The organism is Membranihabitans marinus (assembly GCF_021729155.1).
Classification (GTDB): Bacteria; Bacteroidota; Bacteroidia; order Chitinophagales; family Saprospiraceae; genus Membranihabitans; species Membranihabitans marinus.
Genome location: NZ_JAJQYA010000037.1, coordinates 1 through 51,490, shown reverse-complemented (window position 1 = coordinate 51,490; position 51,490 = coordinate 1). Strand labels below are relative to the sequence as shown.

At 37.0% G+C, this 51,490-nt stretch carries 27 protein-coding genes and 1 pseudogene; 4 read left to right on the top strand and 24 right to left on the bottom strand.

The window, feature by feature from the left end; genetic code table 11:
- The 3 genes from LVD51_RS17240 to LVD51_RS17230 form a co-directional block, all read right to left on the bottom strand.
- A partial coding sequence (locus LVD51_RS17240) for a hypothetical protein (RefSeq protein ID WP_236972610.1) occupies positions 1-2,742 on the bottom strand: 2,742 nt, incomplete at its 3' end.
- A gap of 1,209 nt (positions 2,743-3,951) precedes the next feature.
- Positions 3,952-5,439, bottom strand: coding sequence for a hypothetical protein (locus tag LVD51_RS17235; protein ID WP_236972609.1), 1,488 nt, complete (start codon positions 5,437-5,439; stop codon positions 3,952-3,954).
- A gap of 81 nt (positions 5,440-5,520) precedes the next feature.
- Positions 5,521-7,224, bottom strand: a complete 1,704-nt coding sequence (locus tag LVD51_RS17230) for a right-handed parallel beta-helix repeat-containing protein (RefSeq protein WP_236972608.1) — start codon at positions 7,222-7,224, stop codon at positions 5,521-5,523.
- Between the two features lie 445 nt (positions 7,225-7,669).
- On the opposite strand from LVD51_RS17230, the gene LVD51_RS17225 reads away from it, so the two are divergent.
- The gene (locus LVD51_RS17225) at positions 7,670-8,041 is read left to right on the top strand and encodes a GxxExxY protein (protein WP_394803189.1); all 372 of its coding nucleotides are present in this window, start codon (positions 7,670-7,672) and stop codon (positions 8,039-8,041) included.
- 886 nt (positions 8,042-8,927) lie between these two features.
- On the opposite strand, the gene LVD51_RS17220 is transcribed toward LVD51_RS17225, so the two are convergent.
- The 6 genes from LVD51_RS17220 to LVD51_RS17195 form a co-directional block, all read right to left on the bottom strand.
- Positions 8,928-10,208 (bottom strand): sulfatase, encoded by a 1,281-nt coding sequence (locus LVD51_RS17220; RefSeq protein ID WP_236972611.1) that lies wholly within the window; start codon positions 10,206-10,208, stop codon positions 8,928-8,930.
- Positions 10,209-10,732: 524 nt separating this feature from the next.
- Positions 10,733-12,253 carry a sulfatase-like hydrolase/transferase gene (locus LVD51_RS17215; protein ID WP_236972606.1) on the bottom strand — a complete coding sequence of 507 codons (1,521 nt, stop codon included), beginning with the start codon at positions 12,251-12,253 and terminating at the stop codon, positions 10,733-10,735.
- A 270-nt stretch (positions 12,254-12,523) separates the two neighbouring features.
- Entirely contained in the window at positions 12,524-13,762 is a 1,239-nt protein-coding gene (locus LVD51_RS17210) for an alpha/beta hydrolase family protein (RefSeq protein WP_236972605.1), read from the bottom strand.
- A 682-nt stretch (positions 13,763-14,444) separates the two neighbouring features.
- A complete protein-coding gene (locus LVD51_RS17205) occupies positions 14,445-16,172 on the bottom strand; it encodes a SusD/RagB family nutrient-binding outer membrane lipoprotein (RefSeq protein WP_236972604.1) in 1,728 nt (575 codons plus the stop codon).
- Between the two features lie 18 nt (positions 16,173-16,190).
- Positions 16,191-19,835 carry a SusC/RagA family TonB-linked outer membrane protein gene (locus LVD51_RS17200; protein ID WP_236972603.1) on the bottom strand — a complete coding sequence of 1,215 codons (3,645 nt, stop codon included), beginning with the start codon at positions 19,833-19,835 and terminating at the stop codon, positions 16,191-16,193.
- A gap of 43 nt (positions 19,836-19,878) precedes the next feature.
- Complete coding sequence (locus tag LVD51_RS17195; RefSeq protein WP_236972602.1) at positions 19,879-20,838, bottom strand: FecR family protein; 960 nt, start codon at positions 20,836-20,838, stop codon at positions 19,879-19,881.
- A gap of 179 nt (positions 20,839-21,017) precedes the next feature.
- Between LVD51_RS17195 and LVD51_RS17190 the strand changes: the two genes are divergently transcribed.
- A complete protein-coding gene (locus tag LVD51_RS17190; protein WP_236972601.1) occupies positions 21,018-21,548 on the top strand; it encodes an RNA polymerase sigma factor in 531 nt (176 codons plus the stop codon).
- A gap of 75 nt (positions 21,549-21,623) precedes the next feature.
- Here the strand turns inward: LVD51_RS17190 and LVD51_RS17185 are convergent, their stop codons facing one another.
- The 4 genes from LVD51_RS17185 to LVD51_RS17170 form a co-directional block, all read right to left on the bottom strand.
- On the bottom strand, positions 21,624-23,315 hold the full coding sequence (locus LVD51_RS17185; protein WP_236972600.1) for an amidohydrolase family protein: 1,692 nt from the start codon (positions 23,313-23,315) through the stop codon (positions 21,624-21,626).
- 217 nt (positions 23,316-23,532) lie between these two features.
- On the bottom strand, positions 23,533-25,293 hold the full coding sequence (locus LVD51_RS17180; protein ID WP_236972599.1) for a RagB/SusD family nutrient uptake outer membrane protein: 1,761 nt from the start codon (positions 25,291-25,293) through the stop codon (positions 23,533-23,535).
- A gap of 34 nt (positions 25,294-25,327) precedes the next feature.
- The gene (locus LVD51_RS17175; RefSeq protein WP_236972598.1) at positions 25,328-28,804 is read right to left on the bottom strand and encodes a SusC/RagA family TonB-linked outer membrane protein; all 3,477 of its coding nucleotides are present in this window, start codon (positions 28,802-28,804) and stop codon (positions 25,328-25,330) included.
- 51 nt (positions 28,805-28,855) lie between these two features.
- Complete coding sequence (locus tag LVD51_RS17170) at positions 28,856-29,806, bottom strand: FecR family protein (RefSeq protein ID WP_236972597.1); 951 nt, start codon at positions 29,804-29,806, stop codon at positions 28,856-28,858.
- 165 nt (positions 29,807-29,971) lie between these two features.
- Between LVD51_RS17170 and LVD51_RS17165 the strand changes: the two genes are divergently transcribed.
- Complete coding sequence (locus LVD51_RS17165) at positions 29,972-30,547, top strand: RNA polymerase sigma factor (RefSeq protein WP_236972596.1); 576 nt, start codon at positions 29,972-29,974, stop codon at positions 30,545-30,547.
- A gap of 57 nt (positions 30,548-30,604) precedes the next feature.
- On the opposite strand, the gene LVD51_RS17160 is transcribed toward LVD51_RS17165, so the two are convergent.
- Together LVD51_RS17160 and LVD51_RS17155 are read right to left on the bottom strand one after the other, a co-directional pair.
- Positions 30,605-31,300 carry a GDSL-type esterase/lipase family protein gene (locus LVD51_RS17160; RefSeq protein WP_236972595.1) on the bottom strand — a complete coding sequence of 232 codons (696 nt, stop codon included), beginning with the start codon at positions 31,298-31,300 and terminating at the stop codon, positions 30,605-30,607.
- A gap of 154 nt (positions 31,301-31,454) precedes the next feature.
- Positions 31,455-32,735 carry a hypothetical protein gene (locus LVD51_RS17155; RefSeq protein ID WP_236972594.1) on the bottom strand — a complete coding sequence of 427 codons (1,281 nt, stop codon included), beginning with the start codon at positions 32,733-32,735 and terminating at the stop codon, positions 31,455-31,457.
- A gap of 466 nt (positions 32,736-33,201) precedes the next feature.
- On the opposite strand from LVD51_RS17155, the gene LVD51_RS17150 reads away from it, so the two are divergent.
- Positions 33,202-34,452 carry a T9SS type A sorting domain-containing protein gene (locus tag LVD51_RS17150; RefSeq protein WP_236972593.1) on the top strand — a complete coding sequence of 417 codons (1,251 nt, stop codon included), beginning with the start codon at positions 33,202-33,204 and terminating at the stop codon, positions 34,450-34,452.
- An 82-nt stretch (positions 34,453-34,534) separates the two neighbouring features.
- On the opposite strand, the gene LVD51_RS17145 is transcribed toward LVD51_RS17150, so the two are convergent.
- The 9 genes and pseudogenes from LVD51_RS17145 to LVD51_RS17105 all read right to left on the bottom strand — a co-directional run.
- Positions 34,535-36,100, bottom strand: a complete 1,566-nt coding sequence (locus tag LVD51_RS17145) for a glycoside hydrolase family 88 protein (RefSeq protein ID WP_236972592.1) — start codon at positions 36,098-36,100, stop codon at positions 34,535-34,537.
- 378 nt (positions 36,101-36,478) lie between these two features.
- Entirely contained in the window at positions 36,479-39,769 is a 3,291-nt protein-coding gene (locus tag LVD51_RS17140) for a glycosyl hydrolase 115 family protein (RefSeq protein WP_236972591.1), read from the bottom strand.
- 477 nt (positions 39,770-40,246) lie between these two features.
- Entirely contained in the window at positions 40,247-41,683 is a 1,437-nt protein-coding gene (locus tag LVD51_RS17135) for a neutral/alkaline non-lysosomal ceramidase N-terminal domain-containing protein (protein WP_236972590.1), read from the bottom strand.
- A gap of 375 nt (positions 41,684-42,058) precedes the next feature.
- Complete coding sequence (locus LVD51_RS17130; RefSeq protein WP_236972589.1) at positions 42,059-43,762, bottom strand: RagB/SusD family nutrient uptake outer membrane protein; 1,704 nt, start codon at positions 43,760-43,762, stop codon at positions 42,059-42,061.
- 20 nt (positions 43,763-43,782) lie between these two features.
- Complete coding sequence (locus LVD51_RS17125; protein ID WP_236972588.1) at positions 43,783-47,418, bottom strand: SusC/RagA family TonB-linked outer membrane protein; 3,636 nt, start codon at positions 47,416-47,418, stop codon at positions 43,783-43,785.
- Positions 47,419-47,501: 83 nt separating this feature from the next.
- Complete coding sequence (locus tag LVD51_RS17120) at positions 47,502-48,497, bottom strand: FecR family protein (protein ID WP_236972587.1); 996 nt, start codon at positions 48,495-48,497, stop codon at positions 47,502-47,504.
- 110 nt (positions 48,498-48,607) lie between these two features.
- Complete coding sequence (locus tag LVD51_RS17115; protein ID WP_236972586.1) at positions 48,608-49,192, bottom strand: RNA polymerase sigma factor; 585 nt, start codon at positions 49,190-49,192, stop codon at positions 48,608-48,610.
- A gap of 686 nt (positions 49,193-49,878) precedes the next feature.
- Entirely contained in the window at positions 49,879-51,087 is a 1,209-nt protein-coding gene (locus LVD51_RS17110; RefSeq protein WP_236972585.1) for an exo-alpha-sialidase, read from the bottom strand.
- A gap of 37 nt (positions 51,088-51,124) precedes the next feature.
- Positions 51,125-51,490: pseudogene (locus tag LVD51_RS17105) on the bottom strand (hypothetical protein); the annotation flags it as partial.

The window sequence follows — 51,490 nt, the reverse complement described above, 5'->3', positions numbered from 1 at the left end:
ACACATGGCTTGATCTTCGCCCGCCGTATAGGACCATACATTGACCGTTACTTGATCTAAGGCAATACAGCCATTATTATCGGTTACCTCTACCGTATATATGGTGGATACGGAAGGTTGGGCCGTGGGATTCTCTGCTATGGTATCTGTTAAATCCGTCAATCCAGTTCCTGGCTCCCAGCGATAGGTATAGGGACCTACTCCTCCAGTCGCTGTTGGCGCACCACCCAATGGCCAGGTCTCTCCAGGGCATATTCGCGCTGGATCTCCGGCTACAGCTGATGGTGCAATATCACTACTCACTAAAATAGAATGTACATTGGATATAGACAAGGTATCATCGCAGTAAGAAGAATTGGGATTAAAAGCCAATCTTCGAAGGTAAATATCGTCCCCTCCAATATCATTGTGTTGATAATCCTCCTGTACCGCACCATTAATATCCATCCATGGACCGGATGCAGTGGAAGCTATCTGCCATTGATAAGTAGCCTTTTGCTCTGGATAAGACTGTAAACTACCGCGATTAATTTTGGGCAAATCATCGGGATCGATGGTGACACGACTCCCATCGATAGGCCCCACTATCCCATTGGTACAAGTGGACTGTGTGGCTGGTATGAGTACATTCTCTTCCCAAGTCACCTCTTTTTCCATGTCAAATGCAAAGAATGTGACATCTACATCTCCTCCAGGTGAGGTTTGCATCGCCCCTTCTGTTGTAGGATGGCGTACTGATGGGGTATATACTTCTTCTGCTCCTATTAACTTACCATTGACAAATTCTGGCTGACGTTCACTGAGATAGGCTGTATTTCTAAAACTATAAGACGGAGTTCCATTAGGTGAGGCTTCACTTAGTCCTCCCATAAATGTCTGGTAAACCACCTTGCCATCACACCTCCTTATTTTGAGAAAAACCCCTTGCTGATTAGTCCCTGAGGCATTAGATTCTGCTTGAAAAGCATTTAATGTAGTATGATGAGTTTCACCATTATAATAACTCCCATAGGCATAGATAACGTCGTCATCCATATAGACTTTGCCTGTTTGGATGTTGGTCGTAGTCGCCATTTGCAATTGACCATTACCATCGAGGACTAAAAAACTACCAGAATGCTTATTGGTAGCTCCTGGTGTGGCTGGATAATCGGTAGAAGTAGAAACCCCACTAAACAATATATCGTTGCCATAGATGTGAATATCTTCACCCTCGGCAGCACCCAATACCGGATATTCTTCTCCCGAACCGCCGTAATAAGTGCCATAATTGACATTGCCTGTATTGGGATCGAGAAAGGCAATGTATTGATCTGTCACTCCGCCCCCATAATTGGGCTGGGCGGCATCTGGAGTAATAACAAAATTATTGGTCTCATCACCATAGGTATATACGATAATTTGCTGACCATCGGGATGAGGTTTCATAGCAAAATTACTCAAATTTAGTCCATCTGAAATAAAACTCTTCACCCATAATTTTGTCCCATCGGCAGCATAAGCCGCTAAAAATATATCACCGGTTCCATTGCCATCCACAGTACCGTCAGTATAGGGAAAATCAGTTGACATTGTCACTCCACTAACTACTATATTCCCATTGGGCAATTCCATGACTTTGGTTACATTTACATTGGCCTCATCAAAGACATTTTCGTGCTCTGTTCCTCCCAAAAGCGTAGAAAAGATTAGAATCCCATTCCGATCGTATCTTCTTAAAAACATATCCCAATTACCAAGAGGATTGGTCAATGTAGTTCCATCTGTGGTAGAAAAATTCGTACCAGATCCTCTCGCTCCTCCCACCATAAGCAGGTCTCCATTTTGTGCCACATCAATTCGTGCTAGACGAATGGCATGCTCAGCAACATTGACTCGATTTAGTCTAATAAGAGTACCAGTATGATCTGGCTTAATAATGTATGCCCATGATTCTTGATGTGCATTCCGCGGATATCTCGCACACGCTCCCGCAAAATAAGCATAGCCATCTTGGGTTATTATGTTCGTTGTAGTAGAATTTGCACCTTGCCCCCAGTAGGCGGAACCTTGGGTATTACTTAATATGTATTCTGTACCGGGCAACGATGTCACCAATACTTGGGTATTGGTGGATTTATCTATTTTAACCAAATTGAGATATCCGTGTCGTTCATGGGCATTAACCGCTCCATAATTATTCCCTGTTTGAGGGAATGTAACTCCCAGATTAACCGGCTTAGACCAAATATTATTCAATGCATAGACATAATCATCATCCTGGGCAATAGCAGCCGGTAAATCACCTCGATTAGTTGCAAAATAGGAACCATACTCAAACTGACCATCTGGCGTTATCTTTCCAATATAAGAATTAAAATTATTCCCATTTGCACCAGAATAGACATAATTACCTTGCCAGGCTCCAGGTGAAGTAGGCATTCCGGTACCAGGGTTTTGAACCAGGTTTGAAAACCAAATCGATCCATCATCATCGACACTGTATTTAATTACATCATTTCTGGTACTACCTCCGAAATATGTCGACCAATCCAATACTGGTTGAGTCTGTTGAGCTAAAACGGGAGTGGTAAATACCATAGCCAGGAGGACAGATAAAAACACTGCAGTAGAAGGCCAAGACTTTAAAAGATTACTATTCCACTGATGATTCCAAAATTCTTTTCTAATGGCAGTCGAAAGGTGGACTAGACTCAAATTTTTCTTAAAAAAGAAATGTGTAGGGGTAGAGTTCTTGTTCATATTAAATAAATATTAAAACAAATAATTATAATATAGAGACTGTAGTTTAATATATAATCAACAACATCTTTTACAACAAACAAACTCCTTTCAGCATCCATTAAAACATAATATAATCATAGTGCAAACATTGATCACATTATGCATTAATAATAATTAAATCAAAACCATTGAATTAAAATAACATAAAAGTCATTTACTTTTAAATTTTCACCCTTAAATATTTAACACCTGTAAAAATTCAAGCTTAAATACAATAGTTTGTTTATTGTTAAAAACAGCATTACAGACGTAATAATATTACAATTAAGTAAAATAGTATGTAGAAATAATATATATTACCAGTAGAAATAATTCTACATTCTGTAACTTTTGTACTACAATAGAATCGATCTATTATTACATATAATCACTACTTTTTAGAATGCAACATCCAATTTCCTTAAGAAAATGTTAGCGATTAGGCCAATTGAAATCATAAAATTTATAAGCTAAATAGCAATTCTTTATCGTTTAACTATCAGAAAAAGAATTACATATGTAAATTATAGTTATTTTTCTTGTTGATTTTCAATGCAATTTACATGACATAAAAAGTAATACGTCGACAAAAAGTATTCCATATTTTTCTTGACAATAAAAATCAAATTACATAAATACCCCATACATAAAAACACATTATTACAAATCATTATAGCTCTAATTTCTGTGACATCTTATCCATAAATCCAAGCGAAATTGAAGAAAAATAGGGTTAGTTATATATCTGTGGATGAATAAACCTAGTAAAAATTTACATTTAAGCTACTTGATGTAATCACAATGTTTCTTAGGGAAGCATTGATTCCATAAAATGGATCAAAATTCGACGACTTGAAAATAAATGTTTTCTATTTACAATAATGCAATACCCAAAAAATTAGATAAAAAAATTAGATAAAAAAATTAGATTTTTATTTAATTAAAATATTCACATTTATTAATAATAAAATAAATGCAAGGTTACATAATAAATAGAAATACAGATTCAAATAAAATGTGTGTTATATATTGATAAAAAGGAGTTATTCAACCATAGGCTAATATGTAACTATACGGTTATTAAACCGATAAAACATTGAAATATACCACAACCAGATGTATTTATACCTAAATGATTTGGTATAGGATCTAGAATCTACAATAATTTAAACCACTGATCATAATGAATTACTCCACAAAAGTAAAGGAGTATACCTTGGACTGGCTAAACTCAAATTTTAATTGAATACTATCAACATCGATATCTTGTCCAAAATCTACGGTGGTATTATTAGCCGTTGTCGTCATTCTCTTTTCAGCCAATAAATCCCCCTTTTCACCATCATAAAGACCGATATTTACCCAACCACCTGGCTCTACATCAGCATTGATCTGAATGGACTGCCCTGAATATGCCAACGGAATGGTCGTGATTTTGGACGGACTATGGTCACTTAGACCTTGGTAACCGGCAAAACCATCGGGTCGCAATGTCGCCATGGCGAGACATCCATTTCGCCATCCAAAGTGCTTCCAATCACTTCCTCCGTAATACAAACGAATTTCGTTATCTAAAAATACGGGATTGGCACAAGCATAAACGCATCCATAATCATAATCCAATGCTGTCTCTGAACACGGAATAAGTGGACTTCCCGGCGAAATGCGAATCCATTCTTTACTGTCTGGACTCCATGCCAATTCCGTCCACACCCGATCACTTTCTTGATTATGGATGGCCACAAGACCGATATATAGTCCGGCATAATAGAAAACCGGCATAGAGTATGGCTGAAGATTGGCATTTTCTCCTTGCATAACTACCTCCTCATTGTCCCAGTGTAAAAAATCATCACTTTCTATCCGAGTAACCTGACGCCCTTTATCCCCAAATGTTCTGGTGATTCCGACATACTTATTGAGATTAGGGGCCCAGAAAGCATTGTTATGGGTATCTCCAGGAATTTTCAACCCATCGATATGTATCCTGTCCGACCAATGGATGCCATCTTCTGAAAATCCAACACTTAACCCTTGAAATATTGCCTTGTATTTAGTCGATGGATCTGATGCTTTCTCATCTTTAAATATTCCCGCTCCATGAGGTCCCATCCAGAGAATATTATTTTCACTACTGCCCTGGTAATCGACAAGATTAAGATTGGGCTTATCCCAAACTATCCCATCTACTGAGGTCGCATAGCAAATCCCCATTCGACGCCCCTTTGGCGGAGAGTATTCCGCATTTCGCTCTTCCAATGTCATTCCTTTTGCAGAAGTATCAATAATAAATGGACTATACCAACACTTGTACAGATTTTCTTCTTTGTCGAAGATTACATTTCCATAAAAATTATCATACCGATTTTCCCATTCTTTATCCTCTACAAACAGTGGATTCCCCGCATACTTTTCCACCCTGCCCACTTTTAACACCGCATTTTCTGTTTGTTGAATAATGCGTCGATCTAATAACAAATATTTACGCCTAGATTCCTCGACCAAATCATCTTTTAGCGAATCGCTACCTTGATTGACGGTAAAATTTTCACTGGTGGACAAAGCTTGGGATGGAGAATAAAAATATAGAGCAAAGCCGACCATAAAGACTATAGAAATTAGCTTTAGTTTAAAAATGGAAATATTTCTTTTCACTTTATTGTAAATACCTTTCATGATGAACTTCTTTTTATAATACAATTACTTTACTCTAAAAAATATGAATTCTGCCCATTCAATCAACGAACTTACCTTTGACTAATATTTTTCCCAAGGACACCAGCCTTCATCATAACTCAAGTAAGCGCGACGACCAAATTCCAATGCCCGCTCCCCTGTTTCGAAAGCACCAAGATCTGGACCATCGCCTCGATAATCATCATTAAACCCTTTAAGCACAATGCCTCCATCGATTAAAGGATTTTTAAGCTGTATCATTGGGTCGGTGATATTTCTTTTTTTATCGCCAAATTCATAGGGATATTTACCCCAGGCGATACTATTGATATAGAGTCTTGGATAAAATTCGAGACCAGTGGACGACACATATAATCTCGTCCCCGCAGGGGTGGTGTAAAATTCAATACCGTGTTCTTCTTCAGCTGTCCCTTTCGACAAACCAGAAAAATAATCATAGTCATAGTCACTGGCAGGTTCTTTTTCACGGTGAGTGGCCAATCGTCCAGGTAGGTCAAAAATATTGTTACGAGTCACACAATTGGGATTTACATGGCCTGTGAAAGCATCCTTTACCCCGTTGGGCTGTAATATCGTATTGTGAAACACATATCTTCGACCACCATTATAGGGTTCTCTTTCTCCCGTCTTGACAAATGCTCCTCCCATTGTATTTCTTTGTCCTGTTCGGCTTTCTCCCATGACATTTCTAAATATATAAATCGGTCCATGAGTAGTGGAAGCCGTAGCCACACCGTTAAAAAACTTTTCAGCATAGTTTCCAAAAACCCTTACATTTTTATTGCTTCCCTCTACTTCAATGGCATCATCCCATACGCTTCGAATCAAATTGCCATAGATATCGGAATCGCGATTCATATTGCCCACGGTGGAATAATTACTTCCTCCTCCAATACCATCATTGAATCCATGATCTTCAGTGGATACGATATCGTTGTACCTAATCACATTACCACCTAAACTTTGAAAAATGGAAATACCTTGTGGACCTGCGGGATGACCAGTTTCCCAGTCATTAGAAGCCCCTCTGGGTTCTTCGATAAGATTGCGCTGAATGGTAAGATTCCAGCAATCATTCTCGGCGTAAATACCACTATCGTAATTACCTTCCATATTGCCATTGGTTATCGATCCACCTATACGGCCCCAAAAAGTAATGTAACAATCTTCTATGACGATATTGTGGTGTCCCTTTTTAATCCGAATCCCATCCTTCCTTGCATTTCTCACCTCTATCCCCCGAACAATGACGTAATCCGCATCGATAATTATACCAGCGTCGTACACATTTTTGATATTCAGCACCGACCTAGTCTCTGCGGGCACAGTTACCAAATGATAGGCATCAGGCCTACCTGATTCGGTTATAGTTATGGTTTGATCTGATTCCCCCGCAGGTATGACAGTCGTTTTTCCAATTGAAAAATCATCATTCCTGGTCGTAAATTCCATCTTTGTATTTTCTGATCGATGTGACAATTCCGCCTCATACTTGGTATAGGGTTTTAGATTTATTATACTCCCCCTGTATTCTCCCTCTCTCTCATCATAGACCAAGTCCAATCCATCCTGCCAGATTTCACTACCTACAGCTCTATACCTAACCGTACATGGTCCAGACTCCATGGTTTTCCAATACAGACCAGCACATTCATAAGTCGCTACCGCGTGGGGATTGACCATCGTTTCACCGGGAGGCTGACCATAGCCTTTTTGCAGAAACAAGAAAAAAAGTAAAAAAATGGACAACTTGAAATAGGTCATAGATAATATATTTTTTTAATACGAGTAAATATACCAAAACCATAACATGATGACCAAAAATTGATAAAGGAATAGTAGATAATTACAATTATACTGCTCTATCAATATCAAAAACCATCACTTCTAAATCTGTGTCTATCTGTGGCCATCTGTGGTGAAATCCATCTGCGCTAAATCTGTGTGTATCTGTGACCATCTGTGGTGAAAATCATCTGTGCTAATCTGTGTGTATCTGTGACCATCTGTGGTGAAATCCATCTGTGCTGAATCTGTGTCTATCTGTGACCATCTGTGGTGAAAAGCATCTGTGCTGAAATATTTTTAAAACAAATTATTAAGCACTTTGTTTTAATGCTAAGTAATTACCTAAGAGATTCTTTGAGCTAATACGAATTACATTAATCAATCTACATTGGATAATAATTATCCTCACAATGTAATCAACATGTTATTAAATGATTTAACCTACAAAATTATTGGCTGTGTATATAAAACCCACTCCGAACTGGGGCCTGGTCTTTTAGAATCGACCTACACAGAATGTCTAGCTTATGAATTAATAAAATCGGGATTGTTAGTAGAAAAACAAAAACCACTTCCTATAATTTATGACAATATAAAATTGGAAATTGGGTATCGAATAGATTTATTGGTTCAAAATCAAATTATTATTGAATTAAAATCTGTAGATAAAATCGCTCCAATTCATAGAGCACAGTTAATGACATATTTAAAATTATCAGGAATAAAACTAGGCTTACTCCTAAATTTTAACGTTATCGATATGAAAAAAGGAATCAACCGAATTATCATGTAATATAACTTTTTACTCCTACACCTATTGCTTTTTAATTTAGACCTTATAAAAATATCTGAACTCATCTGTGATGAACATCATCTGTACTAAATCTGTGTGAATCTGTGGCCATCTGTGATGAAAATCATCTGTACTAAATCTGTGTGAATCTGTGGCCATCTGTGGTGAACATCATCTGTACTAAATCTGTGTGTATCTGCGGCCATCTGTGGTGAAAATCATCTGTACTAAATCTGTGTGTATCTGCGGCCATCTGTGGTGAAAAGCATCTGTGCTAAATCTGTGTGTATCTGTGACCATCTGTGGTGAAAATCATCTGTGCTAAATCTGTGTCTATCTGTGACCATCTGTGGTGAAATCCATCAGTACTAAATCTGTGTCCATCTGCGGCCATCTGTGGTAAAAACCATCTGTACTAAATCTGTGGCCATCTGTGGCCATCTGTGGTGAAAATCATCTGTACTAAATCTGTGTGAATCTGTGGCCATCTGTGGTGAATATCATCCCTGCTAAATCTCTGTTTATCTGTGTTCATCTGTGGTGAATATCATCAGTACTGAATCTGTGTTCATCTGTGACCATCTGTGGTGAAAATCATCTATACTAAATCTGTGTGAATCTGTGGCCATCTGTGGTGAAAATCATCTGTACTAAATCTATGTGAATCTGTGGCCATCTGTGATGAACATCATCTGGGCTGAATCTGTGTCCATCTGTGGCCATCTGTGGTGAAAATCATCTGTACTAAATCTGTGTGAATCTGTGGCCATCTGTGGTGAAAACCATCTGTGCTAAATCTGTGCGAATCTGCGGCCATCTGTGGTGAAAAGCATCTGAGCTAAATCTGTAAAAATTATATGGTAATATATACCACCGAAATACGCTATCAATCCATTTGAAACCACTTATTAAATATACCACTCATCTCAATCACCTTTTCCGGCATGGTAGAAAATAAATTGTTCTCCTCTCTCGGATCTAATTTTAAATTATACAATTCGTATCCCACTGGATCGTAAAACTCGATATATTTATAATCTCCAGAAATAATAGCGCCTCCTGGAGCATTGCCTTGTGGAGAATAATGAGGGTAATACCAAAACATATCTCGACTCTCCTCCACATTCGGATCTAAAAACTGTTGACGAAGTGATTTTCCATCAATTATATGACCAGGTTCAGATTTGTATACCACTATATCGGCTATGGTTGCAAATATATCCTCGGACTTAGTTCTATTTTCATTCACCGTATTCGGTTTTATGTTATTGGGCCATTTCATAATGAAAGGTACGCGAATCCCTCCTTCATAGAGATGTCCCTTGCCTTCTCTATATCCCATCATATCAGAAGATTTCTTTACAGCACCATTATCTGAGGCAAAAATCACCACGGTATTTTCCTCTAAACCCTCTTTTTTCAATGCATCCATTAAACGACCAATATTATAATCCAACCTTTCAACCATGGCAGCATAAACAGGATCAATTGAGGAGTTTCCTTTGGATGACAACTGTTTGTCTTGGTATTTTTTAACCAAATCCTGTGGGGCTTGCAAAGGGGAATGAACTGCGTAATAAGGTAGATAAATCAAAAATGGATTATTCTTATTTCGCTTTATATAATTCACCGTTTCATCGGTCAACCGATCGGACAAATACTCCCCTTTCTTTCCACCCTCTAATGTTGGAATAGCTGGGTTCCATTTCTTATTTTCATCTTCATAAGGATAAAAATGGGAAGGGGGACTGCCATGGGTCCAGCCTGCAATATTTTCATCAAATCCCATATCCATGGGCCAATACCCAGTAGGCCCCACATGCCATTTACCAATACTGATGGTTTTATAACCTGATGGTTTCACCAGTTCAGGCAAAATTATTTCTTCCAATGGTATAAACATCAAATCATTGGGAGGGATGATCAGACTATTCTCAGGGTGTCGATGCCTTCCTATCGCAGTAATATGTCCAGTAAAATGGACTCTTGCAGGATTCTGACCAGTTAAAAATGCAGCACGAGAAGGGGAGCAAACTGGAGCTGCAGCATAGGCATTTTCCCATTTCATTCCTTCCTTCGCCAACTGATCGATATTCGGGGTTTCAATAAATTGATTCCCATAAGTTCCAAGATCTGTTTTTCCTAAATCATCGACTAAAACAACCAGAAAATTGACATTATTTTAGGCAGAAATTTGAGACAAGACCCAAAATACAAAGACGAGCAAGAAATACATTTTTTTCATAAGTAAAACAGACTTTTTACCCGCTAAAACAACATAATATACGGCTTATACCATACATTAATTTACAATCCAATAACTATTTCCCCTCCATTATTACGACTGTTAAATACCTACATTTCTATAATATGCAATACATTGATAAGCTAGTTATCGACTTTAGTCGGTAATAAAATTCAAATATTCAATGAGGAAAAAATCTAGAATCAAAAAATACTTTTCAATCATCACAATAAAAATTAAACACTGACGTTATAGATTTTATTTACACAGCAGCTTTCATCCCTTCCTACATAAAACGTCCATTTCTACATATGACCTCTGATTCTATTCCGAATCGCATTAGTTTCTTTTTCATTTGTGAAATTTCTATAAATCGCTAATTCTATTAAAAAACCAATCTTATTTCCTTAACAAGATCTATTAAAATAAAATTATACCTAACACTATCATCTGGGATCTCCCTTCATTTCAAGATACTTTTCCTCAGAGATTAGTGGCCCTAACTGGTTATTCCTTTTACTGCCTTTTTTAGACATCAGATTTAATCTTTCTGAAGGAATATCGAATAGTGAATTATTCGCTGGTCGATAATCGGGATGGTGATCTTTTTGCGGCATTTCATTCAGCAATCCATTAACCTGATCTTTAACCGTTGCGATAGATTCACTTTCAACATCAATGACATTAACCGTCTCAAAAGGATCGAGGGATAGATCATAAATCTTATCTATTTTCTTTAATGTATCTACATAAATTTTAAAGCGGTCATTGCGCAAGATACGGTCACGGAAGTCGTAATAATTCTCAAGTCTATGGTCATTATTAATTGAAGTGGGATGACTCCCCATCGAAATCACCCATTCCTTTCCCAAGTCTACCTCCTCCCCATTTACAACAGAAGCAAATGACTTGCCATCGATAGAATGCTCAGCTTTGGATATTTCAACACCAGATAATTCCAACAAAGTAGGAAATAGATCGGTAAAATCTACGAGTGCATCAGACTCCTTTCCCGCCCGAATCACACCTGGATGATTTATCACAAATGGAGCATTTATTCCATTCTCTGTCAAGTATGATTTTCCTCCAATAACAAACTTTCCATCTCTTCGACCAGCAATAGCAGGAACCGTCCCATTATCCGTTGTAAAAACCACATATGTGTTTTTGCGGATTTCCATATCATCCAATGCCTTCATCAGTTTCCCCACTATAAAATCGGTATAGCGAACCATTGCTCTGTGCTTATCGAAATTAGATTCCACGTTAGGTTCATGCGGTGTAGCTACAAATGGAGTATGAGTCAGCACCATAGGATAGTACACTAGGAAGGCTTGGTCCTTATTTTTCTCCATAAAATCAATGGCAAAGTCAGAAAACAAGTCGGGACCAAACTGCTCTTCATAGGTCCGACTGCCTTCTTTTGAATGAATATATGGATTCCAATATCGTTTATCACTTACTTCCTCATTACCACCTTCACCACCTGTCCACATAAAATATTCATCAAAACCGGCATGGACCATAGCTTCTGGCTCTAATCTAAAATCATTGATCTGCCACTTTCCTACAGCGCAGGTTTTATACCCCGCATTTCTTAAGGCTTTGGCAAAAACCGGATACCGATCTGGATCAAACCTGGCACCATGGCCCCATCGTGGCACATCGAAGTGGTTTATCCATCCATTATTATATGGATACTGCCCCGTTAAAAGAGCCAATCGACTCGGAGTACACTGAGGCATAGAATAGGCATTGGTAAAAAGAATACCAGTCTTCGCAAGTCTGTCGATTTCTGGAGTTTCGATATCTTCAGCTCCATATGCCCCGATCCATTCTTTGCCCAAATCATCGACGAGAATTATCACAAAATTGGGTTTCTCCTCATCTTTTGATCTTTCACAAGAGGCTAAAATGCACACCCAACAAAGAGAAAAGTACAAGAATTTAAGATTAGATATTTTCATTTTTAAAAAATAAATATTTACATCCAATGAAATAATTTAAACCTATGCAATAATATACATAAAAGTACGTTTATATATTTTTACAAGCTAAGTAACTTCCTGCCATTCTCATACAAGATCGCATTCTTTACTTTTTCAGTCAGCGAACTATATACCGTCCTCCCAATATCATATTAAAAATCTAACATCGGATAATCATTGCCATAAGTAACATGGTATATTCCTGCGACTTCAACCAATCGCTCCAATACTATAACTCGTAATCTAGAATCAGCGCTGTCGAAGTTTAGCATTTTTTAGCCATCCTTCGTAAACAAATCCTTCCTTAAACTCCTCCCAGATATTAAACGGAATAGCATGAAGACTATCCCTATCCAATACTGGGATACCGACTCCCAACGCCCTTGTGCCTCCCGCATGCAATTCACTAGCATAATAACCATCGATAATATTATCCTTCTTTGCCCATTCACCAATATGGGTAACATCCATTGCCTTAATTTCTTCCTCTGTCCAATTTGGAAAGTCTATTTGTTTTTCAAGCCAAATACCAACTGATTTGGTTAAAAAATAAGGCCGGTGCCCCCCTTCTTCAAAATTATAATCAAATAATTTCACTGAATCTCCTATCAAATCATATGCTCTATCGTATAAGTCATCAAAAAATGACCATGTTCCCAATTCTGGAATTGATACCACACTATCTTGCAGACCATTATATACATACAAAGGCCCTCTCAGCACTTGTAAAGAGTAAATTACTTTTGCACGATCACCTAAAAACCGCAATGCTTTATATGGAATACCTTGGCACATTTGTTTACTATTATCCCAATAACCATCAATATCATCAAGATTACCACCTCCACTCAAAACCACTGAATGAATCCTTGTATCCACTGCTCCAGTAATTGAAAGAACAAATGATCCCATGGAATGTCCTAATGCAGCTATTTTACTCTTATCAACTTCTTTGCGCTCTGATAAATAAGACACCGCTTGCATAACATCTGCCATCATCAAACCACTCAGCCTCAGCGCCAATTCCGAGGGTTCCTCAAAAACATCATGAGCCCTAGTTCCTGAATTACGATTAATATTTCTTTCTCCCTCCCCAATCTGATCATAGGTTAGCACTGCAGCACCTCCTTTTGCATAAATCATACCTGCGTAATAAGAATTCCATGAATATTTATCACCTCCGTGGCCATTAACAATAACCAATGCAGGAATTTTACCTGTAGGTCTTGGACTTGGCAAGTATAAGATTGCTGGAACTTCCAGACCATAGGACGTACTATAACTTATGCGCTCGGCTATTACTCCGTCACAAGGCTCAAAGCTTCCATAAGATTTTGAATTTAACGCTGGCAATTGATCGGGCACAAACAAAGTGGATCGTATTTTATTTCGATATTCTTCTTGCTGTGAAATAATAAAATTTTGAGCAGACAATTGCAAAGTAACACAAATCAGTATTTTAATGCTAAAAATAAATTTATAATTCATGGAAAAGAATTTATTCAAACATAATATAATTATATATCAAACACTATCAACTCTATATCCTCTCTTCATCATCCGCATCTAAATTCATCATCATTCCTCTATACATAGAGTTCTCTATGTACGTATTCCACAACGTTCAAATTTGGACTCTTCGCAAAAAATAACAAACTCATTATCAAATAAAACTCTCTTGCCCCCCTCTTTCAAAGGTTAAACAAAACGGAATAACTCCATCTACATTAATATACCTACAATACTTATTTGAACTCACCTTCTCATACCATTGTAAGATCCAATCAACTGTAGTATATATTAGTATGACCGGAGATTTCAGTACCTACCTAACATAATTTTGACTACCAATCAAAAGCTCATCTCTAGATATATTAGTTATCTGTTTCTTATTTACTCAAGATCGCGAATTCAATATCTTTGCATTCGAACATCTATTACATTATTGGACTATCAAAAAGGGCTTTGAGAAAAACTCAAAGCCCAATACATTTTTACAAGATAAAGCTATAATCCGTCTTTGAATTGACCACATTACTTAATCTAACAACAACTCTTTTGGCTAGACATATTGCAGAACTCAACCATCGAAACTTCTGACATAACCATGATACAGTGAGTCAAATGCAGTATTAAATATTCGTGAAATCGCAGATTTCCCAATGAAGCATTATTGCAACAACCACATATTAGACCACTGATCATTTGTACTAGGCTGTAGTTTCTGAACAGCTTCTAACATATTTTCTTCATTAAAAGGATCGGAATACAAAAACCTTACTGGTGTATTTTGACCTTTTGTTCCTGAAATTATATTGCTATTTAAATTTGGATATCCCGTCCTTCTAAAATCGAACCATGACTCATGAGTTAACCAAAGTGCTATCCATTTTTGATGCATAATAGGCTCTAATTTATTACCAGCGTCATCAAAAATTTGTTTTGCATTAGCTAAATAAGCTGTTTGGTCAAAGTTGGTTAAGGTGTTGTTAGCTACATCGTAAACTGCGTTACCATCGCCATCATTTATCTGGTATTGACCAAAAGATAACTCAATTCCTTTCTGGTAATATTGAGAGGCATCATTACTAACATAACCGCGCACTGCGGCCTCGGCTAGTAAAAATTGAACTTCTGCTGATGTCATGAAAATAGATTTTACCAAATCATGACTGTTTTCAGCATACATATCTGTCAAATAAGAAGTGTGTGGATTAGCAGCTGCGTTTAGATAAATATTGCCATCGATACTGGTAATATCATTTTTTACATCACTTAGTGTTCCTCCCAGATTATAGTCATTAGGCGCACTTAAAGCAATAGGCAATCCTACAAACAAATTAGTATTAATGTCATTTTCTAAATCAGCATCATTATTTATTGCATTAATATCAATATCAACATAGCGCTTAATTCTATTATTTTCCAAAACCACACTATTAGAATTTCCTTGTGCTAATTGAACATCAACAGGTTTGACCCATTTGGTTAAACGAGGATCTTTTAGCTCAATTAAATCATTTACAATGGTTGCAGATGGTTTTCTTCTGTAAAATTCTGACCTATTGCTCCAATTTAAAGCCCCACCTGGCCAACTATTCTCACTATCTGTACCGACAAACGCAACCACAGCATTATCGGAATTATTTTCTAAGATAGGGTACTCACTAGGATTGTTAACTATACTGGCTATTTCAGAGGACACATTTATGTCTGAATCATTTTTTTCTGACAAACGCATCAAGAATCTTAACCGCAATGAATTTGCAAATTTTCTCCACTTTTGTCCATCTCCATGATACATTACATCGCTATCTGCAGCCTCTGAAATAATAGATGTGTTTTTTAGGAGGTTATTCACTTCCTTTAAGTTGTTAAGAATTCCCATAAAGACATCCTTCTGAGCATCGTATTCAGGCGAAAAATATTCATCACCTCCTTTTTCTGCCTGCAAGGCTTTGCTATATGGTACATCACCAAATGCAGAGGTTAAAAATCCAAAATGATAAGATTTTAAAATTAGCGTTACGGCCTGATAATAGTTTTTTACTTCACCTGTTTTTTCAGATTCTGCTCTCTGGTAAACATACTCACTATCTTTTAGAGGTTTAAAAAAGTTGCTATAACTTACAGCACCCCATTGATAGTTGTTTTCCTCGTAACTGGTAAAATCTCTCTGTAAATATTGAGTTGCCGCGGACAACTCTCCCCAGTCATAAGACAACTTACTGTTGATTTTTGCCGATTCTGAAAGAATTCCTGTAAGGACAAATTTTATATCGACTTCTGTGTCTGGCAGTGTATTTGGACTTATATTGATTTCGTCTAAAGATTCACTACAAGAACTAGCAAGAAGAGTGATAAATGCTATTGAAATTGTAATTATATAATTATTCATTGTTTCAGTATTTATAAATTAAAAACTAACATTAAGTCTAATTCCAATTGGTGCAGACCAAGGAGCAAGGTTCCATTTTTCAAAACCTTGATCTCCATTGTTAAAAGCCAACTCGGGATCTATACCGATATCTGCTTTTGTCCATAGCATAATGTTTTTTGCATATATAGAAATTGAAATATTTTGAGCAGCTATCAATTTCGCGCTGTTTTCTGAAAGTTGATAGGTAAGTGTAATGTCTCTCAATTTTACAAAAGATGCGTCGTACATAAACGTACTTCCAGTTCGCCAAAAACTTCCACTAGACTCAACCACTCGATAAGCATCAAAGAATTTTGTTTCTGGACCTCCAAAGTTTTCGGTATAAGTTCCGTCTCCATTGTCAATCACACCTGGAAAGAAAGCACCATTGTAGTTTCCATTGTAAAGAAAACCTCCAAGATCTTGATTTCTACCCCCAACCCAAACATTGTTATCTCTATAAACTGGATTAGATTTAATTTCATCAGCCAAAGCATCTCTATCCCCTCCAAAGGAATTAGCATTTAGAACTCCGGTAAAAGTACTGGTACTTATTCCATTATTCCAACTTTCAATCTTTCCAGAACGAGCCATTCTTTTCATAGATTCCGAGAAAAAATCACCTCCTTGTCTCCAATCTATACTTGCCGATAGGGTGAATCTTTTATAGGACACAGATGAGTTGAAACCCACCGTAAAATCGTTGTTAAAGTTACCCACTTTGATCTGATTTTCTCTAGTTCTATCTACATCCCATCTTCCATTAGCATCTAATAAATTCCAACCTTTGTATTCGCCTTCTTCAACTTTTCTAACATAAGGTGAATATAAATCTCCAATGACACCTCCTACTTTTGTAAAAGCTCCCATGTCTGTACCTCCACCAAATGAAACAAGGTCAATACCATCTACCAATTCAACCAACTTATTTCGCTGTTTGGTAAGATTAAAATTTAAGTCCCAAATCAGATCTTCTGTTTTAATAGGAACGATGTTTAAACCCAATTCTACACCATAGTTTTCAACATTTCCAGCATTAATAGTCGTACTAGTATACCCTGTTAACGGAGATACGGCAACATTTAAAATTTGGTTTTTATTCTGCGTTTTGTAGTAGGTAGCATCAAAACCTAATCGGCCGTGAAATAATTTAACATCTGTTCCTACTTCGTAAGAAGTGGCAATTTCTGGTTTTAAATTTGTATTGGGCATACTGTTTGGCAATGAATAAGTAAAATCATTCCCCCAATACCCTTGTGTAAGTGAAGGGTTTATTAAATAGGGATCCGTATCCTTTCCTACCTGAGCCCAACTAGATCTAAATTTCAAAAGAGATATCCATTGAGGCATGTCGACAAACTCCGACACCAACACACTTGCTGAGACCGATGGATAAAAATACGATCGATTTTCTTTGGGCAAAGTACTTGACCAATCATTACGAGCAGTTACATCAACGTACACAAAATCTTTATAACCCATGGAGATCATACCATAAACACTATATATGGCTTTTTTATACGTAGCACTTTCATAAGACAAACCTCCTCTTTCGACATTTGACAATGTATACAGACTTGGCAAAACTAAATTGTCACCTCCCGAATTAATTGAATTACTCCTATAATTGAGAATATTTCCCCCCACAGAAGGATCTATGCGTAAATCCCCTAATTGTTTCTGGTAAGAAAATAGTGCATCTATGTTGGTTTCTCTTGAATTGGTGCTGCTCAATTCATAAGACCCAAACGGTTTACTCGCTCCAAAGCCATCAAAGGACCACGGTCTAATAATCTCTGTCTTATTGTTATTGCTACTATTGGAAACTCGAGCCATGGCTTTTAAACCAGGAGTAATTTCCCAGTCTAATTTAATATTTCCAAAACCTCTCAACTTATCAAAAGTATTTCTTCTTTCATTTGCAGAAAACCAAGGATTATTATACCCCTCTGTCACTTTCCGCTGCTGAGAATTTTGCACTTCCCAATAATTATCTTTTAAATCATTGATATTAATATGAGGAGCAATATTGTAAATATCAAAATATTGGTCATTTCCACCCAAAGATTGAATAGGATAGTTGTTTGAGTTTGGATTAGAGAGATTGATATTGGTTGATATAGATACATTATTAGTTATTTTATAGTTAGTACTTAAATTGGCTCCAATTTTTTTAAGTTCAGTGCCAGGGGTAAATCCTTCTCCTTGCAAATGAGATAATGATAGACGAAAACTTCCGTTTTCATTAGCACCCGAAATACTTACATCATTAATCGTCGTTATACCTGTTTTAAAATAATCCTGTAAACTATTATCATAAAACTGCAACGGCACTTCTTGACCGTCACTATTCCATTGTACGGCTGGAGTTCCTTCCTCTGGTCCGTACCAATGTTGCCATGTAGCTTCATCGAACTGATTTTTTTGCCCATTAGTGAACCTGTTTTGCAAATCCATATATTTATACGGAGTGTTAAATGTAGTCGTGGTATTAAACGTTACACCAATTCCTTTTTTAGCATTACTTCCTGACTTGGTCGTAATTAATATCACCCCATTTCCAGCTCGCGAACCATACAATGCTGCTGCACTAGCTCCTTTTAATACAGATATATTTACAATATCCATAGCACTAATATCGCCCATAACATTAGTCCCGCCAATAGGTGATCCGTCAATCACAACCAATGGTTGATCGTTACCAGTTAAAGATGTTTTCCCTCTAATGTTTACATAAATTTCGCTATTTAAATCATTACCCCCACGCCTAATATCCAATCCTGCTATTTTTCCGGACAAACCACTTAATACGTTTTCCTGTGGAACAAGGTTTATTTCTTCAGTAGTAATTTCACCCACAGCATACCCTAATGCCTTTTTCTCTCTTTTCATTCCCAAAGCAGTTACCACAACTTCTTCCAGGGTCTGAGAATCTTCTAATAAGGTTACCCTTAGTTCAGATTTGCTGGCAATAGCAACTTCTTGGGACTGATATCCAATATAAGAAAAAACTAAGATGTCATTTTCATCTACATCACTGAGAACAAAATTTCCATCAAAATCAGTGGCCGTTCCTATATCTCTGCCCTTAATCAATACATTGACCCCTATTAATGGCTCACCCACAGCATTAACTACTTGCCCTGAAACATTGAATTCTACCTGCTGTGGAACTAATTGATCCAATTGCTTTATCGTCTCAAATTGATGATCAATCTCTATTTTTTTTCTAGCCAGAGACCTTTTTTCAGTTTCAATGATTCTATTTAAATGTTCAATCATATTTTCCAATGACTTAATCCCTCCAGCATCGTTCTTATACAAAACCACATACCTATTTTCTAAAATGGTATATTTCAAATCTGTCTTTTCTAATGCTAATTGAAGTAAATCATCAATGCTATCCATTTCTTTATCAGGAACATCAATATCAACTGATTCTACTATACTCCGATCATAGGAAAACAAAACATCGTATTTCATTTCCCATTCCCGGATCAATTCAAGTAAAGATTTTTTTTCTTTATTATACGCATAATGAGAAACATCAAGTGTCTCAGATTTTAATTCCTGTATTCCCAGCAGACATAGACACAACAGTCCTATTACCATTGGGAAGCCCATGGTGAATTTTCGTTTCATTTTAACATTATTTTGAGTCAATTAATTTTTACTAATTCTGAAGTTACTTGTTTTTGAGTTTGACAATTTCTTCACTTTCTTCAATTTCAACACCGAGTGACAATTCTAGCACACTGCTCATTACTTCCCAATTGGCATAAGGCACGCCCAAATCCATGACCATGGACAACATTGTGCTGTCTTCGACTAAAAAATGCTTGCCATATATTCGCTCCAGCTGGATTAATATATCACCTAAAGATTGGTCCCTAAACCTCAATTCGCCTTCTGTCCATGAAGCGGCATCCCTTTTTGAAACATCACTCTGTACCTTTACTTTAGGACTTTTCAACTCTTTCACCACCCAATCCCCACTTTTCATCACCATCTGAGATGAATCTCCCTCTACTCCACTGAGGTCTAGTTTAATTTTACCTTCGTGTAAATAGATATCAGTACCCAAGGCATCTTCTCGAACATTAAATGAAGTACCCAATACTTCAATCATCGCATGGCTACTCTGAACCGTTAAAGGTATTTTATCCACATGGGTAATATCAAAAAATGCTTCTCCGACCAAATCAATTTTCCTTTGCCCCTCTGTTTCCCAATCCGGATTCCATCGTATGGTTGAATTAGCATTCAGAATAACCTTACTCTCATCCGATAAATGAATCAATCGTGTCTCCCCATTGCCGGTTGAGTATTCTTCCCAAACTATTTCACGATTCCACATCCATTGTGTGGTAGCAACCAACAACATAATTGATGCTGCTACCGACCAACCGATAATATTCCAAACCTTTTTCCTTTTATCTGGCACTAACAACTGAGTCTCCGATATGGGGTATTGTTCTATTATTTCTTTCCAATTTTCCCTAATTGGATGGTCAATAATTTCTTTTATTTTTTCATTGTCGGCCCATTTTAACATCTCATGAAACTCTTCAACTGAAATATCATCGTTTAAATACTTTCTATAAAGCATCTCAAAATGATTGGTATTTTTGGTATTTTCTGTCATTCCTTTCAATAGTTGATGAGCATATTGCTAACTTATTATTAACGTTTTACAAATATTTATCGGGTAGACGTAAATATCCTACATTTGTCCCTTTGTATTTTAATATTTTTTAAATATTTATCAAACCAATGAATTACACCACACTTTTTTATATTTGAGAAATAATAATTTCATGAAAAATGAACCCAATAGAAGAAATCATTAAAATCTATGAAAAAAGAATTTATGCATTCTTTCTCAAGAATATAAAACTTCCCACTGTTGCTGAGGATCTTACCCAAGATGTACTCATGAAATTATGGATTCGCAGAAATACATTGAAAACGGTTCAAAATATGGACAGTTTTGTTTTTACCATCGCTAAAAATCATGTAATAGATCATTTGAGAAAAGCAAAAAGCGAACAAGAATATCGCAATGCCATTGTTCAACATATTAAAATTCATTCTCCAAAAGCATTAGATAATATCATCCATAAAGAATATCAAAACACCCTCAATGAATTGTTAAAAGAACTACCTGCAAGACAAAAAGAAATTTTTCAGCTCAGCAGAGACAAAGGACTTTCCCACGATGAGATCGCTGAGCAGCTTAATATTACCAATAAATCGGTTCGCAATCAATTGTATTACGCGATGAAATATCTCAGAGAAAAGACAAACCTCGATACTCTTTCCTTTATCATTTTATTTATGCAATGTGCGGTATAGTACCAAATGCATTTTAATAATGGCCGAAAGAAGATGCCCTTTGGATGGCTGAGTAAAAAAGACCTTAAAATATTTTTACAAGCCAAGTAACTTTCTGCCATTCTCATACAAGATCGCATTCTTTTCTTTTTTAGTCAGGGAACTATATAGAATCCTCCCAGTTTCATATGAAAAATCAAACATTGGATAATCACTACCATAGGTAACATGGTCTACTCCTGCGACTTCAACCAATCGCTCCAATGCCATGGGAGGCATTCCCGAACCAGCGGTATCGAAGTACAAATTTTTATGCTTTTTAGTCAACTCCGCTAATTGAAGTACTGAATGGACTTTGGGATCCCCAGTTCCCGAATGAGCAATGAGAAAATTGGCATTTCTATAGTTGGCACATATTTTATCCCATTTTCTATAATCATTACTCGCATGACACAACAATACCCATCCTTTTTTGTCGGCAAATGAAAAGATAATATCATGTCTAGGATCACTGATATCCACTCCTTGAATAGCGTGCAATTTTATCCCCCTAAAAGAAGGATTATCTCCATACAATTCCAATTGACTTTTAACTTCTTCAGGATATTTAGGATCCAAAGTAATATATCCATACAATCGATCTGGATATGCAGCACAAGCCTCACTTACGGCCTTATTCCCCCTTGCCACATCTCCATGTATGCTCCACATCGAAGTAACTATGCCTGCCGTTATTCCACAACGATCCATATTCCTCACTATATCTTCAGCCTTTTCAGTACCTGTTACCGTAGGATTAATTTTACCCTGATGCACATGTAAGTCGATAATTTTTTCATCCTCAAAATCCGGCATAGAAAAGGATTTGGAGGCAGAGGGCTTTTCCAATAGGTTTAAGATATTCTGTGAAAAAATATTATTTAATTCATCCTGAGACAACCCACTGTTCAAAAGCATATTGATCAAGGCCCCCGGTTTTCTTATTGGAAAATCGGAGCCAAATATCAAGCGTTTGCCATAGCCTTTTTTTACCAATCGATAAACCTCTTCCGGCTGGAACATTTGGCTAATTTCCAAATATACATTTTCACATTCACGAAGCAGGTTGACATAATTTCTTGTCCCGGTTATGGTAGGTCCAATAAGGACAATAGGTATCTCGGGATAGGCCTGACTAAGTTGAAAAACACCATCATAGTTAATGGCATCGCTGGACCAATGCCCCGCTTCGAAATCAATAAATAGTATCTTATTGGCTTCTTGAAGTTTTGACACCACGGGACCAATAATTGAAGGATAAACCGAATAATGCCCTACAACGGGAAATAATCTAACAATTTGGATATTGTATTTATCCATATCGGCTAAAGCTTCCTCTAAATTTGTTTCATAGGGATTAATCACAGAACTGGGTATCAATTCCGGATGGTTTTCATACTCTTCCATCACAATGGCATTGCCTTCTTCAGCATCGCTTTCTCTAGATAGCACACTGTAAATCACGGCTGTCCCTACCCCTTCCTTATCCAGATGTTCTAAACTAGATTCAGTATTGGGAAAATCCGCCCCTATACCATTTGTAAACCTTCCCAAACCCACATTTACATCAATCACAAAGGGTTTCTCATCTAGTATTGCCGTAGATTGGGCATCGACCTCCACTAAATCTTTAACCGATTTAAAATCTATTCTATTTCCAGAATTATGCAAATAATTTCCAGTAAAATAGAATACTATACTAAAAACGGAAGTAATGGATATCTTCAAAATATTAGTTGTACTAAGCATATATCAATGAGGTATTAAAATTCGAGGTTAGAAAATTCCGAACTCATTCAAATTTACCAATTATACATGGCTACTTTCAAAATTTCTAGCCTAATTTGTTAAGCCCAGTAATCTATCAAATAGAAGATTACTGGGCTTAACTTAAATATTTCTTTTACGAATTGACCACGTGGTTAACATTGGTCAATTATAAAATCATATAGCATAAATCAACCGCCTATTCAATCGGTGAGGTATCAGCAGGAATGTTTCTCTCAGCCCCATCATATCCAATATTTTGATTCACCACTCCTAGGGTATTTTCCAAAATCACAGATGCGGGAATTGGCCAAAGCACGTGGAATGGCGCAATTGCGGCATCGTTACCAAAGTAACTTATATTTTGACTGTACAGGATATTATACTTTATTACTCTATCGTAAAAATAGTTTTTCTCACTAAAATTATCGAGGGAATAACCCTGTAAATTCATTTTAGCTAATAGGTAAGATACCCTAGTTAATTCTGCATGACGAGGTTCTTCAGCCAACAATTCACGAGCCCGTTCATCAAATATATAATCAATGGTGACTTCATCGGCCGATATTGGAATGGCCTGAGCTCTTTCCCTTACCATATTAATATCGCGAGCGGCATTAGCCAAATCATTTTTCCAAAAATAAGCCTCGGCTCTCAACAAATAAGTCTCAGCTAATCTAAATACATACCAATCCCCATTTCCACCAACGGGAACTGCAGATTTATCATCCATAGGTACGTACAATATATAGTGAGGGACAGCATACAGAGCTAAGACTGTATCGAGAGGATTGAGAAAATAATCTGGATTAACCGGCTTCCCAAAATCAACTGAGGAGGGGTTATTGTATTTGTATTCATGTTTATCCACCCAGTTGAGATCACTTCGCCTCATATCCGTCGTATTGGACCAATGATCCTGATCCGTATTCCATAGACCGTACTGATAATATGGACTGAGACGAACATTGGCATTTCCTCTTCCCAGACTATCATATTGCAATCCACTAGCCACCATTCCATTCTTCCCTTCGCTATCTTTGGTCAAACTTAAATGCCAAGTAGGGCCATACATCCGCATGGTGTACAACCCAGAAGATTTAGCTTCTGGAGGTGCTTCAAATCTATCTACGGTAGCCAGAATGGTCTCTGTATTGTTGGGCAAATTAAAATTTTTAGGTCTGTGAAGATCCCAAATCAAATTCCGTTTACTATCGTTTAGATCGATACCAAATCGTTCTGTCATCAACTCATATCTATCGTCAATCACCTTAGTGGTAGCGGAAATAGCCTCATCAAATTTGGCATTCGCTAAATAAATTTTTGCCAATAAATGATAACCAGCACCACGAGAGATCACCCCGGGATTGGTGAATTCAGGAAGCCATTCAACAGCAAACTCCACATCCTTTTGAATTTTATCGAGGATGGCCCATCTGCTATTTGTTGTAAAATCGAGCTTGGCATCAGTTACTTCTTCTCCTACAAAAGGAACATCTCCATATTCATTTACAAGGAGATAATACCAGTATGCGCGATGCCATAATCCTTCTGCTAAAACGGCATTTCTATCCGCTTCTACATCCCACTCAATGTCATCAATTCTAGATATCAATACATTGGCATCCTTTATAGACTCATAAACTTCATTAAATTCATCCAAAAATCTATAGTATCTATCTGAATTGGGGGTTAATTTATAATAATCGAGTTGAGACCAAGGAGATCCAAGATCGGAGGCTGCAAAATCCATTACCAAATAATTCATATGGCCTGTATTTTGTTTTTTCATGTTTTTCCTCATCGTGACGAGAAGAGATTCAAAACCGGCCTTATCAGTATATACGTTTTCAGGAGTGTGAAAAGAAAGAGGTACTGGCTCTAACCATTCGCTCGTACATGAAGCGAAAAGCAATAGAACAAAAATTGATGTCAAGTTACTTTTAAAGATATTTATCATGACTTATATTTTATATAAATTTTAATACTATATATTACAATGAGAAAGCGAGGCCTATACTATAATTCCTTGGCATAGGAATATTTCCAGATTCAGGATCCCAGCCAGGCCAGTTGTCAAAGGAATATAAGTTTCTAATGGATCCGTACAAGCGCAAATTTTGAAGCTTAATATTACTCATCATCGATTCTGGAAGATTGTATGAGAAAGTAAAATCTTGAATTCGCACAAAGGAACGAGAACGGTAGATCATCAGCCCCCCTCCAAAAGAAGTAGTATTGGTCAACAATCGAGCATAGTCATTGCTTTGGTTTTCAGGTGTCCAATACGGTATGGCTTGTCGATTTCTTTTATCATAAGTTGCACCTCCATTGTTGAGAGCTTCACCAAATGCACCGAGATGTCCCAAATCAGCACGGATAAATAGAGATGCCGTAAAATATTTAAAAAACGTAAATTGATTTCTCAATCCAAATCGAAATCGAGGAGCACTATATCCGATAAATTGTTTATCCGACAATGCTTCATAAACTCCATTTTCATCGACATCGACGGCTTTAAAATCCCCTGGCTCTAACCGATATTGAGCCGCTGCATCGGCCTCATCCGCCTGCCAAATTCCTACAACATCGTAATTCCAAACTCTATCGAGAGCTTCTCCAGGGAACCATTCATTAGAGTAATCAGGTACTTCTCGACTTATTGTCTGACCATCGACAACCACTTCTTCGTAATCTCCAAATAACTTTTTAATCTTATTTCTATTAAGTGAAAATGTAAAATCTGATTCCCAATTGAAATTAGAGCTAACGACATTGTACGAATTCAAAGTAAATTCAAATCCTCTATTGCCCAACTCTCCCAGGTTTGTAGTAATGTTATCAAATCCAGTCAATGCAGGCAATAATCGATTCATTAACAAATCGTTCGTCGTGATATCATAATAATCTGCACTTAATTCTATTCGATTCTGAAAGATGCCAAGATCAAGTCCAACATTGATGGACTCCGTCTTTTCCCACGCCAGGCCATAGTTTTCCAATGAACTATTTCGAACTCCTATTTGCGTATTCGTACCGTCGAAATACAAATTTGAACTAACCTGAGCCAAAGCAGAATAAGCTCCAATAGATCTATTACCATTAATACCCCAGGAAGACCTAATCTTCATTTGACTGATCCAATCGACATTGAAGAATTCTTCTTCAGATATTTTCCAAGCCAAAGCTAAAGCGGGAAATACCGCTCGAGGCGTTTCCTTTCCAAACGCAGAATAACCATCTCTTCGGATTGATGCTGTAACCAAATATTTATCGAGTAAAGTATAATTTAATCTCGCCATGGCAGCATCACCATTAACTTGCTGATCATTGTAATATATAGAAGGATTAGTCCCAAACTGCAATCCATTGTACAATAGATTTTCATTGGGGAGAAAGGTCTCATTCGTCGTATTCGAAGAAAAACTCTTAGCCTTTTCTGAACTATACAACAAGGTTAAATCGAAACTGTGAACATCAAATTCTTTGGTCCAATGGATTAGATTATCCAATATCCAAGTGAAACTCGAAGCTTCGTACCTAGTACCATATCCTTTGGAATGACTCGATCCTCCAACAATGGTAGTTGATGGCCAAAAATTATAACTCTTTCCAAAAACATATTGCGGTTGAAATGACAATTTATAATCAATCCCAAATGGAAGTTTAAACTTTGCAAACAAAGGGACAAACAAGGAAGTATTTTGATTTAGTCTTTGCTGAAGCGCTGAATTAAGAAGTGGATTTTGAACATTATAATCGTTCGGATACCACTTTAGTGAACCATCTGGATTGTATATCGAGCCATATGGACTCATTAAGTACATATAAGACAAACTTGCCGGCACTCCACTTTCATCACTTTGCGCCAACTGGGCATTCATACCTATATCCAACCAATCTGTAACTTCGAAATCAAAATTTAATTTTGATCTCAACGTGGAAAATTTATCTCCGAGAATCACTCCTTCGTTGTTGGTGTAACCTATCGACCAATAATAATTGGATTTACCCAATCCCCCACCTATACTTATATTATAATCCTGTCTTATTCCTCTATTGATTACTTCATTATACCAATCTACAGTCTCTCCAGCCAAGTAATTTTCAATCTCTATATCAAAAAATCCAAGTCGACTTAACCATTCTTGTTCATTATCCTGTTGAGAATTACTATTTGCACTCCGCCATTGATCCAAACTAACTCCGTCTGGAAGTTGATTGGGATTAAAAAAGTAGTAATTGGGATTTCCGGTTTGCATGTCAATTAAAACATCCCTTCTAAAATCAAGATACCCCAATGCACTAAATGGTTCTAAGTCATTGTTCACCTCAGTAATCCCCGTACTTCCTGAAAAATTAAAAACTGGTTTCCCTGACTTTCCTCTTTTTGTAGTCACTATAATCACACCAGCTGCTGACCTTGCTCCAAATATGGCAGCCGAGGAAGCATCTTTTAAAATATCAATAGATTCTATATCTGCTGGATTAATATCATTGATACTACCATTGTAAATAGATCCATCCAACACAATCATGGGATTGGTAGCGGCATTCAATGATTTCGGGCCTCTGATTTGAAGTGAGCTACCCCCTTTGGCCGAAGTATTCTGACTGGTATTCAATCCGGCTACTGTACCAGTTATCATATCAGAAAACTGCGTCATACTTTGATTTTCAAAGGACTTAGCATCAATCTGCGAAACAGATCCCGTTAAGTCACTTTTTTTCTGGGTTCCATATCCTATAACCACTATCTCGTCTAAGGTTTGAGAATCTTCCTGTAAGACTATTGTTAGAGAGGTATTGTCGGCTAATGCAATTTCTTGCGATACGTATCCAATATACGAAAGCACTAAGACCGCATCTTCCTCTACATTCTTTAGAATAAATTTGCCATCGAAGTCGGTCGCGGTTCCATTGTCTGTTCCTTTGACCAAAACATTGACCCCAATGAGTGGCTCATTCTCTGAATTGACTACCGTCCCAGATACCTCAATACCAGTTTGTTGAAATTGAGCGGACTCGTATATATTTTGCAAGGTCAAACTATTGTCTTCATTTTTACGGAACAATTTAATCCCAGTTTCATTTTCCAAACTTCGCAGGGATTTAATTTTTCGCTCCATACGTCTGACGTTTTTATCGTTCTCACTGCCTTGAGCGTATAATAAATAGTATTTGGAATCGATGGGCTTATACTTTAGATTAAGCCCAGAAATCAATCGGTTTAAAGCCGCATCAAAATCCTCCTTTTCATCGATCCTAAAAGATACTTCAACATTTTTCACCAAGCTCGTCTTGTATGAAAACAATACTGCATAATGTTCACTCAAACTGTTTAATGCTATTTCCAGCTTGCATGGATCACAATCTGGAAATTGATCCTCTTTTCCATAAGATTGTGACAGCGTCATTGTAAAGAGTATTACGCATAGAATACCCCTTAAATTAAGTTTAATTAATTTCATCTTCTACTTTTTAAATTATCCTGTATTATTTGGACTGCAGTTGCAATCCCCTTAATTCCTATCCATTATGATTGATTGACCAACCAAATTCTGTAATATTTCTAGAGATTTTTTTTCATCCGTTATCGGAAATACAATAGTAAATGATTGATTGAGTAAGACTTCGTCTTCAACATGATATTTTTGACCAAAAACTATTTCAAATTCTCTTAAAATCTCTGCTAGAGCCTTATCCTTCAATGTCATCGAACCATCTTTCCAGTCGGCATGATTCAATGGATTATTAATTTTCAATTTAGCCAATTCCCCATTGTCGTCAAAGCCAGCCTCTTCTCCTGGCTCCATCATCAAGAAACCTTCCCTGTTGAGGGCATTGAGTTTTACCGAACCACTTTCCAAAAAAACCTTAGTTGATTTATTCCTAGCATTGACATTGAACACTGTACCCAAGACCTCTACACTTAAATCCTTTGTATGAACAATGAATTTCTTATGGTCTTTTAAATCTTTACTTACCTCAAAAAAAGCTTCACCGTCCAAGGATAAATTTCGAACATCCTGTCTATTCCACAGACGAGGATAACTGATTTGTGAATTGGCATTAAGACGTACCACAGAATGATCGGGCAGTACCACTTCAACAATTTCACCAAAATCAGCCTTAATCACTACCGGAGTATTCAGATAATATCCCAATCCACAGACAATAAGTAATACTATGGCAGCTGCCACTCGAGGCCAATGCGAAGTCCACTTTCGAATTTTAGCTCTTTTATTTGACTCATGCTGTCGAATTCTACTTTGCAATTTATGCTGTATTCTAGCAGCCTTAGATCCATCTATCGCTTCAGATTTTTCGAGATTGACCCAAATTTTCTTTAAAACTTCAACATCATTAAAATTTTCATTTTCATTAATCCAATTCAGTAAATCCTCCAACTCTTGGGGAGAGATATTCCGATTTAGAAATTTTTCAAATAAATTTTGATAATATTTTGACATAATTTGGTCTACTTTAATGACTCCTCAACATCTTTTTTACACATTCCTACTCATATACCAACAATCATATACCGATGTACTATTTGATTTCAAAATTTTTTTAGCCTTATTTCATATTCCCAAATACTATTGTAATTTTGAAAAAAATAATAAAACCTTAACTTAATGGCAGATTGGGAATTAAGGAAGTCTTTACCAGACCTCGATGAAACATTTGAAACTATATACCAAGAGAATATAGATCGAGTATATCACTATATCGAATCCATCGTCCACAATCCTGCCGCAGCAGAAGACCTCACCGCCGAAGTATTTTTAACGCTTTGGAAAAAAAGGGAATCTTTACTGAAATATGAAAATATAGTGGGTTTACTCTATAAAATCAGCAAAGATACAGCCATAACCTACCTAAAAACCCTCTCCAAAAACTCTGTAAAAAGAGAAAAATTTTTCCAATTCTATTTTCGTGAAGAAATGGAAAGCGATGAAGTCTTATTGCGTGAAATTCAGCTTTCTGCCTTAGAACAAGCGATTGAACAATTGCCAGAGAAATGCCAAAAGGTGGTTAAAATGAAGTTCATCATGGATAAATCTCTTAAAGAAATCGCTGCCGAACTGCACATTTCTGTCAATACCGTTCAAAACCACTTGACCAAAGGCAAATTTTTGATCAAAGAATTAATGACAACCAATGATGCGTTCCTAGTATTGGTTATATGTAACAGCCTCTCTCAATTATAATTAATAATAAAATATAGGACTTTTAAAAAAGCGAGTTAACCATAGATTGAATGCATCCTACTCTTGAAAATAATCTTGCATAGCATTCTTCAACACACTGGGATAAGTATCCCCAGTAGATGTTCCTTCGCCAATCATACGATATCCATAAGTGATAGAATCCCCGAAACATAGGATCCTGGAATTACTTTTAAGTTTATCATTTTCTAACAGAGATTTAAAAATAAAAGAACCCAAAAAGACATTTCCTTCCTTCGTCATATGCACTCCATCTCTAGCATTGTTATTATTTTCATTCATTATAATTTCATCTCGATTGTGATCCGGAAGTCCGTTTTCTTTGTAGTAACCGTGAACGTCAATAAACAAACTATTGAATTCCAGACATAAATCTTTCAACCCATTTCCAACCTTTTCTAATTTCACATTGGGAGGCAATGAAAATTTATGAGGATCGTGACGTTGAAATAAATAAACAGTATCTGCGGGCGGAGGACTTAACAATACAAATTCAATCGAATGTTCTTTTAATGCTTTCAATATTGTCCGCATATTGAGCAGATAATCCTCTAAAGAGATCATCCTGTCAGTGTTCAACATATCATTGGTCCCCACCATAATCACTACTAGGTCAGGTGATTCTGCAATCACATCTTTATCCAAGCGCTGCAATAAATCTGCGGTTGTATTTCCGTTGATTCCTCGATTCAATACTTCAAACGTTGGCTGACCAAAGGCTGTTATAGTTTTCATTATTAAGAATATTAAAATTATTTGTCTTGTTTTCATTTTTACGATTATTAAATCTGATGTTTATTACTAAGAATATATTCGACATCGTCGATTAATTATTGAGAATATCGCAATTATTAATAATCGAACCCAATGAATTCATCTCCACTAACAATTATACCTTCTTGGGTTTTAAAAACATATATTCCGCTCGATCGATCCATCCCTTCCTCAAATCACAGCGAAACCACCCTTCGTCGTTCATTTTATGGATGCGTGATGGAGAGTAAGGACCAAAATCCTGAATATCGTATTCCACCCAAGTCTTGCCCAAGTCGGGCGAAACTACAAAACCAAGGGTATAAGGAGATGCCACAGCCATTTGTACGGCAAGGATAAAACCATCTTGAATAATCATTCGAGAAGACTCGTATTTAGGGTTAAATAACATAGTGTGAGCCTCGGGATTGGCAAGATCAGCTGGGTCACATCGAAAAATCCCCCGGTCATAGGGTTCTTCTCCATTGGCATCACTAATCCAATACATCTGACCATCGACAAAATTTATCCCACCTGCCTTGTATCTCGAATTCCACTTTTCCGAAAGAATAACCTTCCAATCCCATGTATCACTAGAACCATCATATCTGCCCTTCAACCAATGCACTTCATCTTCATTGGGTCTATTCCGATCTCCAGTACAGGCATAAAAAGCGTTTTCAGCCGGATTATAGGCCACACAGTGAATATGTCGACAAATAATCGGGTTGTTGGCATTTCCGATCAGATTTCCATCCAATCCCCCACCGGCAGATCCATTATCAGAAAAATAGGGATTTTGTCCAAATGAATAGGCAATTTTTACCGACTTTCCATTATCCGTAGAGTAATAAATATTGAGTGGAGTTGCCCCACCTTTCACATTGGCATAGGTGCCCCAAACCAAGATTTCTTTGCCATCAATTTGCCATGAATTGACCCCGGCAATGGTATGAAAATACCACCCCGGGTTTTCTGGATTTTTGGGAGTATGGGGGATATAGTCAGAGCCATCCACGTCCTTAACCGTGATTTCCTTAATCGATTTCAGTCTTTTTTTGCCTAAATAAATTTTCTGATCGGTGGCAAAAAGGACGTTACCATTATCAAAAATATGGCTAAAAGTTATTTTCTGGGCATCTGGAAATGCTTTTCTATATTTCCAAGTATGGCTATTGTCAATAGAAAATAGGACTTCAGATTCGTTAAAAGCGAAGGCCATATTTTTATTTTGGGAATCGACGTATGGAATATTCGATGGTTTTCGATAATAAAAGTGAGGAGTTGATCCACTACCTTCAATTTGAAATGCATTACTGCCGGCCCAAACATCTATACCTGGCAACATTATACCACCTGCAACAGCCGTGGCAAGTTTACAAAATTGCCGACGATCATTATTTTTTTTAATTTCCATGGTTTCTATTTAATTAAAATATCAACTTAAAATACTTGTAAAAATCTTTCAAGCAAAAAATATTATACCACTATACTCTTTTCACAAGGAATGCTGAAGCAATCACCAAGTCTCCTAATAATAGGGGTCGTAAATCCAAGATTTACACCGTCTATAACCTATCCTAAACCATCTATTGTATTGGCTTACCAAGTTAAACCAATGTTTTTAAATATTGTGAAGAATGAAGGATTAATCCCATCAAAAATATATCGTTGATTCTATTTATTTATTAACACCAACACAATCATAAAGAATAGCCACAAATATCTTAACGATGTTTTGGAATAAGGAAACAAATCAAGTACATTTGAAATCAGTCGATTCACAATAATGGGGTAAACTGTGACATAGAACATTTAAGTTAAGTCGCATAAGCAATAGCATATATTTTTGAATAATTAATGACTAAAACCATTATCCCCATATGATAAAATTACTTCTTAACCCTTTATTCATTTTACTCCCCATATTGTCATTTGCTCAGATCATTGACAAACCAATTGGCTGCTTTGCAGGAACTAATGGGACTCACCCATCTGTCCTCACACACGAAGAAGTTAGAGGTGTTTTACTAATCGAAAAATGGTCGGATATTGAAGTCAAACCAGACGAGTATGATTTTTCCTTATTGAACCAAAAAATTGATGCGGTAAAAGCAAAAGGATTAAAATACGCGTTGGCCATTGCTGGTGGGGCCTTTGGCAGCCCAAATTGGTTGATCGACTCCCTCAATGTTGAATATCATAATTTTCAGTACCAGGGTCAAAACTGGCGATTGCCATTGTGGTGGGACCCTACTTGTGCCGAAAAATTAACTAGCTTAATTGCACAATTGGGAAATCAATATAGTTCCGATTCGCTTCTGTCCCATATTTACGTCACCCAAATGACGGTAAATGGCATTGAAGGTCATTTAAATGGAGTCAATATGGTTAACTTTACCACGGATGGATTTACAAACCAAAAGTGGATGGATCAGGCTCGAAATACAGCCATGGCCTTTGCCCATGCCTTCCCCTATAAACCCATTGTGTTCGAAGTGCATGAGATCGATCGCGACACTTTACTTCCCGCTGCTATAATCAATAATTTGTACAACAATGAAAGTCTATGCAATAGACTCGGTCTAGGGATGTGGTGGATATCGGGTAAAACATCATACCAACCGGCATTACTTGAATTTATTAAAAATTTTCCTGGTGATAAATATGCCCAAGTCATTGGAAGATCAAACCAAGAAGAGCGATTTCAAAACAGTGATTATGGCTCGGTATTTATTCAAGCCAAACAATTGGGTATTCGATATATTGAACCTTGGCCATATGAATTTCAACATCGAACTCATGACAGCCTTATGCAGGATTTCAACTCATGGGCCGATTCCGCATTTACCCCATCAGACACTTGTTCTGTTCTATCGACTAACGAAGATAATCTTCCCGTCAAAGTAGGAGTGAATCTCTACCCTAATCCATCGAAGGGATTACTTAAAGTGGATATTAGTCAACCCTATCAAGATCTCCAAATTTCAATCTATAATCTAAATGGCCAACAGGTTTCCAAAACTTACAATCAAACGGAATGGAACATTAGTCATCTCAATAATGGGACTTATATCCTTATTATAAATATCGACAACCATTTAATCCCCAAAAAACTGGTAAAATTAGAATGATCTCAGTTTCGATCTCTGAAAAAGAATTTTCGAACCAGCAGCTTTCAATCTATTTAATACGAAATGTATTTTTATAAACGATTTAATCTGTCCTTTCCAATGCTGCCATTAATTGCCCCATTAATCCCATCCCCATCTGAAATATCACCCGGTAATCATCTCTTTGCAATCGCTCTCCATCCCTATTGGATTGAGCGACGCCAGTCAAAAAACCATCATCGGTCAAATGATCTAATAATGCATTCAATGTAGCCTGGGCAGACAACCTAGCTTCTGAAGGTAGCATTCCATACTTTGCACCCAAGGCGAGAGCCGCAGCTATCCCTGCAGATCCAGAAGTATCATATCTAACCTCCCTCTCATCTACAAAACATCGCCACAATCCCGTAGACATTTGATAACTCATTGCCCATTCACTTATCTCTGCCAATTCCTCCACTAAATCATTGGGGCGTTGGTGAGGCTCGAGAAGGATAAGCGTTCTTACCAATCCCAGCATATACCATGCGATTCCTCTCGCCCAGTTTCGGAATGTGCGTCGTCCATCCCCAAAATACCGGAGATAAACAGCGCCATTGTATTTTAAAAACTGCTTCCGCAACCTCAATTGCTCCAATGATAAATCGATTAGAAATGAATCGTTTTGACTCATTCCAATGACCATCATGGGAAAAGCCACCGTATAAGATCCTTCTGCTGTATAATTATCATTGGATGGGTCATTGACTACTCGACTATACTTTTCTGTCCAATATGCTTGAGTTAATTTCACTGACGGATGACCTGACCTCTCTCTGGTAATCACACTAAAAGGCAAGGTACATTCTACCCCATAAATCTTATTGTCTGAGCTTTCACTTCGTGGATTTTCATACAATAAATTTTCATCGGGTAAAAAATGATTTAAATGAACCTGCAGAGCTTTATCCGCCCGTTCTTTATACTTTTCTATTTCCCTAAGATCCCAAAGCGCATCTAAGACACAACCTTCCATCCATCCAAATTGCTGAATAGAATCTAGGGAAAATAGACGATCATAAAAAGATTGCTTCGCATCATTCATTTCACCCGGTATCATTAGGTGAGGGAGCAATCCCCGAGCATCGCCATTAATTTGACTATCGGGGGATAATATCCACAAGGGCTTTTCCCCCTTTGTCATTCGCAATTGAACACCTTGGCTAAAAAGGTCAGGCAGATATTGGCTCTCAATCAAAACACTTTGAACTTGATTGACCGGTGCAAATCGAACATCAAAAGAAGCTATGGTTTTACCAGACTCCGCTAAGACAACATCGATTTGTTTCTCCTCTCTTACATCAATGGCTACAGAAAACCGAAGGCTGCATGTTTTATGGGTTTCAATATTGGAACTCCACTTTAAAATCGGACTTTTTTTACTTGATTTAGCAGGAATGGTTATTGCCTCCCAATTAAAGGGCAACCGTTTACCAGCTGGAATGGGTCTGTCCCGTCTGTTTTCAACGGTTGGAAAAATATATTGATAGCCATCTCCATTCTCCCTACTATTTTCCTTACCCTCGATATTTGAACCATGTAATTTCATTGTTATAAAGGCCGAATTTAGAATGGGAGAAAAAGCAGTTGCCGTCATAGCCGTTTTTAAAATAAAATCTCTTCGTTTCATAGCTTTAATATATTATGAAAAATGGCAAATCAATATTCAAATAATTTTAGGGGAGGATTCGTCAGCCACTATATTACACCAAATTCCCCATAGTTATTTCAAAAAATTTATTCGTATTATACGATTTACATTTTATGATGACGGAAAAGATTTTGAATGACTGAACGCAGTTGCCCTTTAGGGCAATCAAAGGTCGTAAATCGACCTTTGGTGAAGAAACCGAGGCTACCATGCCGAGGCGAGATTACACTTCAATTCGGTAGCGAATTGCCACTTTGCTCGCGAATGGCTAGACAGGCATAGCTTTCGTACTGGCCCCAATCATTGCGTCTCTACAATAAATCGAAAGATTTCCGTTAATTATAAATGTAATTCGTATTACTCCACATAACCACTCAATCCATTGTAGAGAATCCATGCTCCATCCCTTCCTTTAGAATGGTTTAATTGAATGCCTTTCATACCTCCCTTTCGAGGATTGAAATTCATGATCTCAGATTTAGATTGTTGAAGGTCTCCATCCTGTACTTCCACCCAAAACTTTCCACGACTTGACTGTACTCGTAGTTTGATATTATACCATTCATTCGCTCGATAAGAACTCAGTTCTACCTTCTTGCCATCAGGCGACAACATGACTATTTTGCCCCTATTATCAAATTGAATGCTTGTGTTAGGTTTTTCATCTTGATTCAATAAAATTATTTCAGATAAATGATCGATTTGCCCCGTCTTTAATCTGACATCTAAAACAAAATCGCCATTCACCATTTCTTCAAAGAAATATTTTGCACCGCAACCTTCCTCAGTACTCGACTCTAATTTCAGCCCTCTTAAATCTAAAGTCTGATATCTTGGCACAGTCGTTATATCAAAAACTGTCGGCCGCATTTCACCATCGTATTCTACAATATCTACCACTTCCGCTCGGCCTGTTGATTCTTCTATCATCCAATTACTGGGTTGTTCACCAATTTCAGTATCTCTAAAATTCTCATACATGATTAACGAAGGCTGGACAAAGACTATGTAAGGGAGTAAATCTTTACTCTCAGGATTTTTACCGAGAACCACTGGCCCCGATTCAAAATCTTTAGCATAGAGTTGCAATACATAGAGTGAATCTGAGGGTCGATTCTGATAGCGATAAGGCCAACCCCATTCCCCTACAGTCATAGATTGTCCGGTGGGTTTAAAGCCCATATCTTTTAGCCAAGTTAAATCTTCCCCTTTTTGATAAGCCACATAAACCTTTGCTTTGGATCTGAGATTGAAACCATAATGACTTCCATAATCCGTCCCTATTTCTAACCATTTTTCCTTCCCATACAATCCCTGAACACCAGTTATCTGAAAGGCTTTAGTCAAAGGAAAATCAATTATCGAATATTTCGCACCATCCCATTGACTTCTATTTAATCGATCCCCCTGTGCCTCATAAACAGCGTCTCCTGCTTTGGTCACATCGTGCATCACGACATTTCCTCTATATGGTCGGCGCTGGGGCGATATCTCCGTCACAGCATTCATGGTCTCAACTTCTAAACTCAACCGCGCCTTCTGATACATATTATACAAAAGGTAAAAATCTTTATTCGTCCCACTTCGAAACCAGTACTTCCATTTATCTGTCGATTTTTGATTTTCGAAAGCATCATACATTTCATCAACCAAATGTTTGGCATCGTTTAATGATGAAAGAGCGGCAGATCGATTTCCTTCTTTAAGATAATTAATAGCATCTTCTGTATTCACCGTAAGTTTATATATACCCCTAATCAATCGAATCGCATCAATAAATTCATAATCAAAAAAGTATTTTCTATGGTCGGGAATCGATGGGCGAATTTCCCAGGCATGGTCAAGAACTTTTTTCATTTCTACTATGCCCTCTTGATATTTCTCTCGATTGTAATATTTATCAAATATCAACCCATCCGTTGAGCCCGCCTCAATATTTATTAAATTGGCAATGGTATTAAACAGCGATTCCATGACTTTATAATAGTATGGATATTCTTTATACCCATCATTGCGCATTTTATGTGGATATTTATCATAATATTCACGATAAAGATTCGCCACTCGAGCACTTGCCTCTTCGCCAAATTCTTCTCGACAGTATTTTAAAAGATATTCTTCATAATCAAATCCAGGATAATCCCAAAGCATCTCAGCTATACCTCTCAACTCCATTTGCTGGGGTCGCAAAACATTCATCGCCAACAACATGTGTTGTGTATCTCCGCGCTCATACATGGCATCCATATTAACTTTAATATAAGTATCCAATGGTGTCGCTTTTGCGATTTGAGGTCCTCCTCCAAAATAATTGGTGTGAAAATATTGTCCGTATTTTCGATTGGGATCACGCTTTTCCGTCCAAAATTTGTCGGAATAAGACATGCCATTCATTCCATCATCAGCAAATCCTGTGGTTACATCTTTGGGTAGATTAATCCATCCCGAATCGTAATAATCCCCCATTTCATGATAGAGGGTCGTCATCATTTCTAGATCGGGGTTGGGGTCAATTTTTCTAACCAATTTGGCTTGTTCTGTGATTATTTCACTCACCAATTGCCCTCTCTGCTTCCGCGTACCTCCATTGGGTAAAGCGGGATCGTAATATTGTGCATCTGCCCATCCTCGCTGATTCAATTCCCAAACCACATTAGGTGAAAATTCAGACAATCGAGTAATGTAATACGACCAAAATTCTTTAAATTTTTCGGGGTATTTTATATAGGAAAATTGATCTGGCTTGCCCTCTGGATTGTGATTATCCCAATAGTGATCCCAAAAACCAGCATCGGCCCCCAAACCTTCCATTTGATGTTGGGTTAAAAATAACCCGCGATCCACTTGTCGCTCCAATTGCTGCCAATCCGGTTTCCAGTCGATATCGATAAAATACCAAGTAAACATATTCATTTTCAATCTCAAGGCTGCCTCGTAGATTCGATCAAATACTTCGGGATGTATGGCAAACATATAGCGACCATACCGTGCTCTCTGGACGATACCGGTCTGCATCCATTCGATCAATTGGGGATGATCATTTAAAGTCCACCCTCTGTATTTCCAAGTAGGCTCTTTTAATGAGTTATAATTAATACTGGAATCAAATACCAATTGACCTTGACGAGGAGGTTCATTATCCGCCCAAAACCAAAGTGGATCTACGCCTAAATGCTTATGCTCAAAGTCATAAATTCCAAAAATAGTGCCCCTTAAATTGCTGCCCGCAATGGCCAGCACTTTCTCCTTTCCTTTGACATTGTCCAATATTTGGTATTTAAATACCTCCCATTTCCCTTCCAAATCATTGACCTTCATCCCCACTGATTCCAATAAACTCTTCCCCTTCGGATTGTCAGCACTTCCGATAACAACACAATGAGGCCCCGCTTGATTCAATGAGTGTACAATATTGGGCGTCACCCCAGATATTTTTGTAATATCACGTTGAAGATCCAGCGCTGCAGCCATAACTCCAGGCTGTTCATCCTCCGCAAGTACGATATAAGCTGGTGTCGTCCCTTTTACCAATTCAAATAAGGTAGTATCCTGATCCATAGAGGTAGATGATCCATATACTTTCGAGGAAGTAAAGAATATCAAAATCATCACGAGATAAGGCAAGGTTACCCTCACCGACCTAAACATTAATATTAAATTTATAGATTTCAATTCTTATATTTTTTTGTCAGTAATAGATAATACTTCAGTACTATCTCTTTTATATTTTTCACTATTTACACCATATGCACTTTAAAAATCTTTAGTAAAGATCCTTTTTCATTCACCCTCCATTTTGGCCTCCTAGGCTACATGATGTCTCATTGCACACAATAAGGATAAAGGATGATTCCGGCCATATGCCGAATAAATTCTATAGAATATGATAAAATCCAGCCCTCGGCCTAAAAAATTAAGTGAGGGAAACATGAATTTGACTCCTTAAACTTTCAAAATCAATTTTTGACCTTCCAGTTTAATTCCCAGAAGTATACTATCCCGAACTATCCTTCTCCAAAGGCAGTCATACCGACAATACTTTCAAAAGTCTCTTCTTTAATTTTTCAACAAGTCTTGTTCAAGACATTGAATATTCCAAACTTCTGGTTTCTATTACGAAACAAATTATCGATCTAGGTTCTCTTGCATTAATCTCATCAGCTCATCTATTATTTTTTGAGAGGCAGTTTTCTCTACTCGATTAATGGTCAACCAAGTTTCATACCCACCCAACTCGTGTTGTTCTGCCGTGGGCAAGTATCCGTATCCTCCGTTGGCCAAACCGATGGTAAAAGTATCTTCAAAAGGGCTTTTTTCTTTAATTTCCAAGCCCGCTTCTGCGAACATCTCAAACGGAACAGCGGCAATGCCCAAATCCCCGATTTTCAATGCTTGAATGACTACAGCAATGGTATCTGGCCATTCAGCTTCTAACATTTTGACTCGATTTACAAAATTGTCTTCTGACTTGTGAAAAACAGGTTTGTCCTTATTGGATTTCTTTTCCACCGCCTTCATCCAGGATTTCATATCCTCATCCATTCGTCTAATTTCCAATTTCAATTCTGAGGTTTGAACTCCTAAATCAACATGGGTTTGAAACTTCAATTTCTTATATTCACGGAAGACTTTATTGGCGACATCATCGGCCACCATTTTCATTTTCACATAAGGTTCATATTTTTCTGCTTTTTCTGCATAGTTGTTGTTATTTATATCGGCACTCGTTCCATTGGACATCATGCCCACAAAGGGAGGAAACTGATTGTGAGCTTGCAATAAAGACTCCATACTTCTGCCAAATTCACCAAAGTAATCCGCGGATATATGGCCTTTAGGTACTCCACCCACATAATGCAAAGAATAATTACTAAGTACTGCCAAGGGCCGTCCAGACAATGCCTCTACTGCGACAAATGAAACCTCTGGATCTACAGGACCTGCCGGTTTCAATGCATTAGGGTTTTGTCTTCCAGGATTCATTTTCACCTTATCCATTTCGCCAAAAGGATTAATTACAGGTTCTTTCATGATCCACCTTCTATTAAATACATGATCTGGAATATCCACACTGCCCCATGCTATTTTGGCAGGTTCCAAATTAGCATAAGCTACTTTGACCCCATCAGCTATTCTCTTAACCACCGTTCTTTGGTAGCCTTCCAGCATTTCACCCACCGACCATCCATTTCTCTTACCCGGCTTATCGGCATTAGTCGCTGAATGAGTATGGGTCGATGCCATTAAAATATTCTCTTTGGGGATTCCCAATTTATTCTCAATCATCGCTTTGGCCGCATCGTACACTTCGCGATTCAAACTGACATTGTCTACGATAACCATGACCAAAGTAGTCGAACCATCATTTAGTATTAAGGATTTAGCATATAGTTGATCGTGAACATAGTCGGTCGGTGTGGAGCTCCAGCCGCCAGCTAAAGGCTCTCCCAAATCTGGTGTAATATTACTAAATGAAGCACCAGCTAACAGTTGTTGATTCTGGGCTAGGATAGGTTGAATTCCTAAAATCAATACGATAATTACGCTTAATAAATTTTTCATCGGCTTAAATTATTAACTCACTTTATCACTTTCCAAAAAAAACATTAATATATTAAAAAACAACCACGCTATCGACTTCGTGGTTGTTGTAAGATGAAAACTTTTCAATGCCTGAAAATACAATTGAAATAAAATTTTCCTGTTTAATATAGCATGGCATCAGTAATTTTATCCATAAATAGCTAACCTTGAATGTAATTACTGGTCAATAGGTAATGAAAATATTAGATTGACCATAGAATCATTGCCTTTGTCCATGGGCTGATTCTATGGTCTATAATCTATGGTAATTTATTTTTAGTTACTGCCATTGGCTATTTATTAATATGTATTGTAGTAAGCAAGTATTATTATAAAAAAGCTTGTTTCAAAATTTTACCAACCTGGATTTTGTGTAAAACTAGGATTTAAGGTCAATTCCTCAAGTGGAATAGAATTTAAATAATCCTGATTTTCTCTAAACTGATAACCATTGGGCATAGCCTCTTGAAAATAATCAATCAAACCATTCTCATCTAATAAAACATTGAGATTTGGAAATTCTGATTGATCAAAGGGATAACCTTTGGGTCTTTTATTTTTAAATAAAGCATGAGCAGCCCATCGCTTATAATCATTTGCTCTAAAACCTTCATAAGCCAATTCAATCTTTCGCTCTCTTCTTATTTCATACAGAGCATCAGAAATAGAATAGCCATACTCTTCCAAGTTGGGATCTTGATCTTGAGGAATAATTTTAAACTCAGGCATCCCTGCTCTCAGTCTTAATTGATTGAGTGCTTCATAAGCTACTTCACCCTTCAATTCATATAAACTCTCCGCATAATTCAACAAAACTTCACCATGTCTAAAGAATATATACCCAGTTTCCCCACTAAACGCTCCTCCTTTTCCAGCTCCTATGGAACTTGGATTAGAAAACTTTTTAAGTTGGAAACCAGTAGGGTTATGATTTAAAGATACTTGATCGAGAAAAGGTTTATCAAAAAAACGTTGGTCTTCATCAATCATCAAGGCGCCAGGAGTCCAGATAGTTGCAAAAAATCTCGGATCAACTTGATCTTCAAGATGAGACAGGAATGCATTCCCCTTTAATGTTTTGGAAGCTTCCAAATAATCAAAAGGTTGACCACTTTTATTTAAGTAAGAAGAAACCATAGACCAAGTAATCCCATTCCCTACAGGATTGGTAATCGTAGCATATTGAACATCATTTCCAAAACCATCTGACAAATTATAAGCCCGATGAAAAAAGATTTCTTCATTATCAGACATATCATCTTGACCAAATGATTCATAGTAATCTGAAAACAGTCCGACAGAATAGTTTCCATTCATCAATTCTTCTGCTGCGGTGACACTTGCCTGAAAATACTTGTTGGGATCTGCACCCGAAGTCGCAAAATCAGTACCAGCATGGTATTTTTGCCAACTTCCTTCATACAAGGCAATTCTTGATATAAAAGCAAGTGCCGTTTCTTTATTCAATCTTAAATTTGAACCTTCTGATAATAATGGAAGATATTCCTTTGCTTTTTCAAGATCGGCAAGAATTGAATCCACTACGACAGTTCTCGGTTGACGACTCTGCAACAGTTCCTCCACTGATTCGGGAAAAAGCTCAGTATTCACCCAAGGGAGATCCCCGTATTTCTTTACCAATTCAAAATAAAACCAAGCACGGAAGAAATGAGCCTCGCCCAGGTATTGTTTGTAATTCTCAAAATCGTCTTCACATTTCTGGTAATTGTCAAAAAAGATATTCACCCCTCTTATTTCTGACCAGTCGTTGGTCCATCTTCCACTCGATGCCCCCCGCGTTCCATTCATTTCATTATTGGGAGCGATGTAAATAAGATTATCCGAATTCCTAATCTCATAGCCAATGGCATTATCATAACCTAAGTGAGTAGGCAAAATACCATAAAATTGGATAACATAATTCTCTAAATCATTACTGGTTCTCCAATAGGAATCAGTCCCAATTTTATCCAAGGGAGGACGATCTAAAAAATCATCGCTACAGGATGTAATTATAAAAAATATAAGTAGATATAAAATATTATTTCGATATAACATAGTTGTATTAGATTAAAGATTTACCAAGATAGATTAACACCGACAGAATAAACTTTGTCTGAACCATATGTAAGGCCAGCTCCATAGACTCCAATAGCAGATGGATCAATTCCATCCAACATGGATGATTTAGTAAATAAGTTTTCACCGGCAACGTAAATTCTGAGCTTTTTGATTTTAACCTTTTCTAAAAGATTTTTATCAATTTCATACCCTAATTGTACATTTTGTAATCTCAAATAAGCTGCATTGACTAAGTATTTAGTGGAAGGCTTTCTATTCTTGCCATTCTGATTGACTTCTGCATAGGGTCTAGGCCAATAAGCGTCCAAATTAATATTGGCATCACCTTCGTACAATCCTGCATATTTATCTCCTGGTTGATCTCTAAAGTAATCAAGATGTTGAGGGGAAAGAGCAGTAAAAGGCAGACGCTGTAGACCCCAAAATCGGATGTTTGTACTCGCATCATTAAAGAAATAATCTCTTTTTCCTACCCCTCTAAACATAAGAGACAAATCAAATCCTTTATAATTTACACCCCCACTTAAGCCATACAAAAACCTAGGTGTATTATTCCCAATAATACTTAAATCCCCAGGGTTATCGATGGTATTAGCACCACTATTAACAGCGCCATCTCCGTTAGAATCCAAATATTTTACATCTCCAGGCACCCAACTATTAAAAATAAAGGAAAGATTTACATCTTCGGTATAGGCTTGAACCTCTTCCGCTGTTTGAAATAAATCTTTAGCTTGGTATCCCCAAATCTCACCGACCTCCTTACCAGGGTACCAACTAGAAATCAATCCCGAAGGATTTAAATACTCTGTTACCTTGGTTTTTACATCACTTAAATTAAAGGACACAAACCAATCAAAATCTTTTCCTTGAACCGTCTGGGCATATCGCAGTGAAAGTTCCCATCCTCGCGACTGAAGCTTGGCATTATTAGACTGAGGCACATTGGTTCCAAGTAAACCAGGTACCGGTTCAGATGGACCTATCATATTTTCCGTTGTTCTTTCAAAAACGTCGAAATCAAAGTTAAGCTTAGAATCAAAGAAGGTTGAATTAATCCCCACATTGGTTGTGGTGGCTGTTTCCCAAGTCAGACTAGGGCTTACCAAACGAGGTATAGAGGTATATCCAATAGGTCTGTTACTCCCCTGATCAAAGATCCAATCTAATTTTCCAGTTTCTAAAGGTATTAAAGCTAAATCGCTATATAATCCCACTTGTTGATTACCCAATTGGCCCCAAGATCCCCTAATTTTAAATGTATTAACCACATTTTCTATATTCTTCCAGAATGGCTCTTTATCTATATTCCATCCCATAGAGAAAGAAGGGAAGAAACCAGATCTGTTTCCATCTTTGAATCGAGAAGTCCCATCATATCGAACATTGGCTTCGAACAAGTACTTTTCATCATAATTATAAATAAATCGAGAAAAATACCCTTGTGTAGACCAATCATACAGACTTTCATAGGCAATAGGATCTCCTGTAGCTGTCTCTAAAGAAGGAATTTCCTGCACAATAAGGTTTAGCTTACTAGCATCCAGATAACTATACTTATTGTATTCGTACTGCATCCCTGCCATTACAAAAAAGTTATGTTTATCTAGAATACTTAAATCATAAGAAGTATATACATTGGAAACCCAATAGTTTTGTGTACTTTTTGATCGACCAATCTGATTAGAGGAACTAAAAGTAGGATACTTATTTCCTTCTACGTCAAATCGATACATGGTATATTTGGTTACCGTTCCTTCTACTCCAGTATTTTGATAAGCAAAATCAGCATTTATTTTCCATCCTTTTAAAGGTCTAATTTCAGTGGCTAATGTCTGCCAATTTTCTGTTGTTTCATAAAGATTGGTACCTCCCTGATCCAAGTCCACAGTAAATGTACCATTCAAATTTCCAAAGGGATCGTAATACCCTTGAGTAGGTAGTTGTCGACTAATCTGACGGAAGGTTGAAGTGTAGGTACTGTTATTGGGATAATAAAGACCTCCATTAAATTTCTCTCGTGGACTTTTTACGAACCTTGTTTCATACCGAAAATCCATCCAATCGGTGACCTTGGCATTAATTTTCCCCATAATATTAAAACGCTTATAGGTATCGGTACCATAATTTAACACCCCATTTTGGTCTTGAAATCCTCCAGATAAATAATAGGTAGCTTTATCCGACCCTCCTTTTACCGAAATATTATGTCTTTGATTAAATCCAAAACCATAAATTTCATCCATCCAATCGTAATCCGCATGAGCTGAATTTCCTCTAGCCCATCTTCCATCAGGACCGGCAACCGTTTCAAAATGAGTAGCTCCATCGGGAACGAATTGACTTAAATAATCCCAATCTTTATTTTGATAGGCAATAATACGATCGACAACATCATTGGTATACGAACGTCCACCCCAATTGTCTCCAGCCTCATTCATATACCTAGCGAAAGTATAAGAGTCTAATTGATCGAAAGTACTATTAGATTCACTGATGGCAATATTATTGGAATAAGTGAATGAAATTGGTTGATCTCTTTTACCACTTTTTGTAGTGATTAAAATCACCCCGTAAGGTGCTCGTGCACCATAGATGGCAGAAGCTGCTGCATCTTTTAATACCGAAATGGACTCAACATCTTCAGGATTCAATAAATCCATATCTCCGGGAAATCCATCGATTAACACATAAGGGCTTCCTCCATTTAAAGAACCGATTCCCCGAACACTCACGTTTAATTTAGCACCTGGTTCATATCCATCACTTCCGGTTTCCAAGCTCAATCCCGGAGACTGTCCTTGTAAGATTTGCGAAACCGTAGTAGCGGGACGATCGACGATTTGATCATCAGAAATAACTTCTACTGCCCCCGTCAAATTCACTTTCTTTTGTGTTCCATAACCAACGACAACGAGTTCGTCCAAAGTTTGTGAATCCTCTGTCAAGGTAATGGTCAGGTTCCGTCTTCCATTTAATGGAATTTCCTGAGTTTGATATCCGATATAAGAAACCAATAACACGGCCTGTTCGTCGAGATCATTTAAAACGAATCGACCATCAAAATCTGTCGCCGTCCCTTTATCCGTTCCTTGAACCAATACATTTACCCCAATCAAAGGTTCTCCTGCATCATTGGTAACGATACCGGAAATATTGATAGCTAATTTCTTAGCAAGAAGGCTAATACTATTATTCCTATTAAGCAAATTGACCGATGGTAATCTTTCAACAGTAGGAATAGAGCTCAAGACAATAAATTTGTCCTTGACCACCTTGTATTTCAACGGCTTGTCCTTGAGCAATAGATTTAAGGTCTCTTCCAAAGAGCGCTTACCAGATTCTAGACTGACCTGATACTTGTTCAAAGAAGCCACATTGTAGGCAAATCTAAAATCCGTCTGCTTTTCGATCTGTTGAAATACTTCGACCAAGGCTTGGTCTTTGACTTCCAGATTAATTATTTCGTCTTTTAAACCTTGACTATATCCGGTATGTGCCGTCAAAAATTGAAGGCAAAACGCAAATAATAAGATCGCAGTCATACTCACTTTCATCCAAAAGCCAATTTGGTTTATAGGTGGCGCAAAAATAGTCCACCTATTATTCCCTGTCGGAAATAAATTTTTCATAATTTTGAGTGTTTAAATGGTTAAATTATCCTATACTATTTAAATTATCCAGGCATCTTGGCTCCACCCTTGATGCCTTTTTTTTAATTACATCCATTACCTTTTAGATATACTACATTCCCTTCTATCCTATACTCCGCACCCACTACTCCTGATATTACCGCCATAATCTCTTCCAAACTATCCCCTCGCATAAATGAGGTAGTAAACCGACATTGTCCGAGTGCTTGACTCTCCAACTCTACCCAACAATCCCAGCGCTTGGCAATTATATCGATGGCCTTAGCAATTTCCATATCATCCATTACAAATTCTTCTGGTTCTATATGGGCTATTTTTTCATCTTCAATCTTTCTACGCAAAACCTCACCATTGGCTCTATTCAATATCATTTCATCTTGTTTCTCTAATATGCCCAAACTCACTTCATCAGCCGATACCTGTACTTTCCCATGGGATACTACAAGGCGAAATGAATCTGTTTTACTGTAGGATGAAATGCTAAAGGCCGTCCCCAAGACTTCGGTCTCCACACCATTGCTATGGACAATAAAAGGTCGTAAGGTATCTCTGTAAATATCAAAGAATGCTTCACCAACCAATTCTATTTCACGAATATTGGAATCAAAATTCTCTATATAGGTCAAACTACTCCCTGGGCTTAAGAGCACATAACTACCGTCAGATAGATAGATATGTTTTTCTGCTGAAGTCGTCTCAACGTATACTAAATCATTACTTACTGTAGTCTCCTCTATTCCCACTATATCTTCTGAAGAAGGTCCTCGCAGAAGAAACAGTGTAGAAAGAATGAGCACTGTTACAGCTGCTGCAATTTTAAAAATATTTAGTTTTCTCTGTATGGTATTATCCTTTGTAATTGAGCGATGAATCACACCCCTCATTTCATCTTTTAATTCCTTTTTTTGAAGATCAGAAAGATGAGACAAGCCCTTGCTCTTGTCATCGAATTGAGTATAATATTCCTCTAGAAAATTAATTTCCTCTGCAGTAGCTATCCCTTGGACGTACTTATTGATTAACTTCTGAAATTCTTCTCTATTGGATATATTAGTCATACTTTATCTTTGTCAATAAGGAGTACGACATCTCCCTAATTATTCCCAAGAGAAAGTCATATTTTTTAAAATTAATTTACTGTAAAGTTTAGAAGCGCGGGTTTTTGTCGTCAAAAAAACACAATAAAGAGTATTATTCCAATGAATTTTGCCAAATTCCATTGCAGCTCTTTAATACTGGTATTCAATTGATTGTACACTGTTTTTTGGGTGATTTTCAACTCATCAGCGATTTCTGCAACCGAAAGTTGGCGTTGATAATGCATCACAAAAATTTCTCTGCGTTTTTGGGGAAGGGTTTCTACCCAAAGGACTAGGAGGTGGGCCAAATCGTCTCGAATGATTTCTCCATCGGTCTGAATGGGTGAGACCATCATATCTTCGAAAACCTCGAAGAAGGTATCGAATTTTCGAGAAGTATCGATTTGTTTAAAGACTTGAAACCGAATGGCTCCATATAAATAGGATCGAAGATTAGTGATATTTGATTTTTTACGCCTTGACCAGAGGTCGATAAATACATTTTGCACTGCATCCTTACTGGAAGCATTGTCCTGTAATCGTTGAAAAGCTTTCCCGTACATGGCATCCCAATAGCGTTCATAGATACAGTTAAAAGCCAAAGCATCATCAGCTTGCATCTTGGCAAGCAAGTCCTGATCGGACAGGTCTTGATACTTTATTTTTCTCTTCATTATCCAAGGTTAATCGACTTGTTAATTAAAACTATGCCGTAATTTCGATAAAAATAACAATTATTTAAAGAAAATAAAATGCTATTTACCCTAGGACTATATTTGAAAGATAAAAAATTAACAATTTAACTTTTAAACAAAATATCAATGGTCAACACTTTTAGTTCTACCAACTGGTTCAATCTACCCTAAGAAAAGAAATCTTCTCATGAGAACATTGAAAAGAAAAAGATGATGTTGAGCAATACACATTTTAATCCTTCCATGTCTAAAACGCAATTGAATATTAAGATCTGAGAAACTCGGAAAAGCCAATAATATAATCTGTCGTTTATCTAAACTATTAAATTCACGTCTTGATATACAAAAATTTTAGTATCAGAAAACAGAGATAGGACAAGACTTAAAATTAATAAATATTCAACTGTCAAGTTTTTAATTACCTTTCACAAAAAACAACCATCATATATATCCACATATAATCAAAGAAAGTATGCTTTTAATCTAAAATCATAAGCTCAACGACTAAAAAAGTCCCACTCCTGTTAATAGCTGATCTCAAAATTCTAGTTTTTCGTTAAAAAAAAGTTTATTCTCAAATTGGATTTCTATTAATTACCATTTAGGAAATAAATCTATACAAAGCTTAAAATCGACTCAAAATAAAACTTTAGATTCTAAACCATTTAATCTTCAATCATGGGATCAAAAAGAGTACTTGCTATGTATCGATATGGAGCATCTGGTTTCTTCAGTGCATTATTCCAATAATACGTCAATAATAATTTTCCATCAGGTCTTTGAATCATTCTGGGATATCCTACATCTCGTGTAGCCCCATCACCCTGTCGCAAGACTATTTCTTTACTCCAAGATCTTCCATTGTCACCACTAAATTTGACGTTCACTCGAGATCCTTCATTACTTCTGTAAATATACGCTAATGCCAACCGACCATCTTTCATTTTCACCAATGCAGGTGGGGACCCTCCATTTCCAGTATCCTCAACAGGATTTTTAAGTTTTTCCCAAGTTTGACCATTATCTTTTGAAAGGTAACTTGATAAACAACTTTTATTATTTATATTTCTTTTTCTTATAACGGTTAATAATTCTTTTGCGGATAATCGTACACTTGACGACATTATTTCAAATTTATCCGGTTCTGATCCTATCCAAGAAACCAGATCCCAATTTAATCCTCCATCTTTTGTTTGAGATAATACTACTCTACCTTCTCTATTATTTGATTTAGCTACTGTAAGAAAAGCAAAAAGATCATTTTCTCCATTTACAATATAATCTGTTCGACTAGCTACCCCATTTGTTCCTAAATTGGGAAACCAATAGGGACCATTCCACCACTTTCCTTTATTTTTTGAAAAGTAAAATTGTGTAGGGCCATCACTATTGTTGTGCCTATAAAATGTAATTATAAAATTAGGATCTGTAAAGTCAGGCATATTAGAACTTAAGATAGTTGGATCTACAGCTTCCTCTTTAGATAAAAAATTATCATAAGCGATTCCTTTTTGCCCATTCTCAAAAGGATTCTCTAATGTCCAACTATTACCTCCATCCTTACTTCTAGCATACATATTTCTTGCGGCTTTATTATCATATGTATGTGTTTTATCCGTTTCTTTATGATTTGAAACCACAAACCCTACTAAAATTTCATTCCCCCAATTCCACATTCCATTATTTGCAGGCCAACCCGCAAATCTACCTTCCTCATAGTAAACAATACCATGCTCTATTTTTCTTTCAGCAATTTTGTTATCATCCTTTAATCTAGCGCTACACGAAGCAAAAACTAAAAGAAAAATTATACTCGCTCCTCTTTTAATATTTATTAGCTTAAGATCCATAGAGTATTTTATTGGGTTATTCATATAAAGTTCAATTTATAAAAATTGATAATAAATTAATTTAGTTCGATTTGGTATAATTAGGATTGACAGTATGTAGAATCGGACATACATCATGAATCCATTTGTTGAATTTACCACTCAATTCAATAATTTTTTCGGGCATATCATTAGACAAATCCCGTTGTTCACTTGGATCTAACTTAATATTATACAACTCATTTTTAATCGGATCAAAAAACTCGATATACTTATAATCACCTGAAATAATCGATCCTCCTGGTGAATTTCCTTGTGGTGCATAATGAGGGTAATACCAAAACATATCTCGTTCACCCTCCATTTCCTGCCCTGATTCACCATTAAACTGACTCACCAATGACACACCATCAATATTCATATTGTCATCCAACTCATAACCAACTAT

Coding starts and splice junctions, on each gene's coding strand:
- LVD51_RS17235 (WP_236972609.1), bottom strand. CDS start 5,439: ATGAAAGGTATTTACAATAAAGTGAAAAGAAATATTTCCATTTTTAAA.
- LVD51_RS17230 (WP_236972608.1), bottom strand. CDS start 7,224: ATGACCTATTTCAAGTTGTCCATTTTTTTACTTTTTTTCTTGTTTCTG.
- LVD51_RS17225 (WP_394803189.1), top strand. CDS start 7,670: ATGTTATTAAATGATTTAACCTACAAAATTATTGGCTGTGTATATAAA.
- LVD51_RS17215 (WP_236972606.1), bottom strand. CDS start 12,253: ATGAAAATATCTAATCTTAAATTCTTGTACTTTTCTCTTTGTTGGGTG.
- LVD51_RS17210 (WP_236972605.1), bottom strand. CDS start 13,762: ATGAATTATAAATTTATTTTTAGCATTAAAATACTGATTTGTGTTACT.
- LVD51_RS17205 (WP_236972604.1), bottom strand. CDS start 16,172: ATGAATAATTATATAATTACAATTTCAATAGCATTTATCACTCTTCTT.
- LVD51_RS17200 (WP_236972603.1), bottom strand. CDS start 19,835: ATGAAACGAAAATTCACCATGGGCTTCCCAATGGTAATAGGACTGTTG.
- LVD51_RS17195 (WP_236972602.1), bottom strand. CDS start 20,838: ATGACAGAAAATACCAAAAATACCAATCATTTTGAGATGCTTTATAGA.
- LVD51_RS17190 (WP_236972601.1), top strand. CDS start 21,018: ATGAACCCAATAGAAGAAATCATTAAAATCTATGAAAAAAGAATTTAT.
- LVD51_RS17185 (WP_236972600.1), bottom strand. CDS start 23,315: ATGCTTAGTACAACTAATATTTTGAAGATATCCATTACTTCCGTTTTT.
- LVD51_RS17180 (WP_236972599.1), bottom strand. CDS start 25,293: ATGATAAATATCTTTAAAAGTAACTTGACATCAATTTTTGTTCTATTG.
- LVD51_RS17175 (WP_236972598.1), bottom strand. CDS start 28,804: ATGAAATTAATTAAACTTAATTTAAGGGGTATTCTATGCGTAATACTC.
- LVD51_RS17170 (WP_236972597.1), bottom strand. CDS start 29,806: ATGTCAAAATATTATCAAAATTTATTTGAAAAATTTCTAAATCGGAAT.
- LVD51_RS17165 (WP_236972596.1), top strand. CDS start 29,972: ATGGCAGATTGGGAATTAAGGAAGTCTTTACCAGACCTCGATGAAACA.
- LVD51_RS17160 (WP_236972595.1), bottom strand. CDS start 31,300: ATGAAAACTATAACAGCCTTTGGTCAGCCAACGTTTGAAGTATTGAAT.
- LVD51_RS17155 (WP_236972594.1), bottom strand. CDS start 32,735: ATGGAAATTAAAAAAAATAATGATCGTCGGCAATTTTGTAAACTTGCC.
- LVD51_RS17150 (WP_236972593.1), top strand. CDS start 33,202: ATGATAAAATTACTTCTTAACCCTTTATTCATTTTACTCCCCATATTG.
- LVD51_RS17145 (WP_236972592.1), bottom strand. CDS start 36,100: ATGAAACGAAGAGATTTTATTTTAAAAACGGCTATGACGGCAACTGCT.
- LVD51_RS17140 (WP_236972591.1), bottom strand. CDS start 39,769: ATGTTTAGGTCGGTGAGGGTAACCTTGCCTTATCTCGTGATGATTTTG.
- LVD51_RS17135 (WP_236972590.1), bottom strand. CDS start 41,683: ATGAAAAATTTATTAAGCGTAATTATCGTATTGATTTTAGGAATTCAA.
- LVD51_RS17130 (WP_236972589.1), bottom strand. CDS start 43,762: ATGTTATATCGAAATAATATTTTATATCTACTTATATTTTTTATAATT.
- LVD51_RS17125 (WP_236972588.1), bottom strand. CDS start 47,418: ATGAAAAATTTATTTCCGACAGGGAATAATAGGTGGACTATTTTTGCG.
- LVD51_RS17120 (WP_236972587.1), bottom strand. CDS start 48,497: ATGACTAATATATCCAATAGAGAAGAATTTCAGAAGTTAATCAATAAG.
- LVD51_RS17115 (WP_236972586.1), bottom strand. CDS start 49,192: ATGAAGAGAAAAATAAAGTATCAAGACCTGTCCGATCAGGACTTGCTT.
- LVD51_RS17110 (WP_236972585.1), bottom strand. CDS start 51,087: ATGAATAACCCAATAAAATACTCTATGGATCTTAAGCTAATAAATATT.